This window comes from Frankia nepalensis (assembly GCF_016786325.1).
Taxonomy (GTDB): Bacteria; Actinomycetota; Actinomycetes; order Frankiales; family Frankiaceae; genus Pseudofrankia; species Pseudofrankia nepalensis.
Map to the genome: position 1 here is coordinate 57,672 of NZ_JADWYU010000096.1, position 57,671 is coordinate 115,342.

Here is a 57,671-nt window from a genome sequence, read left to right on the forward strand (position 1 = left end):
CTCGCCGCGTTCGTCCTCAGCCAGCCCGACGCCTCCCCCACCCACCACGCCCTGGCCGCCCTGGCCGACCTTGCGGCGGTCATCGCCGGCCAGACCAACCTCGCGCTACGCCCCTACAGCAACCCCGGCAGGCGGACCGCCTCCCCCCACGACCAGGCCAGCAAACAGGCCGTCGCGACCGCCGCGGCGTGGGAGATCATCCCGAGGATGCTGGCCCACACCGTGTCTTTGGGAACCGAAGGCCGGGTGGCCCTCGCCCTCGCCGAGGACATCCGGCAACGCCTGACCGGCGCCCTCGCCGGCGACACCCCGCAGGGCCTGGCCCCGTTCCGCCGCGCCGCGCTGGTCCTGCCCGACCTCGCCCTCAGCGGCGCCGTCACCGCCAGGCGGCTGCTCGGCGGTGACCTGCTGACCTACCGCGCCAGCCACGACATTCACATCCGCCTCGACCGCCGGCGCGCCGCCCGTCTGACCCAGGCCTACACCGACGCGCTCGCCGCTTCCCACGCCCTCGTCGCCCGCCTCGCCGAACTCCCCGGCACTCAGCCCCGGCCCCACCTGGCCGCCCACCTCGGCTCACAGACTCCCAGGCCACCCACGACCAGCCAGGCCCACCAGCCTGCGGACATCCGCCCGCCGCGGCTGACCACCCCTGCCGGAGAGCCGCGATGGGTCGAGATCAACGACCGTGAGCACGGCACACTGCACTGCCTGTCCGACGACCTCGTCCGCGCGCTGCGCCACCCCACCGACGACCTACGCCAGATCCTCGCCCCGCTCGCCCACCAGCTCGGCCTGTCCGGCCGGGAACCCCACATCACCCTCGCTGTTCTCGCCATCCACCATCTCGCCGACAAGATCGCACCGGCGGCCGAGTTCGCCCCTGACCCGAGTGCCGGTACGGCGCCACCCCCAACCATCGGATTTGATCTTTAACCGGGCCCCGCGGCGTTCGCGCCGAGCGGGTCGACTGGGCAGACGTGCTCGGCGACCAGAGCGGTGGCCCCGCGCGCGATGCCAGATCCGGATCATCGAACCTGGCATGGGTCCGCGACGGGGTATGCAACAGTCGCACCTCGTAGATGCCCGCTCGGTCAGGTCGGATCGGTCCTTCAACAAGACCGTCATCCCAGCTCAAGGGCATTTACGCGTTTGCGACACCATCAAGCAGCCGCAACTACCGATGCATCCAGGCCGAGCTGTCGGCGTATTGGGCTTTTCTCTGCCGCGTGGACCACAGCGGAAAGGCATCGTGGCCGGGTTGGATCGATGTGAGGAGTTCTCTCAGTTCCGGCGCCTCGATCCTGGGCGCTTTGATCGCCTCGGCGATCCGCCGGCAGGTGAGAAGGTCGATGCCCCGCTGGCCGGCGTCTTCGACGTATGCCAGCGCTCTCGCCGTGAGGTCGGCGGGACTTGGTTGCTCATCTCCTGGAGGTAGGGTCTTGAGCTTTCGCCTTTCGTAGTCGATCTCGGATGTGCCCCGTGCACCGCGAACCGCGTCCTCGGCCTCTGCCAGGGAGCGGGTGTCGGTGAGGAGCGGGGCGAGAAGGCTTCCCTCGTACACCTGACGGAGATCGGCGACGTAGACGTCCGCGCTCGCGTCGTTCAGTTCGACTGTCGCCCCTTCGCCGCGCAGCTCGACGGTTCCGCGGTGGCCGCGCGCGGCGGCGGCCAGGAGCGCCGTGGCCTCGGTGGGGTGCCATGCGAGGATCGTGCGCACGGCGTCGGCGTCCTGGTGGCCTACGGATGATGTTCGTCGTCCGCCGAGACCGCGAAGCCGGTTCAGCACGGCGGAGGCGGCGAGTTCGCCGTCCAGGCCCGGCCCGGCCACGACCAGCTCCGTGGGCACGTCGAGACTCGCGCAGGCGGCGATGGCCAGGGTGTCGGCGAGCGGGCTCAGGAGTTCGGGCTCGTCACCTCGTGCGACCGCGTCTCCGCCGACGTCGATGAGCGAAACCTTGTCAACGTCCTCACGTTTGATGATCTCGCTGAGCTGGTCGTGGATTCCGACTGCGCCCTGGGACGGGTCGAGGAGGAGGAGAGGCGTGTCGATCGACCCCGCGAGCCGCGGGAGGGTCGATCTGCTGGGCGGGCTGACAGCTGTGGAGGACACGATGCGGGCGTTGAGGTCGCCGAACGGCCGCAGGCCGTTGAAGTCCCCGGCTCGTCGCGGTCCGGGCAACGGGTCGACGCGCAGGCGCTCCCAGGCGTAGGTGAGGATCGCTACATCGACGTCGGACTGATCCGCCCGACCGATCATCACTGCGCCCAGGGCGTCGCCGCCGCCGCCGGTGGCCACGACCAGACGTCTCATGGCGCAACCCTAGATTCCGAGCGGCCCTCGTGGCGTACGCTGGCGGCCAGTGGCCAATGCCACTGGCCGAAAGGGTGTTGCCGTGCCTGACCTTCAGCGGGTGCTTCCGAAGTATCTGCAGATCGCGAACCATCTCCGAGATCAGATCCTGCGCGGCGATCTTCGGCCTGGCGCGGAGGTCCCGTCCGAGCGAACCCTTGCTGTCGACTGGAAGGTCAGCCGACCAACGGCAACGAAGGCCCTGGAGGCGCTGCGCGTGCAGGGCCTGATCGAGTCCCGGCAGGGCTCCGGCAGCTACGTCGTGGATCAGATGGGCGTTCATCGGCGGGCTCGCGAGCGGTATGGCCGAGGGCGCGAGACTGGTGCGATCTACCCGCCGAACGAGTGGGCCCGCATCGTCGCGGCCGAGATCGTGGCGGCGCCAGAGCATGTGGAAGCAGCGCTGGGCGGCGACGTGCCGCGGGTGATCCGGCGCCACCGGATCACCCATGGCGACGACGGACCCGTGGAGGTCTCCACGTCCTGGATCTCTGCCGCCCTGGCCGACGTGGCCCCTCGTCTGCTCCAGACCGAGCGGATCCGCGAAGGCACACTGGCCTACCTCGCGAGCGTCACCGGCCTGCGAGCCCGCCTGGCCCGGGATCGGGTCACCGCCCGGCTGGCCACCGACACCGAGGCAGCCGACCTGGAACTGGGCCCCGGGCCGCACGCGGTTCTGGTGGTACGCCATGTCGTCTGCACCGAGGCGAACCAGCCTCTGGAGTTCGTCGAGGCTGTCTACCCGCCTGAGAGCTGGACGTTTGAGCAGGAATACCCCGTGACGAGCTAGGGACCCCGTCGCGAGCGCCGGGTTCTTGCTAAACCAGGTGGCATATGCCACTCTGAGGCAAGTGGCATATGCCACTGTCGGCATCAGTCCTTGATCCGGAGTCCGAAGGTGGCGTCGTCGGCCGAGAGCATGCCGGGGATCCGCTCACAGGCATGATCCGGAGCCGGGGCGCCGAGCGGCTTCCGCCGCCGCGACCAGCTACGTCACGGGGCTGGACGCCAGCAACCAAAGCCCGAATACCAACGCGCAGACCTTCCAGGAAGCGCCCGAGACCGCGTTACCCGCGGACATCAGGAAAGGGCACCGTCTTGAGCACCAGCACGAGCACCCGGGCTGAGGATCTTCGTAACGCCCTCGTCGACAAGATTGTCGCGGGGCATGTGCGGCAAGGGCTGACGATGCGCGCCGAGGTGGAGCGGGCGCTGAGGAAGGTGCCGCGTGAGTTGTTCACGCCGGGCGTGCCGCTCGAGGAGGCATACCGGGACGGCGCCGTCATCACCAAACGCAGCGCCGACGGCGTGAATCTGAGTTCGGTATCCGCGCCCTATCTGATTGCGGAGATGCTGGGCCAGGCGAAAGGCCGGCACGTCCTTGAGATCGGCAGCGGGGGGTACAACGCCGCCTTGCTGCGGGAGATCGCCGGGCCAGGCGGGTCGGTGCTGACGGTCGATATCGACCAGGAGGTCACCGACCGGGCCCGCGCCTGCCTGGACACGGCGGGCTATTCCGATGTTGAGGTCGTGTGCGCGGACGCCGAGTTCGAGATCGAGCCTGGCCGCGGGTTCGATCTCATCGAGGTCACGGTCGGTGCGTGGGATATCCCGCCGGCCTGGATCAGCCAGCTCGCCGAAGGCGGCACCCTGGTCGTCCCGCTCCGCACCTTGGGCATGACCCGGTCGTGGGCACTGCGGCGCGCCGGGAATCACCTTGTGAGCACCAGCAACCTGCTGTGCGGATTCGTCCCCATGCAGGGCGAGGGCGCCAGCAAGGGCCGCAGTGTCCCCCTCGGCGACGGCGTCACGCTGTGGCTCAACGAGCATCAGCAGGACATCGACGGCGACCCGGTCGCCGCCGTGTTCTCCCAGGAACGGCATGAGGCACGGTCGGGGGTGACGGTCCCCAGCGGCCGGCTCTCCGCTGATCTTGACCTGTGGCTGGCGACCCACCTGCCCAATTTCGGCCTGATGATTACCGAACTGGCGGCGATCGACAACGGCCTCGTCGTCCCGTCGTGGCGCTTCGGAACCCCGGCGTTCGTCGACGGTGCGACCCTGGCCTACCGGGGGAAGCTCCGCCAGGTCGACGACACCACGACCGAATTCGAGTACGTCGTCTACGCGCACGGACCCGATGCCGCCAGGCTCGCCGAGCAGATGGCCGACCAGATCCGCGCCTGGGACAGGGCCGGCCGGCCTACTTCGACGTTGTGTGTCTTCTCCATCGGCACTCCCGACGCCGATCTTCCTGACGGAATGGTGTTGGACAAGAAGCACACCCGTCTCGTGTTCACCTGGCCAACCGCCAAGTAGCGGCCCTCCCCGGGTGCCACTCCCTCTTTTGCGCAGAAGGGGGAATGGTTCCCGGGAATGGCTCCCGGGACCGACGGCAGAAAGGACGGCCCTCCATGGACCCCACGGAGTTCCAGCTCAACGTCCACCTCGTCGACGCCGGACCCGCCGGCGCGGTCGCGTCGGAGGACTGCACCTCCGACGAGTGCGGCTCGGGTGAGACCAGCAGCGACGCCTGCACGACCAACAGCTGACGCCAACAGGTGGCCCGGCCCCCGCGGGCCGGGCCACCCGCCCAACGGCCACAGGCAGAGGTAGCGGTGCACACATACCAAGCGGTGGACGCGGCGCTGATCAGGACCACGACCTTTCCCACCGGTCTGGAGTTACCACCGTGGCCGGACCTGAACAGCGACGACGTCGCGACCTGGCAGCTGTGGCTGCGGCAGGCATGGGCGTTGGACGGGTTCGCCGTCGCGGTGCGGGGCGCCTCGCGGGAGTTGGCCGCCCAGGTGGAGCGGCAGCTCGCCTCGCCTGCAGCAGCCGACCGGTCCTCGGTGCGGTCGGTGCGGCGGCTGGTGGAGACGCTGATGCGGTATTTGCTGCGCTGGACGAGCAGAGCAACCCCGTTTGGGCTGTTCGCCGGCATCGCTCCCGTCGAGTTCGACGCCCGGGCGCGCGCCGCCTGGGAAGGCGACCACCGGGTGGTGCACCGGCCGGACGGTCTGCTCGTGGCGGAGCAGGCCGGGCGGATCGAAGCGCGGCTGGACATGTTGCGGACGGTCCCGGTGGTGACCAACAGCCTCGGGTTTGCCCGCGGCAGGGTGTGGGTCGTGCCGGGCGTGAGCGCCGACGGCCAGCTCTGGGACGCCGAGGTGAACCTGACCCGCCCCGTGCGGCTGGCTGTGGACCTGGCCCGCCGGCCGATCGGGTTCGCCGACCTCGCCGCGAAGCTGGCCGTCGACGCACCGACGGTCGAGCGAGCGGTCATCGAACGGATGCTGGCCGGCCTGGTGGCCCACCGGGTCCTGGTGACACCGGTACGTCCCCCGATGACCGTGACCGACCCGGCGACGCACCTCGCCCGCTACACCCCCGGCCCGGAGCCGGAGCCGGCCGTACGGCCGGCGGCCGACGTTCGAGTGGGCTGTGCGGTGGCGCTGCCTGCGGCGGTGCTGCGCGAGGCCGAACGCGCCGCTTCGGTCCTCACCCTGGTCGCGCCGGAGATGCCCGGCTGGCGGCCCTATCACCAGGAGTTCCTCGACCGGTACGGACCGGGGGCGGCGGTGCCTGTCCGGGAACTGGTCGGCGGATCCGGGCTGGGCCTGCCCCCGGGATACCGGGCGTCGCACCGGCGCGCGCCGCGGCTGCTCACCGCCCGCGACGTCACGCTGGCGAAGATCGCACAGCACGCCGCCCTCGACGGCCGTGCCGAGGTGCTCCTGGGCGACGAGCTGATCGCCGCGCTGACGGTCGCGGATCGGCCGCCGGTTCCGCACACCGAACTCCGTTTCAGCCTCGCGGCCGAGTCGCTGGGCGATCTTGATCGTGGCGCGTTCACGCTGACCGTGATCAGCGGTGCCCGGCATGCCGGTGTGACCGTCGGCCGGTTCCTCCACCTGCTCGACCCCGCCGAACAGGAGCGCTTCCGCCACGCCTACGCGACGCTGCCGACCGCCACCCCTGGGGCGATCCGGGCGCAGATCTCCGGGCCGCCGCTGGCCGAGAAGATGACCGCCGTCGCCAGGGTCCCCGAGATCCTCCCCGTGCTGCCCCTCGGCGAGTACCAGGACAACCACGGCCTCGATATCGACGACCTGGCCGTTACCGGGGACGCGCGGCGGCTCTGGCTGGTCTCGCTGTCGCGTGCCCGCCCGGTCGAGCCGATGCTGTTCAACGCGGTCGACCTGGCTGGCGGCCAGCAGCCGCTCGCCCGGTTCCTGACCGAGATCTGGACCGCCTTCGCGGCGCCCTGCTGCTCGTTCACCTGGGGACCCGTCGCCCGGGAACTGCCGTTCCTTCCCCGCGTCCGGCATGGCCGGTCGATCCTGCGTCCCGCCCGCTGGACCATCAGCGCCACGGATCTCCCCGGCCGCGCCGAGGCCCTTCGGGACTGGCGCAAGGCGTGGGAACGGCTGCGCGAGACCTACCGGATCCCCGCCGGGGTACTGCTTGGCGACGACGACGTCCGGATCCGCCTCGATCTCGAGGAGCCGGCCCATCTCGCGCTGCTGCGGGGTCAGCTCGACCGGCAGCCGGCCGTGGTTCTCACCGAAGCCGGCGGCCAGCCAGGCTGGTTCGAGGGCCGACCTCACGAGCTCGTCGTCACCCTTGGCAGGACGACCGACCCGCCGCCCCCGAGACATCCCCGCCCGGTCCAGCCCGCCACCACTGTCGAACACCGCCCGGGCCTGGCTCCCTGGCTGTACGTGAAGGTCTACGGCCGAGCCGACGAGATCCTCGCCCGGTTTGGCGACCTACTCGGCGACGACGCGCTCGGCCGGGACCGCTGGTGGTTCGTCCGCTACCACGAGCCCGAACCGCACCTACGGCTGCGCATCCCGCTCCAAGGCGCGGACCACTTCCCGCAACCGCGCCGGTGCGCCCACCGTCAGCAAGAACCGCTGCCGGGCCGGGCGGCCGACGCCTCGTCGTTCGGCGCAGGTCCAGCCCTGGCCGCGCCCGGCGCCGTCATCACGTTCGAGTACACCGTCCGCCAGCTCGCCCGCTGGGCAGACGCTCTGCGCGCCGAGGCGCTGCTCCGCGACTACACGATCCACACCTACCGGCCCGAGACCCGGTTCGGCGCTGGCCCGACCCTCAGCGCAGCCGAAGCGGTGTTCGCCGCCGACTCCCACACCGTCGTCCAGCGCCTCACCGGCAACCGGACCGTCGCCACCGCCGCCGGTCTGATCGGCATCGCCGACGGCTTCACCGGCAACGGACCCGGCTGGCTGATCGACCACGTCGAACACCGCGGCGGCCCGCCATCAGCGCACCCAGGGCGCCGGGTCAGCGCCGACCGCGAACAGGTAGCGACGCTGGTCGGGCAGTTCGAGAACAACAAGCTCCGGCAGGCTCTGGTCGACTACCGAGCGCGCGTCGAGCATGACGGCCTCGACCCCGACCGGGTCCTCGCCGACCTGCTGCACATCCACCACGCCCGAATGATCGGCATCGACCGGGCATCCGAGCGGCACTGCCTCCTTCTCGCCCGTGCCACCGCCCGCACCCTGCTCCTCCAAGGCACGACATGACCACGGCCCAGTCCCTCAGCAGTGGCGCCGTGGGCATCGCCCTCCTGCACCTCGAAACCGGCAACCAGGATGCGGCCCGCGCGGCGCTGCACGAGGCGGTCGCCGACGGCGTCAGCATCGCCGAGGGCGCCAGCCTCTACTACGGCGCCCCTGCCCTCGCGTTCGTCCTCGCCGCCACCGACCAGCCCGGCCTCGCCCGCGCGAAAGCCGCCACCGCGGCGGGAACCGCGACCGTGACACGCCGCCGCCTGCAGGCAGCCCACCGCCGCATCGACCAGCGCCGCCGACCGCCCTACGCCGAATACGACCTGATCCGCGGGCTGACCGGACTCGGCGTCGTCGCCCGCCGCCTCGACGATCCCGGCCTGCTCCGCGAGGTCCTCACCTACCTGGTGCGCCTCACCGAGCCGATCGACGGCCTGCCCGGCTGGTGGTGCCCCCACGGCCCCAACCGCACGAAGACCGGCCCGCCCGGTGGACACGGCAACCACGGGATCGCCCACGGCATCACCGGTCCCGCCGCGCTCCTCGCGCTCGCCCTGCTCGACGGCGTCCGGGTCGACGGACAGGAACAGGCGCTCACGACCATCTGCCAGTGGCTCGACGCGTGGAAGCGGCCAGCCGGCGCAGGATCATGGTGGCCGGAGGTTGTCACACGTGACGACCTGGATCGTGGCGAGCCCCGCCAACGCGGCCCGGCGCGGCCTTCGTGGTGCTACGGCACGCCTGGCATCGCCCGCGCCCAGCAGCTCGCCGCCCGCGCCCTCGGCGACACCCCCCGCCAGCACCTCGCCGAGACAGCGTTCGCCGCCTGCATACAAGACCCGGCCCAACGGGCCCGGCTCACCGAACCCGGCCTCTGCCACGGGACCGCCGGGCTTCTCACCACCGCACGCCGGATCGCCGCCGACGCGAGCAACCCCATCGCCCTCGCGCCGCTGCTGCACCTCCACCAGGACACCGCCGCGGCTGACGCATCCCCTGGGTTCCTCGACGGGGCGTCCGGCGCCGAGCTCGCCACGGCCGGCACCACGACCTCCTGGGACGCCTGCCTCCTGCTCTGCTGACCGGAAGGCCCGACATGCACGAGACACCCTGGAAACAGCTGAACATCACCTATCCCGGCCCGCAGCCCCGCGAGCGCGAAGACCAAGCCATCAACCACCTGGCACGCGTGCTGCCCGGCGCCGAGGCGGACGGACTCATCACCTCCTGGTTCTTCATCCGCAAGGGCGCCTGGCGCGTCCGCTACCTGACCGCGCAGGACACCGGCGGCCATCACGACACGAACACCGACCGACTCCACGCGCTGCTCACCGACGGAATCCGCTGGACAGCCGGCACCTACGAGCCAGAGATCCACGCCTTCGGCGGCCCCAGCAGCATGAACGCCGCCCATGAACTGTTCCACCACGACAGCACCCACCTACTGTCGTTCCTCGCCACCAACCCACCCGACCGGCGCGAACACTCCCTCGTGCTGTGCACGGCACTCATGCGGACCGCGGGCCTGGACCTCAACGAGCAAGGAGACGTCTGGGCGCGGATCGCCGAACAACGCTCACCCTTCGCCACCCCGCCCCCCGACCCGCAACTCTGGGCGTCCTTCACCAACGACGTCCACCGTCTCCTCGTCGGCGAAGCCCGCGCAGACCTCCTCGGCAGCTGGCTCAACGCGTTCGAAGAAACAGGCAGAACGCTCCGAAACCTCCGCGAATACGGCCAGCTCACACGCGGGATACGCGCGGTCATCGCACTGCACGTGATCTTCCACTGGAACCGGCTCGGCCTACCCACCCACGCCCAAGCCGCCCTCGCAGCCGCCGCCCGACACGCCATATTCGGTCCTGCGTAGTCACAGAAAACCAGCCAAGACGATCAGTTGACCTGCCCCGCGTCACAGCCCCGGGGGAATGTCAAGAGCGAGGCCCTGACACGGCCTGACGAGGCCAGCCGGCGGTCCGTCGAGGGCTCGCCCGCCGGGCCCGACTCGGGCACGAATCACATGGTCGCGACTCCTGATGGTCGGGACAACGACTGGGCCTGGGACGAGCCAGTCACTTTGTCCCTGGTGGCACGGACCCGAGTTCCGGGTCTTCACCGAGGCTGTGACAAACGTGCCTCAATCCCGAAGCCGGGACGTTGGCGGCTGATCCGGACACGGGCGCGGTCGGGGTGCGCGACGCGGCGACGGCGACCACGCCGCGCGACACCTACCCGAGGTCAGATGTACATGCCGCCGTTGACGCCGATGATCTGGCCGGTGATGTAGGCCGCGTCGTCGGAGACGAGGAATGAGACGGCGTTGGCGATGTCGGCGGGCGTGCCGGCCCGCCCAAGCGGCACCATCGTGCTGACTGCGGCGAGGAACTGCTCGGCGCCGCCGGCCTGGCCGGCCTCGTGGTGGGCCATCGGGGTGTCGACGATCGTCGGCGGGATCGTGTTGACGGTGACGTGGTGCGCGGCGAGTTCGCGGGCCAGTGCCTTGGTGAGGCCGATGACCCCGCCCTTGCTCGCGACGTAGTGCGCCATCGCCGGGGCGCCCGACTGGGCGCTCGACGACGAGATGGTGACGATCCGGCCGTAGCTCGCCTCGATCATGTCCGCGACCGCGGCCTGGATCGTGTGGAAGACGCCGGTGAGGTTCACCGCGATCATCCTGTCCCAGGTCTGCTGGTCGAGTTGCACGAACGGAACCATGTTCGAGATGCCGGCGTTCGCGACGACGATGTGGATCGGTCCGAACGTCGCGCGCACCGCGGCGTAGGCGGTCTCGATCGAGGCGCGGTCGGAGACGTCGACGGTGAGCGGCAGGACGGTGCCGCCGGCCGCGGTGAGCTCGGCGGCGAGCTTCTCGACCTTCTCCCCCTGCCAGTCGAGCATCGCGACCTTGTGGCCGTCCTGCGCCAGTCGCGTGACGATCCCAGAACCGATGCCCTCGGCGGCACCCGTGACCACTGCGATGCGACCCATATGTTGACCCCTACTGGACACGAAGTTTTGACAGCTGTAAAAATACGTCCATGGGTACGTCAGGGCAAGAGGTTCGGTCGCGGGGTTCCCGCGCGCACGAGACGCGTGACCGGATCGTCGACGCCACGATCCAGCTCCTCGCCAAAGAGGGGTATGGCAACATCACGACCCGGCGCATCGGAGAGATCGCCGGAGTGAAATACCAGCTCGTCCACTACTACTTCCAGTCGTTGGAAGATCTCTTCATCCAGGCGTTCCGGCGCGGGGCCGAGGAGAACCTTGCGCGCCTCGCGGAGATCGCGAAGGGCGAGGCCTCGCTGCATAGGTTCTGGAAGGTCAACTCGTCTGCCGGCGCCGGCAAACTCATGGTCGAGTTCGTGGCTCTGGCCCAGCGCCACCCCGCGCTGCGGCTCGAGATCGCGGCCTACGCGCGACGTTTCCGTGACGCGCAGCTCGAGTTCGCGCGAGCGGCCCTCGAGCGTGAGTCGATCGCCACCGACCAGGTACCGCCGATGGTCGTGCTCCTGCTCACGACCGGCTTGGCGCAGCTCGAGGCGCACGACCATCTCATCGGTATCGCCGATGGGCACGACGAAACCCGTACCTGGATCGAGAACTGGCTCGCCGCCAACACCATCCCAGTGAAGGAATGAGAGACGACGCATGACCGGCACCGACCTCTACTGGGACCCGTTCCGCCACGACATCTGGGTGGACCCGTACCCTCTCTACAAACGTCTGCGTGCCGAAGCTCCGGTCTACTACAACGAAGAGCACGACTTCTACGCCTTCGCGCGGTGGGAGGACGTGGACCGCGGCCTCCCTGACGTCGAGCACTTCAGCAACGCCCGCGGCAACATCTACGAGTTCATCAAGTCCGGCATCGAGATACCCCCGGGTACCATAGTCTTCGAAGACCCGCCGAGCCACGGCATCCACCGCCGCTTGGTCTCCCGCCTGTTCTCCCCGGGCGGCCTCAAGGCACTGGAGTCGAAGATCCGCGACTTCGTCGTCCGCCAACTCGACTTGGTGCAGGACAGCGACGGCTTCGATGTCATCGACATCCTCTCAGACAAGGTGCCGATGCGCGTCATCGGCATGCTCGTCGGCATCCCCGAGGCGATGCAGCAGTCGGTACGCGACCAGACCGTCGCCGGCCTCAAGACCGAAGAAGGCAGCAAATTGGAGCCTTCAAAGATCAGTACCGACTTGTTCGAGGGCTACATCGACTGGCGCATCGCCAATCCCTCCGACGACATCATGACCAAGCTCCTCAACGTGGAGTTCAAAGACCACGACGGAACCACCCGCAAACTCACCCGGGAGGAGATCCTCGTCTACTGCACCGTCATCGCCGGGGCGGGAAACGAGACCACCGGTCAGCTCATGGGGTGGATCGGCAAGATCTTTGGCGAGGAGAAGAACCACGCGCAGTACCAGGAGGTCGTCGCCGACCCATCGCTGGCGGGCAAGGCGGTAGAGGAGATCCTGCGCCTGGAGCCGGTCGGCCAGGCAGTCGGACGGTACGTAACCAAGGACGTGGAGTTCCACGGCCAGACCATCCCCGAAGGGAGCACCGCGCTCTTCATCGTCGGATCCGCCGGGCGTGACGAGTCCAAGTTCGAGAACCCCGACGACCTCGACATCCACCGCGACATCACGGCGCAGCGCAGCTTCGGCTACGGCCTGCACTACTGCCTCGGCGCGAACCTTGCCCGTATGGAGGGACGCATCGTCCTCGAGGAACTGGTGAAGCGCATCCCGAAGGGGTGGGACGTCGAGTTGAGCGACGCCAAGCTCGCGAGCACCTCGACGGTGCGCGGCTGGGAGAAGCTTCCGATCGTCCTGCGGAAGTAGTACCGCACCGTCACGACTGAAGGACGGCCAGTGATCGTCGCCGCTGGCGCTGTCGGACTCTGCAGCGCCAGCCTGCGACGACTTGGCAGGCCTTGATCAGCACCCTCGACGCCGCGGCGGCGGTGACACCGCGCGCCGCGGTGCAGGCGCTGCCCGATCTCGCCGCAGGGAAAAGCCGCGTGGGTAAGCAGGCAGAGGAAACAGCGCTGACGGCGTCCGTGTTCGACCAGATCCTCCGTGAGACTGGCATCCCAGACGGGGGCGAACCTCCTGCTCAGCTAAACCCCACGGAAACGAGCAGGCCGGCCACGGCCCACCGCACTGTCAGGCCCTCCCAGACCGTCACGTCCAACCGTTCGAGGTCCTGGTTGATCCGTGCCGCGACGTCGTCGATGTACGAACGGTGGAAGAAGTCGGTGGACAGCCGTCGCACGTACTCGTGCAGGACGCGACGCAGGTCGTTCGCCCATCGCGCCGCGCCCCACCGTTCCAGGTGTCTGCGACGTAGGCCGCTGTCAGGAAGGTGACTGAGATGACGGCTGCAGCCGTCTTAGGCCCTTGCCGGCCGGTGTCGAGGAATCGGTGCGGGTCCTGCTAGATGCGATTGATCATCACCCGGAACACGGCGGGTGCGCGGTTCTGCGCGACGGCGTCCATGAGAAGAAGCAGGTAGCCGGCAACTAGTAGTCGCTCGCCGCCCCCTGCGGGGTGAACAATGCGCGCAGCAGAATCCAGGTACGCGGGGAACCCGAGGCGCGCAGCGAGCCCGAATCTGCTCGCCCGGTCGGGATGCGTCGCGCGATTCAGGGTCTGGTTTCTGGTCCGACGGAATGCTCGAGAAGTATCGCGGACACCCGCTCGCGCAGCTCCGAGAGCTTACGGTTGCCGTTGGTGCCGTTTTCCCTCGGGGGCAGCGCGAACCCGGTGTACATGACACGGCGCTCCTCGACGATCGGCGGGGTCGATTCGTGGAGGGTGCAGCTCAGATGGACCGTCACGTCACCGGGCTCGGTCGGGACCGCGACGACAGGTAGGTAGGGCGCGGTTTTCGCGATCTCTACCGGTATCAGGACTCGGTGGGAGCCGGCGACGACACGGAGCTGGCCGTTCGCCTCGCCACTGGCGGTGACGGCAATCCCAACGACAGGGCTCGAGCAGTTGTAGGCGTGACGACCCAGGTGGCAGTCGCGGTGAAAGCTGACGTCCGAGGCGCCGACCGTCACTCCGACTGGTTTGACGAGCGCTTCCAGTCCGTTGTCGTCCGCCGAGGGCCCGACGAGCTCCTCGTCGCCCGCCAAGGCTTGACGCAGACTGTCCCACCGCGCGCCACGCAGAATGGCAACGCTCGTCGCGGAACGCCGGCTGAATTGCTGTAGCCGGACGCACTGGCGGGTTCCGTCCCTTAGAGTCGCCCACCAGGACCTACCATCGCCCTCGTAGCAGTATTCGAGCGCTCGGTCGATGTCGTTGGAGACCTTGGCCATGTCCGACGGATCGATCCAACCCCGCAAGTGGAGGAACCCGGCCTCACGTAAGAAGTGCGCGATGTCCGCGGGGTCGTCGCCCGGAGTGAAGAGCCGTCGGAGGTCAAGCGGCTCGCCCCGGCGATCGAGGAAATCGATCCCATCGTCGACGACCGGCCATCCTTCGAGCAGCGCGAGCCATAGCGAGTCCCAGATGGAGATGTCGCGCTCGCTGCCGCCGCGGTACCGCAGCTCGCGCGCGACGAGCATCGCGTTGAAGGACTGCTGGTTCTGCACCCAGTCAGAGAATTCCGCTTCGCTGAAGGTCACGACGACCGCGCCTTCGGCCCTGCCGGGGGAGACCGCCAGGGTCGCACCGTCAGGGGTGAACGACCAGCATTGGTCGCCTATCTCGACGGCGAGCGGCGGGGCGTCGAGCGAGGCGATTCCGTTCGCCACGAACTCACCATGGCGCGCGACCAGGTCCGGGAAATCGACCGCGAGAAACTCCTCCATACTCACCTGCCGAACGTCGGCATCGCGGCGGGTACGGCGATCCAAGGCGACGGGCATGGCGTTCCCTCTCCTCTGGTTCACGGGTAGCGCAGGCCGATCTGGACTCGCGTGGCGTGAAGGGCCCGCATGACGGACACGGACTCGTCCAGCGGCATGACCTCGCTTTCGAGGTGACCGTCCTTGAGCCGGTCGTGGACGTGCCACGCCTGGTGGTGCAGACCGCCGCCGGGCTGGTCACGGTTGTCATGCCCATCTGTTGCTGCTGGGTCACTGACGGCGGGCAGGCTCAGTTGTCGACTGCCAGAAGGCTCCCCCACGGTGAGTTCGTCGGGCAGTGCATGAACCTGGGTAGCTCGATGCTGTCTTTCGTGCCGGCGATGCGGTCGGTGCGCGCGAGACTTGCTCGCAGGTGCCATCGCGACAGCCGCCGCGCCTGTGCGGTATCCGTCAGGACGGCGATGTGCTCGTGGCCGGTCTCGCTGGTCTCGCCGAGCTGGCCGAACGCCGCCGCGGCCTGGTCATGACGACGGGCGCCAGGTGTCGCCCTTGTGGAAGAGACCCCGTGGCCGGCCGAGGGGCAGGTCAAGGTGGGTCCGAATGCCGGGCGGCGCGGTCACGACGTCGTGGATCAGGTTGACGACCGACATGCCAGTCCAGATCCGGCCCGGGTAGCCGGGGTCGCCGGTCACGCTGGGTTCCAGATGCTCGACGGTGATCCGCGTGGATGGCTCGCCAACGAAGTCGACGATGTAACGGTTCGTGCCGTCGCAGATGTCGGGCGTGAGGTCGTCGGCCATCTTCCAGTTCGACAGGAAGACGAGCGCGGGACGGCCGTCGACGATCGCCTCCCACCGCCGGCGCATCCCCGCTACCGTCCCGGCCCTGATCTCCCCTGCCGCGATGGTCAGGTCCCGGTCGCTCACGGCCATGGTCAGCTCGTGCGTGTACCGCTCGACCTGGAGGTCCAGCGCGGTCGCCAGCAGGGCCATGGATTCCTGGTAGGGCGCGTCGATCTCCCCCATGACCGCTTGGGCGTGCCCGAGGGCCTCGTCGGGCTCACGACCGAAGCCGAACAGACCGAAGATCATGGCAGCGCCGGGATGATCGCTGAAGTCACACACCTCGGTCACGACCAGCTGGTCGATCCGGCTCATCAGCCGAGAGCTGACGAGCGGGAAGATGTCGCCGACGAAGCCCGGGTGGATCCCGCCGCCATGCAGCGTAGTTCCCCCGGCCTCGCAAGCAGCCTGCAGTCGGATGGTCCGTTCGTCGTCCGGCGCCGGAAAGGTCAACCCCACCGCGGTCACGACGTTCTTCCCTGACCGCAGCAACGACTCCAGATCGTCGACGTCGACCGCTAGCGGCAGATAGTTCACACAGTCGGCCTCCAGCGCGAGAATCGCCGCCTTGTCCGTCGTGGCGGCGACGCCCAGTGGGCTGATCCCGGCGAGGACCCCGGCGTCGACACCATCCTTGTCCGCGGACGTAGTGTAGACACCTGCCAGCTCAAACATCGGGTTCGCGGCAAAGTGACGAATCGAGATCTGGCCGATCTTCCCGGTCGCCCACTGGATGACACGAACGGGACGGGACGAGGTGGCCATCGATCAAACTCCGATCATCGCGGACACGGCAGTTGAGCACGGGTGGACGCCGGGACATCGAGAGAAACCGCTGATTCGGTTGCCAGCCCATAGGGAATTTCCTCGACCACCGCGGCCAGGGTTCTGATCACTAGTTGGGGTCGCAAGCGGTACCGGCGCCTCGTTCCTCGCACTGGCGCCGTCGGAATGTGCGGCATCAATCCTTCGGCGGTGCCGACCATCTCATCGAGGTCGTGCCAGCACGTCGCTGCCCGAGATTAGCAGCGCGAGCTAGCACGAGCAAGTCCTGTCCGGGAATATGGAGTGGCTGCGGACCTGCAGGAGCGCTGGAAGACGGGTGACTCGTTCGCCTCAGACCATGCGGAGCGACTGTCCAACCTCGGCTCCGACGAGCTGGTGGAACAACCTTGCGGCGAGACGAGCTCGATACCACGGCGCCGCGAGATGCGCGCCTCGCTCCGGCTGGACGCCGAGGTGCGCAACACGATCATCGCAGAGGGCGACCGGCTAGTCACATCACGAAGGAGCCCACCACGTGGGTCTGGCAGACGTATCACGGGCGTGCCGGGATATGACATCGCCAGGTTCGATGCTCCGCACGCCGTCGACCATGGTGAGGACTCTGGCCACGGCCTTGTCGATGACCCGCTCGTCGAGGCGTCCACCGGCAACCTCGCCGGCCAGATAGGAGAAGTTCGTGTTTCCGGGGAGCTCTACGCCGAGGCCAGCGCTGATCGATTGGACTGCGGCCCGCCCATTCGAGATGGCGCTGTGGTAACTCGTGGTCAGCACGGTCACGGCGTCGTAGTCGCTCACCGCGATTCCCTCGAATCTGAGTCGGCCGCGTAACAGGTCGGTGCGCAGCATCCGGCGGTGCAGCGGTCGCGGTTCTTCCTGTCCGAGTCGGTGCGGGATCCCGAGAAGGTCAACGCCCGGCGGTTGGTCGCGACCACCGGCCCGGCCCGCCTTCCGGACAGGTTCACCTGGTACCTGGCGACCAGCCTGCCGCGCCTCGGTTCGACACATTCTGCTGGGACGCCGGGTTCTGCCGCCGCCGTCCCGCGGCAGGACTCCAGTACGCAGCCCGGCCAGCGAGAGAGGGACACCCACGTCTCCCGTCACCCGTGCGGACGTCGTGGCCGACGACGCTGCGCGCGGTCCGCGACTGGCTGCCCCCTGGGTGGGCTCCACCGCCGGTGGAAAGCCTGGTCCACCACGCGCAACCCGCTGACTCCAGGCCCTGATCACCGCGGTCGACCCAGGCCACGGCCTACACCTCCACCTTCCGCCCTGATCCAATAAGCCACCGCTGGCGCACTGAGTCCCTGTGAGTTCGCCGGCAGGGGTCGCTAGCACGAGCAAGTTGGCGATACGCTGCTGAGCGTGTCGAAGCCTGAGACGGTGGCCCCTGCGGCAGGACGGCGGGTTACGGCCGTCGACGTCGCGCGGGCGGCGGGGGTGTCGCGCGCCACGGTGGGTTTCGTCCTCAACAACACCCGTGGGCAGACGATCTCGGAGAGCACCCGTGCGCGTGTGCTGGAGACGGCGTTGCGCCTGGGGTACCGGCCGAACAGCGCGGCCAAGGCGCTTGTCAGTGGCCGCAGCAGGATCATCCTGCTCGTCCTGCCGGACTGGCCGTTGGAGTTCCTCCTCCGGAACTGGCTCGACGAGGCGTCCCGCGTGCTGGACGAGTCCGGCTATTCGCTGGTCACCTACGCCCGCCGCCCTAATGGGGCGACCCGCCCGCTGTGGGAGTCATTGAACCCGGACATCGTCTTCGGGCTCGTCCCGTTCAGCGACGACGACTTGGTCTCGATGCGTGGCTGCGGGATCCGGCGGATCTATCCCGACCCTGCCCGCTGGGACAACACCGAACTCAGGATGGCCGTCCGTACCGGCCCCGAACTGCAGGTGGCGCACCTGCGCGACCGCGGGTTCACGAAGCTGGTCTACGCCGCGCTTGAGGAACCGAGTCCATACTCTCTCGTCGAGGCACGGCACCGTGCCGCCTGTGACCACGCGGATTCGCTCGGACTGCCGCCCCCGGATCTTCGACTCATCGACTACCGTGATGGATCCGCCGAGCGCGTCGTACATGACTGGTACACCGCCGGGGTCACCGGCGTCGTGGCGTTCAACGACGACGTCGCCGCGACCGTGGTCAGTGCCGCACTGCGGGCGGGGATGCGGGTGCCCGCGGATCTCGGGGTGATCGGCCACGACGACAGCCTCATCTCGGCGACGTTCGCCCCTGCCTTGTCGACCATCAGGTTCGACACCGCCGCCCTCGGCCGCGGGTTTGCCCACTTCGCCCTCCACGAAGTCGAGGGCTATCCGCTGCAGCAATGGCAGGCGCCCGAGAACGCCGTCGAACTCGTACACCGCGAAACCACCTGACCGCTTACCCGCTCAACCTGAGGGACGAGCGGGTGTACTAAGAATCCACGCCAGCCGGTACCTCTTTAATCCATGTGGATGAGGAGGTTACCGAGGACCGGCGGCCTCGACCGAGCCGGCGACGATGGATAGTCGCGCCGCCCGCGGACCGCCGGGACACGATCGCTGTCGTCGAACATGTTCGGGTGCCCGGCCCACGCCTGTTCGACCGCGAGCCCGGTGACGGGTACTCCTTGCTCCGTGAGCCGTCCATCTCGGTCATCCGCCCACCGGCCACCACGGGGCGGGTTCTTCGGCGACAGTGGCTCGATCCGCGCCCACGCGGTGTCGGTGATCTCATGCCGACCAACCATGGATCATGAAGATTATCCGGTGTCCTTGATCCACGAGATACGACCCAGCCCCACGAGCGGCCCGGATGTAGCGGCCGACGACCTCGGGCGCGGCCGGGTAGCCGAAGGAGAACATGTTCTCGCGCCCGGCCCAGAACGGCTCGATGGCGATTCCGGCGACCGGCACTCCACTGCTTCGCCAGGAAGTCCATCGAGTCGCCGAGCGCGGCACTGGCGGTCACCAGGCCGAACGGTGGTGCCCTTCGCCTAGGGAAGGCGGCCCGCCCGGGCGATCTCACCGAGCCGACGGGCGGACGGCTTCACCGTGCGGGCGAAGGTGGTCCGGTCGACGGCGATCAGCCCGAACGTCATGGCGAAGCCGGACGTCCACTCGAAGTTGTCGAGCAGCGACCAGTGGAGGTAGCCGCGGACGTCGACGCCGTCGGCGACGCATCCGGCCAGTCCTTCGAGGGCGGCGGCGGTGTAGGCGATACGGGCGTCGTCGTCGGCGGTGGCGATGCCGTTCTCGGTGACCAGGACGGGGACACGGGTGTGCTCGGCCGCGAGCCGGACCGTGTGCCCGAGGGCCTGGGGGTAGATCTCCCAACCGGTCTGCGTTGTCGCGACCCCCTCCGGCACCGGCAGGACACCGTCGGGCCCGATCCGTTCCCGGGTGTAGGTCTGCACGCCGACGAAATCGTCGTCGCGGGACACGTCGAGCCAGTCGAGCTCAGCTGCCTGACGCGTGGCGGTCCAGCGCTGTTCGCCCCCGTCGGCGGGCTGGAGGTCGATGAGGGCCAGGGTCCAGCCGACGGCGGGGTTGCCAGGTCCTGATTTGATCGCCTCGACGGCCTTGCGGTGCGCGGCGGCCATCACCGCGACATCGGCGGCGGGCCAGCTCCCGCCCGACTGGGCTGCCTGGCTGTCGGTGTCGCCGGAGAGGCCGAGGCCGTCCTCGCGGGCGGCTGCCGGGATCAGGCCGAGGTGGACCATCAGCGAGATCACGTTCGGCTCGTTGAAGGTGCACACCCAGGGCACCAGATCGCCGATGTGCTCGGTGAGGCGGGCGGCGTACCGGGCGAACCGGTCCACTGCGGCGGTGCCGTTCCAGCCGCCGGCGGCGGCGAACCAGCGGGGTGTCGTGAAGTGGTTGTAGGTGACGACGGGTGTCACGCCGTGCTCCAGGCAGGTGCCGACCATGCGTCGGTAGTGGTCGAGCGCGGCCCGGGAGAAATAGCCTTCCTCGGGTTCGATCCGGGCCCATTCGACGCCGAACCGGTAGGCGTTCAGCCCAAGTCCGGCAAGGGTGGCGATATCTTCGGGATAGCGATGGTAATGGTCACACGCATCGCCCGACGGCTCGGCGAACCGTGATCCGGGAGCCCATTCGGCGGCCCACATGTCGGCGTTGACGTTTCCGCCCTCGACCTGGTGGGCGGCGGTCGCGGCACCCCAGAGAAAGCCGTCAGGGAACTGGTCGACCATCGTGGGACCTCCGGGTTTCCAGGTAGGGGATGGTGCGGTGTTGCGCCAGGCCGAAGCGCCGGGCCTGCGGAGTACGGGGACTCCGAAGACAGGGCTTCCGGAAGACAGCGCGGCCCGTTCGGTTCGCGCCGCGCTCGCGGTTGTCAGGTGGTGTCCGCGGGTGTCGCGAGGACGGCGAGCAGGTCGCGTTCGATGGCCGGTGCCTGTTCGGGGAAGTGCTCCAGAAGGGCGCGCAGGTTGGGCAGGGATGGTTCGGTGTCACTGTCAGCGTCGCTGAGCTGCGGCAGGTGCTGGAGGAACGCGGCTCGCAGCGCGGCCCAGGTCGCCGGGTCGTGGAAGAGGACCTTCAGCGGCGTGTCGAGGGTGTAGATGGGCCGCGCCGGCGTCGGGATGTCGTATTCCCAGTGGTGGTGGCCTGGGCCGACGTGGACGGTGAGGTCGTCCGGATGGCGCGGGAGGACCACGTCGGCGGTCGTGCCGCTGGGGATGGTGACGTCGACGGTCATGCGACGGCCGGGATCGTGCCGCCAGGCGACGCCTGCCCGTCCGTGCGGGGTGTCGTGAGTGACGGTCGCGTGCGTGAGCCCGCCGCCGGGTTGAGGGATGATCCGGATGCGGCGGTAGCCGGGTTCGGCGGGCGTAAGGCCGCCGACGACGCGGTGCAGCCAGTCAGCGATCGCGCCGAGGGCGTAGTGGTTGAGCGAGGTCATGCCGGTGTCGTGTAGCGACCCGTCCGGTGTGATGGCGTCCCACCGTTCCCAGATCGTCGTCGCGCCCTGGGTCACCGGGTAGAGGAACGAGGGGCATTCGGTCTGGAGCAGCAACCTGTAGGCGGTGTCGAGGTGGCCGGTGCGGCTCAGGGCGTGGGCGACCAATGGTGTGCCGGCGAAGCCGGTGCTGATCCGGTACTTGGCCTTGGTGACCAGGTCGGCGAGCCGGCGCCCAGCCCGCTGCTGCTGGTCGGGGCGGAGAATGTCGAAACAGATGGCCAGGGCGTAGGCGGTGACGGTGTCGTTCGCGACCAGGCCGGCGGGGGTGACCCACTCGTCGCGGAACGCCGCGCGGACGCGCTGGTGCAGCGTCGAGTACCTCGCGGCGTCCTCGGTGCGGCCCAGGGCGTCGGCGGCCTGGGCGAGCTCGCTGGTGGTCCTGCACAGGTAGGCGCAGGCTACAAGGTAGGCGTCGGTCTTTCCGCCGGCCGGGTTGGTGGGTGGCGCGTCCGGGTCGAGCCAGTCGCCGAACTGGAAACCCGAGTTCCACAGGCCCCGCTCGTCGAGCATGTCCTCGACGCTGTCGATGAACGCGGTCATCGAGGCGTACTGGCGGGCGAGGATCTCAAGGTCGCCGTACTCCTGGTACAGCGCCCACGGCAGGCTGACGGCGGCGTCTCCCCACAGCGCAGTCGGGGTCGTGATCGGCATCGACAGCGCGTCCGGGACAACAAGGGGTACGTAGCCCTTCTCCCGTTGCTCGGCCGCGAGGTCGGCGAGCCATGAGCCGAGCAGGTCATGGACGTCGTAGAGGAACGCGGCGGTGGGGGCGAACGCGTTGAGGTCGCCGGTCCAGCCCAGGCGTTCGTCACGTTGCGGGCAGTCGGTCGGCACGCCGACGAAGTTTCCGCGCATGGACCAGACGACGTTGCGGTGCAGCTGGTTGACGAGCTCGTTCGAGGTCTCGAACCAGCCGGTCCGGCGCAGGTCGCTGTGCACGACCACCGCCCGCAGCGCGTCCGCGTCGAGCTGCCCGGGCCAGCCGTCGACCTCGACGTAGCGGAACCCGTGGAACGTGAACCGCGGCTCCCACGTCTCCGGGTCGGCGTCGCCGCGCAGGGTGTACCGGTTGGTCGCGAGCGCGGTGCGGTTGGTGCGGAAGTCGATCTCGCCGTCGATAAGCGTCTCGGCGTGCCGCAGAGTGATCGTGGCGCCGGGCTCGCCCTGGACGGTGAGGCGGACCCAGCCGGACAGGTTCTGGCCGAAGTCGACGACGGTACGCCCCGCCGGGGTGGTGAGGATCTTGACCGGCGCCAGCTGTTCGATCCGCCGGATCGGCGGCGCCTGCGGGGCGATCAGGATGTCCAGGTCGTGCTCGACGACCTCGACCGGCGACCAGCCGGCGTCGTCGAAGCCGGGTTCGCTCCAGCCGTCCGGGTGGCATCGCGCGTCGTAGGTCTCGCCGTCGTAGATGCCGTCGGCCAGGACCGCGCCGGTGCCCGCCCGCCAGTCGGCGTCGCTGCCGACGGTCTCGGCCCGGTCGCCGTAGTCGAGGTCGAGCCGCAGGAACCCGGCTGGGCGATCGGCCCACAGACCCCGTCGGCCTTCCTCCCAGGTCAGCCGGCCCACCGCCCAGCCCTCGCCCAGGATCGCGCCGAGCGCGTTCGCGCCCTCGACCAGCAGACCGGTGACGTCGTGACTGCTTACGACCAGCCGGTGCCGGTAGGACGTCCACCCCGGGCACAGGACCTCGTCACCGACCCGGCTCCCGTTCAGATGTGCCTCGACCAGCCCCAACGCGGTGACGTGCAGGGTGGCTGACCGCAGGCCAGGGCCAACGGTGAACTCTCGGCGCAGATACGGCGCCGGGGCCGGCCCCTGCCCAGTGGGGTGAGCAGGCGCGGCAATGAACCTGGCGGTCCATGAGGGGGACACGGGACCTCAATCCTTCGGCAGGACGCCGGAAGCGGTGGCTGCCTCCGCGGCCCTGGTAGTCGTGCCGTGGCCGGCAGGCGATGGTCAGGCGGTGGCCGCGGTCAGGGTGATCGTGCTGGCGCAGCGGATGTCGTCGCTGCCGAAGCCAGCCAGCACGGTCACCTCACCGGCTTCGATGCCCCGTGTGCCGTCGAGGTTCGTGTAGAAGAGCCGCTCGACCGGGGCTTCGAGAGTGGCCGTCGTACGCTGGCCCGCCGCGAGCGCGAGGCGGGCGAAGCCGATCAGCTGGCGGACAGGGCGGACGATGGTGGCGGCCCCGTCGCGGGCGTAGAGCTGCACGACAGTCTCGCCGTCGACGGTGCTGGTGTTCGTCACGACGAGCCGGGCTCGGATGATCCCGTCGGTCTCCTCGATCGCCGGTCCGGCGGAGTCGTCGAGGGTGACGTCGAAGGTGCTGTAGGACAGGCCGTGGCCGAAGGCGTAGAGCGGGCTGCTGTCGGCGAGGTCGTTGTAGCCGTGCCGGGTGCCGGTGGGGTGGCCGTAGCCGCTGCCGTGGTGGTGCCCGTGGTAGACCGGCAGCTGGCCGAGGTGGCGGGGGAACGTGCTGGGCAGCTTGCCACTCGGGTTTACCAGGCCGAAGACCGCGTCGGCGATCGCCTCGCTGGCCTCCTCTCCGAGCAGCGGCGCGAGCAGCACCGCGTTCGACGCTTGTGCGACGGCGTCGAGCAGCAGCGGCCGTCCGGAGACGACGACGGTCACCAGCGGCTTCCCGGTCGCCGCGAGCAGCGCGATGAGCTCGGCTTGGTCGCCCGGCAGGGCGGGCTCGGCGGTCGACTGGCCCTCACCAGCGGTGTTGTTACCGACCCAGCCGGTCCGCTCGCCGACCACGGCGATGACGATGTCGGCACCTGCCACCGCCTGCTCAACAGCGAACTGGTCCAGCTGGTACGCGGCGTCCGGCTCGAACCGCCCGAGCGGGACGTGCTCGATGGACGGGTCGATCCGCCGCAGCGCGTCGAGCACGGTGGGCATGTCGGGGTGGATCCGCTGTACCTCCACCTCGAACCTGTCGTCGATGCCCGGCATCCGGGTCTGGAAGATGTCGGTGAAGACAAAGGTCGCCGGGTCGACGCCGGGGATCTGCCCGGTCATCACCGCGATCATCCCCAGTGGCACCTCGGCGTTCGAGACCGAGGTGTACGCGCCGAAGTGGATGCGCAGCTCGTCAGCCGCGGGGCCGACCACAACGACCCGACCACCGCGGGGCATGAGAGGCAGCGTCCCGTCGTTGTCGAGCAGGACCAGGCCCCGCTCGGCGACGGCGCGACGTACCGCCGCCGCCTCACCGCGATCCTGGGCCGTGGGCGCGGACGTAGCGCCAGGCGCCGTCATCCCCGGGATGAGTCCGGCTCGTGCCTTGGCGGCGAGCACCCGGGTGACGGCCGTGTCGATGACCCGCTCGTCGAGCCGGCCACCGCGGACCTCCTCGACCAGGTGGGAGTAGTTCGTGTCGCCGGGAAGCTCGACGTCGAGACCGGCGCTGACCGCCTGGACGGCGGCCTGGGCCGGCGAGTCCGCGGTGTGGAAGAACCGGGTCTGCAGGGTGACAGAGTCGTAGTCGCTGACGACGACGCCGGTGAAGCCGAGCTGGTCGCGCAGCAGTTCGGTGAGCAGCCAACGGTCCGCGACGCAGGGAACACCGTCGATCTCGTTGTAGGAGTTCATCACGGTCGCGAGGCCGGCCTCGGCGATCGCGCGGCGGAACGGCTCGGCGTACTCGTCGACGAGCGCGCGGCGCCCTAGCTGGGTGACGGCCTGGTTGAGGCCGCCTTCGGAGGCGCCGTAGCCGACGAAGTGCTTTCCGGTGGCGAGCAGTCCTGACTCGCCGTCCGCGCCCTGGATGCCGCGCACGAAGGCGACGGAGAACTGCGCGGCGAGTTCGGGGTCCTCGCCATAGGTCTCGTGTACCCGGCCCCACCGCGGGTCGCGAGCCAGGTCCATGACCGGGGAGAACAGCAGGTGGACTCCGGTCGCGCGCATGTGGGCGGCGGTCACGGTGGCCGCCTGGGTCACCAGCGACGGCTCCCAGGTCGCCGCCTGTGCCCAGGAGGTCGGGAACTGCGACCCGGACGCGTGCAGGAAGCCGTTGATGCCCTCGAAATGCACCAGCGCGCCGATGCCGAACGGCGCGACCTCCCGGATCGCGGCCTGAACACGTTCGAGGTCGGATCGCAGGCTTTCCGTGTCGTGGCCGAGGAACCAGGCCAGCGAGAGCTGGCCGACGCCGTGTGGCCGCAGCCCCGATAGCAGGCTGAGGTCGAGTTCAGGGCTCGCCGCGTCCAGGCTGGCGCCGGGCTGTTGCGTGATGAGGTCGGTGACGGCGAACCCGGTGAGCTGGGCGACCTTCTGTTCCAGCGTGAGCCGGGAGACGAGATCCGAGACCTTCTCGGGCGTCCACGTGCTGGCGGTCATGGTTGCGTCGCCTCTTCCTTTTGGACGTCGCCCGGCGCGGACGAGTTCTCGCCGGCCGGCCGCAAGAATGCGAGGTCGGGGGTCGGGTAGCGCAGGCCGATCTGGGCGCGCACGGCGTCGAGCGTCCGCAGTACGGACACGGACTCCGCCAGCGGCATGACGTCGCTGTCCAGGTGTCCGGCGCTCAGCTGTTCGTGGACGTGGCGGATCTGGTGGTGCAGGCCGCCGCCGGCCCGGTCGTGCGGTTTGACCGAGCCCGTGTCCGCCTCGCCAATGCCTGCGGGGTCAAGGGTGGCTGGCAGGTGCAGGTGCTCGGTGCCAGCTGGGCTGCGGACGACCAGCCCGTCCGGGCAGTGCATCATCGCGGGCAGCTCGATGCTGCCGTCGGTGCCGGAGATCCGGCCAGTGCAGCCGAGACTCGCGCGCAGGGAGGCCTTCGCGAGCGCCACCGCGCCGGCCCGGTAGCCCATCAGGATCGCGACGTGCTCGTCGACGCCGGTCTCGCCAAGCTCGCCGACAGCGCTGACCTGGTCGGGCTCGCCGAGCAGCATGCTGGCCAGCGAGATCGGGTAGACGCCGAGATCGAGCAGCGCGCCACCGCCCTGGGCGGGGTCGAACAGCCGGTCACCCGGCGTCGCCGGCAGTTGGAAGCCGAAATCGCCGTCGACGGCCAGCACGGTCCCGATCGCGCCCGCCGCGACCAGCTCCCGGATCCTGACGTAGGCGGGCAGGAAACGGCTCCACATCGCCTCCATCAAGAATCGGCGCTGCGCACGAGCCGCTGCCACCATCTCGGCTGCCTGCGCCGCGTCCATGGCGAACGGCTTCTCGCACAGCACGCCACGTCCCGCTTGTAGGAAGAGCAACGTGTGCGGATGGTGATGGGACGCCGGGGTGGCGACGTATACAAGGTCGACATCATCGTCGGCGGCGAGTTCCTCGTAGGAGCCGTACCTGTGTCGGGGCGGGATCGCGAACCGCTCGCCGAACTTGTCGGCTGTCTGGTGCTGGCGTGAGCCGACGGCGACGAGCTCGGCGTCGGGCAGCCGGCCCAGCGCCGCGGCGAACCCGCTCGCGATGGCACCGGTGCCCGCGATTCCCCACCGGAACGACATGAGACATCCCTCGTTGCCCAGACCGATGGCCGGGCGTGGCGTGATGATCCGACGCGGCCCGGCCGGTCAGAAGGGCCGGGCCGCGTGGCGTGGGCGGACGGGTCAGCCGGTGGCGAGCAGGAACGCCCTCTTCGCCGGATCCCACAAGTAGATGCGCGGTGGGATGTTGCCGTTCGGCGTCTGGCGGCTGTATGTCGCGGCGTCGGTGAACGTCGGGACGTGGAAGGTGCCCAGGGAGAAGGCGGCGTCCTGGAAGGACTTGTAGGTGAGGTCCTTGCCCGCCTTCTTGGCGATGGCCTGGAAAAGGGCCAGGTAGCGGCAGGCGACCGATTCGGACGTGCCCCACGCGGGCTGATCGGGGGGCGTGAACGCCGGGTCGATGATTTTGCCCTTGAGTTCGGGCATCGCGGCCTCGATCGTGGGGAGACACGTGTTGATGGCCGGGTCGGTGTAGTTGGCGTCCTGTCCGATCGTCAGCGAGTCGCGCAGCACGCTCAAGTCGCTGTCGCGGTTGCTGAAGATGTAGGAGCCAACGGTGTTGACGCTCGCGAACAGCAGGCGGGGGCGGTAGCTGGTCTTCTGGAGCTCGGCGGGGAACGCCGCCTGGGAGCCGCCGACGACGAGCACGGTGTCCACGCCCGCGGACTGGAACTTCTGGATGAAGACGTTCAGCTGCGATGACACCGCGGCCGGGTCCTTGAGGTCGGCGTCGAGGACACCGGTCTCGGTGACGGGGATGTTCTTGGCGCGCAGGGCTGGCAGGACGACCTCGTCCAGGGTCGGCTGGTCGTCGCGGTAGGCGACGATGGCGAGCTTCTTGCCGGTCAGGACGCCCTTGTCGATAAACAGCTGCAGACCTTGGCCAAGCTCGTCGCCACCCCGGAGGTCGGAGATCCAGGGCGCCTGAGCCTTGGCGTAGCGCTCGGCGTTGAGGTCACCGCCGAGGACCAGCGTCTTGTGGGTCTGGACGTAGCAGTTCACGTCGTCGGCGTTGAGGCTGCCGAGGACGGCGAAGACCTTCTCGTCCTCGGTCAGCCGCACGCAGGTCTCCTGCGCGCCTGTGGGCGAAATGACGTCGACAGCGCCGAACACCGGAATGATCTTTCGGCCGTCGATGCCGCCATCTTTGTTGACCTTGTCGACGAGGGCGGTGAACACGGCCTGGTAGTCGCCGTGGTCGACGTCGAGGAACTGCTTGACCTTGGACAGGTCCGGATAGACGAAGCCAATCTTGATGCTGTCGGCGGTCACCCCGGGCGCGATCGCCGGCGCCGGCGGGGCCGGATACGCCTCGGCGGTGGTGGCGCCAACCGGCGGTTTGTCGGCCTCGTCGTTCGGCTTGACGCTGCAGGCGGTGACGGCGAGGGCGACGGCTCCCGCGAGGACTAACGCGCTGTATCTGCGAGCGCGGCGACGTGAGGTCATCTGACAGAACTCCAAGAGAGGGATACGGCTAAATGCACGGTTCACATGACAGGCGGCGGCGCACTGGCGCCTGGGCAGTGCGTCGGGTTACGCAGGTGCTGTCGCGCTGGTGGCAATGGGGTCGTTTCCCCCCGGGACGGGCGCGGTGCCGCTGCGGCTGATGGCGCGTTCGTCGGTGCCGAGGTAGCTGGCGATGACCTTCGGGTCGTCGCGGACGACGCCCGGGGTGCCCTCGGCGAGGACGCGACCGGTCTCGAGGCAGTAGACGCGGTCGCCGATGCCCATGATCAGTGGCATGTCGTGCTCGATGACGAGCATGGCGGCGTCGAGCTCGCGGCGGATCTCCTGGATGAGCGGGCCGAACGCCTCCGTTTCTCGCTGGGCGACTCCCGCGGTTGGCTCGTCGAGGCAGAGCAGGCGGGCGTCGAGGGCGAGCAGGCCGGCGAGCTCGACGATGCGCCGGGTGCCAGTAGACAGGTCGGCGATGAACGCGTCGGCGTAGCGGCCGAGGCCGAGGAAGCCGATGAGGTCGTCGGCAGCCGACCGCTGGGCGCGTTCCCGGGTGAACGTGTGTGGCAGGTGCAGGGCGGTGGACAGGAGCCCGGTGCGGCCGCGAGCCTCCAGGGCGATCTGTACGGTCTGGCGGACGGTGAGCTCGGGGAAGAGGGTCGCGGCCTGGAAGGTGCGGCCAAGTCCGGCCCGGGCACGGGCGGTGGGGCAGGCGGCGGTGACGTCGCTGCCCAGAAGCTCGACGGTGCCGGTGGCGGGAGCGAAGCCGCCGATGGCGTTCATGAGGGTGGACTTGCCGGCGCCGTTGGTGCCGATCAGTCCGACGATCTCGCCGGGCCCGACGCGCAGGGACACCCCGTCGACGGCGGTGAGACCGCCGAAGCGGACCCGGACGTCGCTGGTCGCCAGCACCGGCCGTCCCGCGGGTAGCGGCTGGCGGGGGACGGTCCGGGTGAGCGCCGCGGCCGTGGCGGCCTTTGGTGCGCTGGCCGGGGCAGGGCCGAGCCGCCTGGCGGCGAGCCGTAGGAGTGCGTCGCGGGCGGCGTAGCCGATCTGGACGAGGCCGCCGGGGAAGTAGAGCAGCAGGATGAGCAGGCCGAGGCTGGAGGTGAGCAGGGGGACGAGGCCGTTGCCGGGGAAGATCGCCGGCAGGCCGATGACCCAGAGGGCGCCGAGCACCGGGCCGTACACCGAGCCGAGGCCGCCGATGACGACGATCGCGACGAGGGCGAGCGAGTCGGCGGACAGGAAGTACCGGTCGCTGTAGGGGACGTTCTGGACGGCGCCGGCGAGCAGGCTGCCGCCTAGGCCGGCGATCCCGCCGGCGAGCGCGAACGCGCGCAGCTTCACCCGGGTCGCCCCGACGGTGTAGGCCGCGGCGGTCGCCGGGTTGTCCCGCACTCCGATGGTGGTCCGACCGATCCCGGAACGGCGCAGCCGGGCGACGACGGCCAGCACGACGGCCAGCACGACCAGGACGAGGTAGTAGTAGGCGCGCTGGCTGGTGATGTCGATGCCGAAGACGGTGTCGCGGGTGAACGAGGCCGTGTGGGCGCCGGCGTCCTGGAACAGGTCGCGGCGGTAAAGGTACTGCTCCGCGGCGATCCCGAACGCGAAGGTGCTGACCGCCAGCAGCAGCCCGCGTACCCGCAGCGCGCCCGCGCCGACCACGGCGGCGAGCAGCGCGGCGACGAGGCTCGCGAGCAGGACGGCCACGGGGAACGGCAGGGCGTTCAGCTCGATGGTGCTGCCCCCGACCGGGATCTGCATACCGCGGTTCAGGGCCGCGGCGGTGAGCGCGCCGAGGCCGGCGAAGGCCATCTGGCCGAGGGAGAGCTGCCCGGCCCAGCCGGTGAGGATGGTGACCGAGGCCGCGCAGATCGCGTAGCAGAGGATGATCGTGTAGAGCAGCTGCCGTGAGGCCTGAGGAACGAGCAGCGGCAGGACGACCGCGAGCGCGCCGAGCGCCAGCAGCGGGGCACGCTCGAGCTGGCGGACCCACCACAGGTCGCGCAGCCGCTCGGGGATCGGCGCCGCCTTGGGAGCGAACGAGAACGACGAGGCCTCGGTGTCGCGGCTACGGCTGACCAGGAACACCGCGGCCAGGACCAGCAGGAAGACCACGAGGTCGGTCAGGCCGGGCTGGTCGAGCCAGTTGAACTGGATGAACGACTGCAACAGGCCCAGGACGACACCGGCGAGCAGCGCGATCCGCAGCGACACCATCCGGGCGAGCACCGCCGCGGCCAGCGCCCGCAGCAGGGTGGTGGGGCCGAGGGTGGCGATCTGGCTCAGGGACTTGTTCTGCGCCGAGATCATGATGAGGCAGAGCGTGCCGATCAGCCCGGCCAGCGCCCACATCGCGGTGGAGACGAGCTTTGGGCTGATGCCCTGCAGCCTCGCGAGCTCCGGGTTACTCGCCGAGGCCCGCACCGTGCGTCCGAGCACCGTACGGCTCAGGAACAGGCCGAGCAGGATCGCGACGAGGGGAACCGTGATCAGGACACTCAGCTGCGCCCCGGTGATCCGCAGGCCGTCGACCGGGGACCACGTCCCGCCCCAGGGCACCGGGTAGTTTTCCGTCGGGTAGTCGTCGAGGTCCGGAAGGGCGGTGACGATGGTGAGCGCGAGCTGCGCGACGCCGATGGTGGCGACGAGCAGGATCACCCGGGGCGCGGCGAACAGCCGGCGGACCACGGCGAGGTCGACGAGTGCGCCGAACGCCGTGCCGACCACGAGCGCGATGACCAGGGCGATCCAGTACGGCACGTTCCACCGCACCACGAGCAGCGCGAACAGAACGGAGCCGACGAGGCCCATGTTCGCGACCGCGAAGTTGATGACCCGGCTGGAGCGGTGCACCAGCACGATGCCGATCGCGAGCAGGCCGATGACCAGCCCGGAGACGGCGCCGTCGAACAGCAGCTGGGTGGTTGGCATCTGCATGACTTCTCAGCCACCTTCCCGGCCGAGGAACACCGCGCGGGCGAGGTCGTCGCGTTCGGCGAGCTCACGGGCCGGCCCGGTGAAGCGGACCTGGCCCTTCTCCAGGAACACCGCCCGGTCGGCAATGGCCAGCGCGATGTTCAACGACTGCTCGACGACGACGATCGTCAGCCCGTCGGCCTTGAGCCGCTCCAGGATCGCCAGCAGGTCCTGCACCACCGCCGGCGCGAGCCCAAGAGACAGCTCGTCGATCAGCAGTACCTCGGGGTCGTGCAGCAGCACCATCGCGAGCGCGAGCATCTGCTGCTGCCCGCCGGACAGCGACCCGGCCAGCTGGGACTGGCGGCCGGCGAGGTCGGGGAAGAGGTCGAGGACGTAGGCGAACCGGCGGTCGCGGTCGGCCCGGTCGCGACGCATCCGGAACGCCGCCATCTCCAGGTTCTCCCGGATCGACATGTCCGGGAACACGCCCTTGCCGCCCGGCAGCAGGTGCACGCCGTACTTCCCGCGCTGTTCCGGGGAGACGTAGGTGATCGTGCGGCCGTTCAGGCGCACGACGCCGCGCGACGGGGTGCCGAGCCCGCAGATGACCTTCAGGATCGTCGACTTGCCGGCGCCGTTCGTCCCGAGCAGCGCCAGCGTCTCGCCGCGGCGGACCTCGAACGCGACGTCGAACAGCACCTGGACGTTGCCGTAGGAGAAGTCGACGCCGTTGACCTGCAGCACCGGGACGTTCTCCGGATCGGCCCGCTGCCGGTCGCGTTCGGCGAGCTCCTCGCGCAGGTCCGCGACGACCAGGGACAGGTCGTTCTTCACGAACGACGCGCCGCGGATCATCATCAGCCCGCCGACCAGGGTCGCCGGAATGCCGACCACCAGCACGGCGACCCGCGGGTCGTAGGCGTTACTGATCAGCCCGGACAGCAGCGCGCCGCCGGTGGCGCCGACGAAGAACATGTAGACCGCGGCCAGCGCCATGCCCAGCCCTCGCAGCCGGTAGGGCGTCACCGACTGCACCACCGGGCCGACCATCGCGAACGCGACCGACGCGAACACCGCGCCGGGAATACCCAGCAGCATGAACCCGACCCAGCCTGGCATGAACCACTGGACCGGCAGCAGTACCGCGCCCGGCAGCACGCACAGCCCGAGCAGCCGCACCGCCCGCTCGGGATCGCGGTGGTAGAGCCGGTCATAACGGGGCGCGACTATCGGCAGGGCGACCACGAAGGCGGCGCCGCCGAGGGAACCCGCCAGGCCCCGCTGGAACGTCGACATCCCGTAGTGGTCCTCGGCCCACAGATTCGCCAGCACGCTCGTGGTGAACAGGCTGAAACCCAGCGCCGAGAACGCGATGATCGCCGTCCTCAGAGTCCGGATACGCATCAGCCGGGCGAAGGCCGCCTCGACCGAAATCGGCGCCGGCGCGGCGTCCTCGATCACCTCGCCGAGTACGGAGCGCATCTCGTGCTGGCCGCGCGGCGGCTCCGGCAGTCGGAACGCCACGACCGCGACCAGCAGCGCCGGCAGCCCAAGGATGAAGAACGGCCAGCGCCAGCCGTTCTCCCCGCCGGCCCAGGTCGCGATCCCCGCGACGATCAGCGGGCTCAGCGCGCCGGCGGCGCGTGCCGCTCCGTACACCGACGCCGATAGCCGGCCCCGCACCCCGATCGGATAGGCGTCCGCGATCAGCGAGCTGTGCGCCGTGTTGTTGCTCGACTTCGCCACCCCGACCCCGAACCGGGCCAGGAAGAACAGGAACGCGTTCGCCGCCAGCCCGGAGGCCAGCACCATCAGCGAGAACACGACACCGGCCCAGCCGATCACCCGGCTACGCCGGAAGCGGTCCGCCAAAAAGCCCATCGGCAACGCACCGAGCACCAGGAACGCACCGGCCGCCGCCGAGATGAACACGATCGCGCCGTCGGACAGCCCGAACGCGTCTCGGATGTCCGGGGCCAGCACCGACAGCGCCGCCGACTCCAGCTCGTCCAGCGCGTTCAGCAGCACCAGGACCAGAAACGTCAGTGAACCACCCGCGGCCAGCCCCTGACGCAGCGACAGGGACTCGCCGCCGACACCCGGCAGCAACTCGTCGGCGAACAGCACCTCACGCCGCGCCTGGGCTTGCCGCTCCTGGCGCTCCGCCTCCGCGTCGATCAGACCTGTGGCCAGCTCCGCCGCCGACGGCGCGGAACCCTGGACAGGCCTGTCAGAGCCCTGGACGGGGCTGACGGGCGCGCTCACCGGCTCGTCCGAGGGTCGGGCGATAACCGGGACTCGAACAGGTCGGACACCGTTGGCCTACTTTCCGGGGGATGCCAGTGCCGCGGGCGACGCCTCGCCGACGGCGGTGCTGGACAGGTAGGAGCGGCGGCCCTCCAGGACCACTGGGTCGCCCACGACTTCGAAGGCGCCGCGCAGCCGGATGTCGTCGGATGAGCCGCCCACGAGGACTTGGACCGGGCCGGGTTCCAGCACGAACCGTCCGTCGAGGCCGATGTAGCCGAGCTGGCTCATCGCCACGGTGAACGCGACGGCCGCCGCCGCCCCGGGGGCGAGACCGAGCCGGAGGAAGCCGACCAGTTCCTGGGCCGGCCGGGTGACACCGGTGGCCTGGTCGGAGAAGTAGAGCTGCACGACCTCGTCGCCGGCCCGGTCGCCGGAGTTCCGCACGGTCAGGCGGACGGTCACCGCCGCGTCGACGTCGGCGGCATCAACGTCCGAGGGGCTGATCGCGAAGTCGCCGTAGTCGAACGTGGTGTAGCTCAGGCCGTGGCCGAACGGAAACAGCGGGGTCGACGGCATGTCCAGGTAGTCCTGGTGCATGTCGTGCTCGGTCCGCCGGTAGCCGGAGCCGGTCGGCTGACCAGAGTAGATGGGCACCTGCCCGGAGTGGCGGGGAAGCGAGATCGGGAGCTTTCCACCGGGGTTCACGTCACCGAACAGGACCTCGGTCATGGCCATGGCCGCGTGTTGGCCGCCGTAGTACCCGTACAGCAGGGCGGGCAGCGCGTCCACGACCGCGGCCAGCGCCATTGGCCGGCCGGTGTGGACGATGCCGACGCAGGGGGTGCCGGTGGCCGTCACGGCCCGGACGAGGGCGACCTGGTTCGCCGGGAGGTCGAGGTTCGCGGTGTCGCTGTCCTCGCCTTCGGTGATGCTCGAGGTGAACCAGCCGCCCCGCCCGCCGAGGGCGAGGATCACCACGTCGGCGTTCCTGGCGGCCGCCACCGCCACCGAGATGTCGGCCGGCTCCTCGTCCAGCACTCCGCATCCCGCGGTCACCGTCACTTCCGCATCAGGGACGGCGGCGCGGACGGCTTCGGCGAGGGACTGCGCGCCGTACATCTCGCGCAAATAGTCGTCGGCCGGCTTCCCGAGCGGGCCCGACAACTCCTCGATCATCAGCCGGATGGTCTCGTCTGTGAACATCGCGGCCATCTGCTCGGTGCCGGGAATCGTTCGCTGCTCGCCCCGCCGGGCGACGAACATCTGCAACGCGCCCGGATAGGTGTAAGCGGGGAACGCGAACCCGATGCTGTCGGCGTGCGGGCCGATGATCGCGATCCGCCGCAGGTCGCGGGACAGCGGCAGCTGGCCCTCGTTCTTCAACAGGGTGACGGACTGCCGGGCGAGATCGTGGGCGAGATCGGCACCGGCCCGGGCCGTCGTGTTGATGACGACCGGGTCCTCGGGAACGTAGGGCTGATCGAACAGGCCGAGGGCGAACTTGTCCCGCAGCACCCGCCAGCAGGCCTGATCCAGCTGCTCCAGCGGAACCGCTCCACGCTCGACGGCCTGGGCGAGGACCGGGCCGTAGCCGTCGGGAATCGGCAGCTCGACGTCGAGGCCGGCGGCCAGCGCCAGCCGACCGGCCTCCTCGGCGTCGCGGGCGACCCGCAGCCGCCGGTGCAGGTGGCCGACGGTGTCGTAGTCGGAGACGACGGTGCCGGTGAAGCCAAGGCGGTCGCGCAGCAGGCCAGTGAGGATCTCGCGGCTCGCACCGGCCGGAACGCCGTCGACCGTGCTGTAGGAATTCATCACCGCGGCCAGCCCGGCCAGCTTGATGGCGGCCTCGAACGGGCGGGCGTACACCTCGTACAGCTCGCGCGGCCCGACGGTCGTTCTGGCCATGTTCTGGCCGGCCTCGGTGAGGCCGTAGCCCAGGAAGTGCTTGCCGGTCGCGATGGCGCCCTCGCGCAGGTCGGTGCCCTGCATGCCGCGGGTGAACGCGACGCTCATCGCTGAGACCAGGTACGGGTCCTCACCGTAGGTCTCGTGTACCCGCCCCCACCGCGCGTCCCGCGCCACATCCATCACCGGGGAGAGCACGAACGGGTGGCCGATCGCCCGGACCTGCCGGCGCAGGATGGCGGCCATTTCCTCGACCCCGTCCGGGTTCCAGGTAGCGGCCAGCCCGATCGCCGTCGGGAACGTCGTGAACCCGGGCGACACCACCCCGTTCAGCGCCTCCACATGGAAGATCGCCGGGATGCCGAGCCGGGTCCGGGTGACCAGGAACCGCTGGATCTCGTTGACGGTCTTCGCCACCTGGTCGGGTGCCTTGTGACCCAGCATGCCCAGCCCCGTGACGTGCCCGACCCCCAAACCCAGGATGCGCTGGGCGGCGTCCGGAAGCAGGCCGTCCACGCCGAGAAGTCCGGCCGGCGGCACCCCAGTGACCTGCCGCGACTTCTCCTCGACGGTCATCATCCGTAAGAGTTCGGTCGCGCGAGCCTCCGGACTCGAGGTGGCGTCCTGGCTCATGCACGCCTCCTTGGTGCTCCGCCCCATGCCGCCGGGAAGCATGTCGGTCATCGCGGTTCCCCCGCCTGACCCTCCAGCGCTTCGATCCGGGTGGTGTTGGGTGGACAGTCATCGGCCGTAACCGTGACCGTGATCGCGCCGGGCGCGGTGGGGCGGATGACGGCGAGCGCCCGCCCGTCGAAGGTCGTCCGGACGGTGTCGAAGAAGTTCTCCTCCGACCGCGGGTCCGCGCTGCCGAAGCCGGCCAGCACCCCTGGCCCCGTCAGTTCGACGGCCACTCGGCGGTCGGCGGTGTTGTGGAGGTTGCCGGCGGTGTCGACGAGGGTGATAGCCACGAACGCCAGGTCGCGGTCATCGGCCGTGATCCGGGCCCGGTCGACCGTGACGTCGAGCCGGACGTCACCGGCGGCGGACCGCAGGGCGGTCCGGCCGGTTTCGTGTCCGTCGGTGTAGGCGACGGCGACGAGTTCGCCGGGCTCGTAGACGGTGGTGAACGAGGCGGTGAACCGGTTCTTTTCCCCCGCCGGCGCCCTGCCGACCGAACAGCCGTCGATCAGAAGTTCGATCTCGTCCGCGGCCGAGTAGACGTCAACCCGGACCGGCTTGCCCTCGTGGCCACCCCAGCTCCAGCTGGAGACGGAGTCACTCCACGACCACCACGTCGCCAGCCGGACCGTCTCACCGTGCCGCTCAGGGCGGTGGACTGCGATGTAGGGCTCAGCGCGCAGGCCGAACACGATCTCTCGGTAGTACGACGCCGGCCGGCGGTGGCCCGTGATGTCGATATCGCCGCACCACGCCGCCAGCCACGGGTAGTGGCCCTGGTGGTCTGGCATTCCGCTGGTCGCCGGTGCCGGATCGCTCTGGTACTCGACTCGACCGATCCCAGGCTCACCGAGGTAGTCCCAGCCGGTCCAGGCGAAGTCACCGATGACATGGCTGCTGTCCTGGACGAGCCGCCAGTTGCGGTCGATGTCCGAGGGGTATGTCTCGGTGCCGACGATCACCCGGTTGGGAAACAGCGTCCGATCCAGCTCGTACCGGGAGTCGAGATAGTTGTAGCCGGCGACATCCAGATACGCCATGGACTCCGCGGTCCGCGTGGTGACAATCTCGGAGGTCATCAACGTCGGCATGAACTCGCGAAAACGGGTCATCAGCTCGTTGACGTCGCCGGTCACCTCGCTGGTCTCGTCGCCCGCCGAGCCGCCGTCCGCGCTGTTCTTCTCCATGGACTCGGCACCGCCGGCGGCAATGGCCGAGAGCACCTCTGGCCCGGCGGCGAGCAGGCCGTTAACGGCATTCGTGACGAACCGGGTGTCGTCGAGTTCACGGACCTTCTCGGCGAGCCGGCGGCCGAGCACCGCCCCGGGCGCGGTGCCAACCTCCGGGATCTCGTTGCCGATGGAGTAGAAGACGACACTGGGGTGGTTGACGTCCTTGGCGACCATCGCTCGGACGTCCGACTCCCAGCTGGCGGTGAAGTCGCCGGCGTAGTCGTGGGCCGTCTTCGACCGGGTCCAGACGTCGGACAGCTCGTCCATCACGAGCATGCCGAGCTGGTCGCAGGCGTCGAGCAACGCCTTGCTGATCGGGTTGTGAGCGCTGCGGATCGCGTTGAAGCCGGCCTGCTTGAGGATCTCCACTCGGCGCGACTCGGCCCGGTCGATGGTGGCCGCGCCGAGCACGCCGTTGTCGTGGTGGATGCACGCGCCGCGTAGGTTCACCGGTTCGCCGTTGATCCGCAGGCCCCGGCGGGCATCGACGCTGAGCGAACGGATGCCGAAGCGGGTCGACTCCTCGTCCAGCCGCTCGTCTCCGGCGGTCACCGCCGTGCGGCAGGTGTAGAGGTAGGGGTGCTCCACGCCCCACCGCCGGGGCTCGGCCACGGTCAGCCGCTGGCGCAGGGTGGCCGTGTCGCCGGGGAACACCGTGACCGGGGCGACATCCCTGGCGACAATCTCGTTGTCGGCGTCCACGATCTCAGTGACCACCTCGACCGTCCGCGTCACGGCCGACTCGTTCTGAATCTCGGTCGCCACGGCGACGACAGCCAGTTCGTCGTCGATGGCCGGGGTCGTGACGCGCACCCCGTCGAGCGCCACGTGCAGCAACTCGCTGACGATGACACTCGTGCCGCGGTAGATACCACCACCCGGGTACCACCGGCTGTCGTCCTGGCCGCGCGCCTCCACCCGCACCTCGTTGTCCGCCCCGTACCGCAGCAGATGGTCGGCGCGCACGTAGAAGTTGGAGTAGCCGCTGGCGCACTGCCCCGCGAGGTCGCCGTTGATGTAGACCCGGGCATGGCGGTAGACACCCTCGAACTCCAGGGCGACCCGCCGCTCCTGGTACTCCTCCGGCACGAAGAACGTCTTCCGGTACTCGTAGCCATCGGCCGGGAAGTAGCCGCGGTGACCCGCCTCCCGGTCGGAGCCGTCCCGCTCGCGGCGCACCATCGCGTCATGCGGCAGCCGGACCGCTTCCCAACCCTCGTTCGCCCAGCCGAGCAGCGCCTGGAACGCGTCGGGCTTCCGGCGGTACGACCAGCCGTCGTTAAAGGATTTACGGATCACTCACGGTCTCCTGATCGCGTCCCCAGCTCCGGCCGCCCTCGGTGGACGGCGGCGAGGTAGGGCAGGCATGGCAGATGCGGGGCCGAGAAATATGTCGGCGTACGCGTCCCACGTCACTAGCATGTGCTAGTAGCGTGGGACGTAAGCTAGCACGAGCTACCTATGCGCACAAGTCCAGAAAGTTTCCGGACCGAGGTGGTGGGAGGGCGAGGCGGTGGCCGTGCAGGAGCTGGCCACCAGTCGACGCGTGACCGCCCTCGACCTCGCCCCCGAAGCGGGGGGCTCGCGCGCGACCGTCGGGTTCGCCCCTGAACGACACGCCAGGTCAGACGATCTCCGAGGGCACCCGCGGACGTATGCTGCGAGCCGCCGAACGCCCCGGCTACCTGCCGAACAGCGTCACCGTGGCGTAGGCCGTGTTCCGGCCGGTGTCGAGCTGCGCGGATCCGTCGGCGGCGTACGGGCTTCCGATGGCCCTGACACCGGGTAGCGAGGCCACTCTCGCCAGCATGCCCGCGACGTCGGCGCGCACCTCGGCCGCTTCGACGGCCTCGTCGGCGGTGCGCCAGACGATGCGGCCGGTCTCGGTCGAGCCGGTCGACGGGCCCAGCAGCGCATAGGCGTGTGCCGACTCGCTGTCGGGTAGGTCGGCGACAGTCTTGAAGTTGGACCCATCCCGATGACAAGGCCGATCAGGACGGCGATGCCGCCGGCCCAGCCCCCCCGGACGACGAGGCGGTGCCGAACGCGCCACCGGGCAAGAGCGGGCACGAGACTGCCTTTCCCGAGAGCCGGAAACTGGCAGCCACGCTCTCCCGGAAGCAGGCGCGAAACGTCCACCCACCGCTGTCATCCCCGTGTACCGCGACCGCGGTACACCCGGCCGCAGCCAGTACCGCGACACCAAGATCAGTTGGCTATAGCATGAGACTGTCGCGGGAACTGTTGTCATGCGGTCGGAATGCGCGTCCGATCTCTGACGCGGTGAGGTCGAAGTGGTCCCGCGGGTCGGGCAGGACGATCGGCCGGTCGGCGCGGTCGTGGCCTTCGCAGAGTCGCGGACCAGGTCCTCGACGCCTATCGGGTCGTCATCGCCTCTGTGAGGTGGTGAACGGCGACAGGCGGGCCGAAGTAGGGGCCTTGACCACAGTGGCAGCCGGCGGCTTTGGCGATGTCAGCTTGGTGCGGGTTGACCAGTCCTTGCGCGATGACGGTGGCCCTGAGGGCGTCGGCCAGGCGGACCAGGCCGACGATCAAGGTTGTTGGTGCGGTCCGAGTCTGGTCGGTGTTCGTGGCGGCGGCGGTTATCAGTGCCTGATCGATCTTGATGATGTCGACTGGTAGCCGGTGCAGCCCGGCGAAGCCGCCGGAGTCGGCGCCGACGTTGTCGAGGGCGATACGCACGCCACGCCGGTTGAGTTGGTTCAGTGCGCGCGCGGCGTCATCGAGATCGCGGCCGGTTGTCGTGCCACTGATCCCGATCGCTAATGCCGAGGGCGGTACACCGTGACGACGTAGCTCCGTAACGATGCGTTCCACCAGCCCACGATCGCGTAGTCCTGGCGGGGGGATTTTGATGTACACAGCGACATCGGCGCCGAATCGACTTCGCAACGCAGGCAGATCCGCGCAGATCGCCGTGAGGACGCAGCTGTCGAAGATCGATCCGGCGTCGCCAGTCTGGTCCGGGCTCGGTCGGCCTTTGGCAGCCCCGGTCGCTGTCGCCGCTCCATGGCTGGATGACCAGGACGGCAGGGCTTCGAATGCCACGACGCGATGGTCGGTGAGCGCGACGATCGGCTGATAGTCCACGCGGAGGTCGGCCGGTTCGTCCTGGGATGTGAGTGTCGGGGTGGCGTCGTCGAACGGAGAGGCGGGCAGGTCGACCAGGCCGGTGGCCAGGTGGAAGGTGACAATCTGCCCGTCGGCTCGCCGTTTGGCGGCGTACATTGCTGCGTCCGCGCGGCGTAGCAGTTCGTCGGCGTCACCCGGGCGGGTGTCGGCGCAGATCGTGGCCATCCCGATGCTGACGCCGACGTGCTCGGTCCGGCCGTGGAAGACGAACGGGCACCGTAGGGCCTGCGCGACCCGGTCGGCGACGTGGTGCGGTGCCTCCGCGTCACCGGAGAGCAGGATCGCGAACTCGTCGCCGCCCAAACGCGCGACGAGGTCGGTGTCGCGGACGCAGCCAGTCAACCGGCGGGCCATAGCGACGAGCAACTCGTCGCCGGCGGCGTGGCCAAGGGTGTCATTGATGGCCTTGAACTTGTCAAGGTCGCAGAACAGGACGGCGGCCTGTCGGGGTCGAGGTGAGCGCTGTCCGTCGCGCCTGCGGGCCGTCCCGTCGTGAGCCGCGACGACTCCGCTTGGCTGGGCGGCGAGCTCGCCCTCGAGCCGTCGGTTGAACAGCAGCCGGTTGGCCAGCCCGGTCAGCGGGTCGTGGTGTGCCTGGTAATGCAGCTCCTGACGCGCCCGTCGAACCCGGGACAGCAGGGCGGTGTTCTCGACAACAATGATCATCTGGCGGACCACCACGAAGACGATCAGAAGGATGCTGACCGCCATCTCGACCGAGCCGAGACGCCTGCCGGCCGCGAGCGTTGCCACGAGGATCACGGCCACCGCCATAGGCGCATAGGGCAGGAACACGTGGGCCCAAGTGAAGGCTCCGCGATGGCGTCGGCCGCGGCCGTCGCGCCGGTCCGGCCTGGGTACGCCGACCGCGAGCGCGATAAGTATGGTTCCGGCCAGGGCGAAGGCGGAGTACCTAAGACTCAGGGCTTGACCCCCCGTGCTGATGGTGCGGATCCAGGCGCCCTGGGTGATGATCTGACCTGCTAGGCCGACGCCTAGCAGCATCAGCGCTCGCGGATTGGCCGGCCGCCGGAACGTCGCCTGGAGGCCCACGATCACCGCGAGGGTCATGGCAGTGACCGGAAAGAGCACGACGACGGTGTACCGTACGGTGTCAGGAAGACCGGAAAAGACCATGTCGTCCAGGATGGTAGTCCAGGCGACCAGGAAGATTGATCCCGTGATCAGCAGTCCGTCCAGAATCGCGACTAGTGATTGCAGCGTGATCTTCCCGACGGGTTCGGCCGTGTCGCCGTCGTCTTCCGGGGTTAGGGCGGATGTGGGAAACAGGACAAGGGCCGCCCCGGCGGGTAGTGGCGCGAAGAGGAAGAACAACGCGCTGTAGGAGTATGCGTCCCATGAAACGTTCGGAGTGAACAAGTAGAGTAGCGCTAGGGATACAGCACACCCGACGGCGCAGTTCAGTGCCCAGATGGCTATGCACAGCCGCCAGCGGCGCTCCGCCGCCCGCGCCCGCCGCATGGTCCAGACGGCGGTGCCCAGGCTGAACAAGAACGCGGTCAGGCTCGAGGCGGCTGACAGGGTAGCGCTCGAACCGGCGGGCATCACCCCCCATAACGCCGTGACTGCCGCGAAGAACGCCACCGCGGCCAGCACCCAGCACTTCCAGACCGACATCGACACCGTGCCGTCGAAGATGTCGGACCCTCCGGGCGCCGAATCGACTGATAGCGGCGAGTACATACAGACAATATAAGGTCGCTACCTACGTCGTGGCCAGCGGGAGCACCCTCGCCAAATTTCACTAATTCCGGAATATCGGCTATTTCTACTTCTGACGTTGTTCATGTCGATTGCTGATTTGGGGCGGTCGCCGGCTCGTGGACCGTGCGTCGGTCCAGCCGCCGCCCGCTGAGGCGCCGCGTCTCCCAGGTGGACAGCATCGCCCGCATGAAGCAGCCAAACCCCGTGCCGCGAAGCCGTCTTGGTGGCGTCTGGCGGAGTGCTTCCGGACCTGCCGCGGTCAGGGTGCCCCTGCAAACTTACGCGAGCAAGTGACCTGGGACGCAAGCTGGCATCGAGGGGCTTGTATGTGCAAGTCTTACCGCGATGACGGCGGCAGGACCGGAAGGCGGAGGCAGAGCGGGCATGTCGGAGGCGACCGTCAGGCGCCGCGTGACATCCACCGACGTCGCCCGGGAGGCCGGGGTCTCGCGGGCCACCGTGACGTACGTCCTCAACGACACACCGGGGCAGACGATCCCGCAGAGCACCCGGACACGGGTGCTCGAAGCCGCGGCCCGCCTCGGCTACCGGCCGAACAGCGCCGCGCGGACCCTGGCCAGCGGCCGCAGCCGGATCGTCCTGCTCGTGCTGCCCGACTGGCCCCAGGAGTTCAGCTTCCGGCACTTCCTCGACGAGGCATCCCTCGCCCTGGACGAGTCCGGCTACTCCCTCGTCACCTACACCCGCCACCCCGGCACCCGCGGCCGGCCGCTGTGGGAGGCCCTCAACCCGGACCTCGTGATCGGCCTTGTCCCGTTCGACCCCGACGACGTCGCCTCGATCCGCGGCTGCGGCGTCACCAGGCTGTTCCCCGACCCCGACGAGAGCGACTCAGCCGACCTCTCGATGGCGGTGAGCGCCGGCCCGGAACTCCAGGTCGACCACCTGATCGACCGCGGTCACCGCCGGCTGGTCTATGCCACGTTCAAGGAGCCGCCCCCCTACTCGCTCGTCCTCGCGCGTCACCGGGCCGCATGCGACCGCGCCTACACACGTGGTCTGCCCCCGCCCGACCTTGAACGGATCGACCATCAGGACGGATCCACCGAGGAGGCGATCCGTCGGTGGCGTGACATGGGCATCACCGGCGTCATCGCCTTCAACGACATCGTCGCCGCGGTGGTCGTCGTCGCCGCGGCCACCGCGGGACTGCGGGTACCCGACGACATCGCCGTCATCGGGCACGACGACAACCAGACGGCCGCTATGTTCGTTCCCCAACTGTCGACCATTCGCTTCGACCCCTCGACCCTCGGCCGCGACTTCGCGAACCTCGCGCTACACAAGCTGGAAGGCCGCCCCTGGCAGAACCCGGACGCCTCCACCCGTGTCACACTTGTGCGCCGGAGAACCACCTAAGGAGGAAGCGATCGGAAAATTTTGTCGGCGGACGGAAGCGCCGACGCCCGAATCGAAATCTGGAGCCCACGAGCGTCGGAACAGGCACTGATGGGACGCGATGACCGCAACTCGCCTTGAGTAGAGCGGATGGCATTTCCGCGACCACATTTTGCGATGGCCACCCAGTTTCCGATCTTATTTGAATGGCACTTCAGCCGGTGCTGCCATCGGCGCAGACACGCTCTCGAACAGGCTCGAACTCCGTCCCGGCGGAGGACACCCGAACAAAAGCATAGCAGGAGAGCGGTTCGCCCGCGTAGTTGCGCAGGTCGACAGGTGCGATGAGGCCACCCGCGTCATAGTCGGAGACGCCGCGCAGAGCCCTGATGAACCCCTCTCGGGTGGGGCAGGGTCCGGCGAGTTCAAGCCCTCGCAGGAAAAGGTCGGTGTTGATGTATGTGAACATGGCGAACTGCTGGTCTGTTTCTGTTGATTCTGGAGCGTAGGAGGCCATCGCGTCCCGGTAGCGGTCGATCGCTGGGCCACCGGCTTCGAACGGACGGAAAAAGACCGGTATAGACACACCGGCGAGCGATGGGCCAAGAGTTCCCAGCAGACTGCGGTCATAGCCGGACAGAGCGACACTGACCGTGAGGGGCATGCGCGCCGCGCGGGTCGCCTGCACAACCTTGCCGAACTCGTCCGGCGCTTCGATGCCCAGCAGGGCGTCGGCGCCAAATTCGGCGATCTTTTGGGCGACCTGGGCCGGGTCACCGACGGCGGCCGAGAAGGTGAACCTCGCGACCGTGTTGATCCCCGCCGCATTGAGCCCCTGCGTGTACGACGTTACCGCGCTTTCAGTCACAGGCGAGGTGTCCGGGGTGACGATGGCGACCTTGGTGCCGCCGGCGTCTTGGATGTACCGGCCGACGACCACGGGCGAAGCAGAATAAACGACCGCGAACATATTCGCGCGCCCCACCCAGGCGGGTTCGATGGCTAGACCGGTGACAGGCACTCCCTGCTTCGTGAGGCGTTCCATCGAGTCATGGAGAGAGGCGCTCGCAGTCACGAGCCCGAATACCTGCCCATGCTGGACGAGGTCTTCCACCGCAAGGGCGCCGACCGTCGCCGAGCCCTCATCGTCGCGCCACTGAGCGGAGATTCGCCGACCGTGCACGCCGCCTTCCGCGTTAGCAAGGCCGATCCTGGCATCGAATCCAGCCCTGGCTGAGACGAAAACGGAGCTGGGCGGCCCCGAGTCGGGATAGACGAACCCAAGAGTCGCCTCGCTCGGCGTGATTCCTGGGGCGTCACAGGTTGCGCCCTGCCCGTTCCCGTCCCTTGATGGCGCGCAGCCAATCACGGCCACGACGAGTACTACTGCCGTGGCCTCTAATAATATCCGCGGTGTACGCAGGCGCATTTTTCCCCCTATATTTCTGCATCGAAATTTGCTGCGGCCTTGACGGCCGCGGTCGGGACCTCGAGCATTCACGGCGCCGCGACTCGTCGCGCCGTCGGGTCGCCACCGCTACGAGCCAAGTCGGTCGTCAACGGGTGCTGTGCCACGGCGGTCCAGATCGCGTGTTCTGATCGGCCAATGAATGTCATGAAGGTGCGGCAAATTCCGCTGCCTTGCCACGGGCGGGGGCGTCCTGGCCGCGAGCCTCCGTCAAGGCATTGGCATCCTCGTCGTATTTCAATGACCGATTCTCGTGGAAATCAAAAAAGCAGTACCGCACATTGGTATCCGGAATAAGGTTGGCGCACGCCCCGTGTACGGGTATATCGCCTCCGGCGACCGATTATCGGTATCGATGTTCCGGCGATCCGTGGACCGTCTCGCGCTTGTATGTCTTGTCAGACTGAAGCCGAGCCGGCCCGCTGTGGTGTCGATCGCTCCTGAGCCTGCCACACCGCGGTACCGTGAGGAAGCCTGACCGCTGCTTGGTCTTCGCCGACCCCGCAGGGGAGCGGCAGGAACGCGTCGCGCTTTCCGTGTAGAACCAAGCCGTTGTCGAAGGGTGCGCGGGTCAACAGAACTCCTGGTCGGCTCAGGAAATGTGTTCAGGTAGGCCACCGCCTGAACACGTCCATGGAGGGCGCACATCGGCGGCTATGGGCGCAGGGCCACAGCGGCGGGCGGATCTGTCCCGCGCCTGGAATGCGCTCAGAGTGCTAGCGCGCTAAGCGAAGTGGACGGTAGCACCGCCAACTGACGCGTGCAAGCGCGGATCGGCGGAAACGGTTGCGTTCGGAGCAGACGGCACATACGTGCCAGCGCCGCATCGGCGTTTCCCAAGATCACTTGCCCTGGATCGACCGCTGTCGCCTCAGGCCACCACCACGTATGCTTCCGAGTGTTCCAGTTATTAGACCTTCTTTCCAACTATTGGAATGGTGGTGACGTAGGTGCCGCTCCGGAGTGCGCAGTGGTACGCGGGAGAGGACCGGAACGCCTACATCCACCGGGCTTGGATGCGCCGCGGCCGGCCGGCGGACGCGTTCACCGGCCGGCCGCAGATCGCGATCGCGAACACCGCGTCGGACCTGACCCCATGCAACGCCCACCTGACCGCGGTCGCGGCCGCCGTGCGGAACGGTGTCTACGAGGCAGGTGGCATCCCCCTGGAGCTACCGGTCCTCTCCCTAGGCGAGACACAGGTGCGACCCACCGCGATGCTCTGGCGCAACCTCGCCGCGATGGCGACCGAGGAGATGCTGCGCGCCAACCCGATCGACGGTGTCGTGCTCCTCGGCGGCTGCGACAAGACGATTCCGGCACTGCTCATGGCGGCGGCCTCGGTCGACCTGCCGTCCGTCGTCCTCCCTGGTGGGCCGATGCTCACCGGAACCTTTCAGGGGAGCGCGCTCGGCTGCGGCACGGACGTGTGGCGACTTTCGGAGGAGGTACGGGCTGGCACGCTGTCGGCAGAGCAGTTCGCCCGGTCGGAGTCGGCCATGATCCGTAGCGACGGGCACTGCAACACGATGGGCACGGCATCGACCATGGCGCTGGTCGCCGAGGCACTCGGCACCATCGTGCCCGGCGTCGCCGGGATACCCGCGCCGGACAGCCGCCTGCTGGAGGCAGCACACAGGACCGGCCGGCTGGCCGTCGATCTCGTCGCCGCCGACCGGCGGCCAAGCACCTTTCTCACGAAAGACTCCTTCCACAACGCGATCGTGACGCTCGCCGCGATAGGCGGATCCACCAATGCCGTCGTGCACCTGCTCGCGATCGCGGGAAGGCTCGGAGTGGACCTCACGATCGACGACTTCGACCGGATCGGCGCGCGCGTTCCCGTGCTTGTCGACCTGCAGCCGGCGGGCCGGTTTCTGATGGAGGACCTACACCGCGCCGGCGGGTTGCTCGCGGTGTTGCGAGAGGTCCGCGACCTGCTCGAACCGACCGCGCGCACGGTCACCGGCAGGCGGCTGGTGGACTACCTCGACGACGTCACGGTCTGGGATCCGGAGGTCATCCGGCCACGGTCGGCCCCGCTCGTCCCTGAGGGCGGCATCGCCGTGCTCCGCGGCAACCTCGCGCCCGCCGGAGCACTGATCAAACCAGCGGCGGCGTCCCCCGAACTGCTGCGCCACCGCGGCCGGGCGGTCGTCTTCGACAGCATCGAGGACTTCCACGCCCGGATCGACGACCCCGCCCTCGACGTCGACGCGGACTCGGTGTTGGTACTGCGCGGCTGTGGCCCACAGGGCTACCCGGGCATGCCCGAGGTCTCGAACATGCCGCTGCCGCGGAAGCTGCTGGCGCGAGGCGTCCGCGACATGGTGCGGGTGTGCGACGGCCGGATGAGCGGAACCGCCTACGGGACCGTCGTGCTGCACGTGGCCCCGGAGGCCGCGGCCGGCGGCCCGCTCTCTGTCGTCCGCACCGGGGACATGATTGTTCTGGATGCCGCGGCGCGGCGCATTGATGTCGAGCTCTCCGACGAGGAGCTGGCGACGCGCACCCCGGCCGAGGCCACCATCGCCGCGTACGCCAACCCGAAACGCGGCTGGGAGCGGCTCTACGTCGACCACGTGCGGCAGGCCGACACCGGCGCCGACCTCGACTTCCTGGTCGGCTCCAGTGGGTCGGCGGTGAGCCGTGAGTCGCACTGACCGTCGCGGACGGCGCCTCATCGCGGCCCGACGCCACGCACATGATCAGAGCTATGGCTCCAGCCCGCTCGATGGCGACCCGCTCTCCGTCGACAGCCGCCTCGTCGCCGCGCTGGACCAGGCGGCCCCGGGGCGGGTCGCGGCCCGGGCGTCGGACCGGCTGGCCTTCGCGCACGACGCCTCGCACTACCTGCTGGTACCGCGGGCGGTGGTGGCCCCGGCCGACGCCGATCAGGTCGCCGCGCTGCTACGGACCAGTGCGGCGACCGGGGTACCACTGACCTTCCGTTCAGGTGGAACCAGCCTGTCTGGGCAAGCCACCGCCGGCGGCGTCCTCGTGGACACTCGGCGTGACTTCCGCGCCATCGAAGTGCTCGACGACGGCGCGCGCGTGCGGGTGCAGCCCGGGGCGACCGTGCGTGCGGTCAACAGTCGGCTCGCCCAATACGGCCGCCGGCTCGGACCCGACCCGGCCAGTGAGTCGGCGTGCACCATCGGCGGCGTCGTGGCCAATAACTCCAGCGGAATGTCCTGCGGCGTCGAGCGAAACACCTACCAGACGCTGGAGTCAGCGATCCTCGTGCTTCCCAGCGGCACGGTGGTGGATACCAGCGCGCCCGACGCTGACCAGCGGCTGCGGACCTTGGAACCGCGCATCCATGCAGGTCTCGCCCGACTCCGCGACCGGGTCCGCGGCAATCCGGCGTCGATGGCGACCATCCGCCGGCTGTACACCCTGAAGAACACGATGGGTTACAGCGTGAACTCGTTCGCCGATCACCTCCGGCCGCTGGACATCCTCACCCACCTGGTGATCGGCAGCGAAGGGACCCTGGCGTTCGTCGCCGAGGCCACCTTCCGCACCGTTCCAGCGCACCCGCACGCCGCCACCGCACTGCTTGTGCTCCCGGACCTCGCCGTCGCCACCGCGGCGCTGCCGGAGCTCGTGGCCACCGGATTCACCGTCATCGAATTGCTCGACGCCACCAGCCTGCGCGTGGCCCAGCGCGATCCCAGTGCCCCCGAGCAGCTGCGAAACCTCGCGGTCCGCGGCCACGCCGCCCTGCTCGTCGAGCACCAGCAGCCAACCGCCGAACAGCTTCGGGAGCGGGTCGAAGACTCAGACACAGTCCTGAGCGCACTGCCGCTGGTGACCGAACAAACGCGGAACGTGCTCAGCTCCGACCCTCGAACCCGCGCCGCGCTATGGCGGATCCGCAAAGGGCTGTATGCGGCAGTGGCCGGAGCCCGCCCATCCGGGACCACCGCGCTGCTGGAGGACATCGCCGTCCTGGTCGACAACCTGATGGCGACCTGCCAAGAGCTGAATGTCCTCTTCGGCAGGCACGACTACGGCGACAGCGTGATCTTCGGCCACGCCCGCGACGGCAACATCCACTTCCTGCTCAACGAGGACTTCGACCGCCCCGAACTGGTACGGCGCTACCTCTCCTTCACCGAGGACATGGTCGACCTCGTCCTTGGCCAAGGCGGGACGCTCAAGGCCGAGCACGGCACCGGACGCATCATGGCCCCGTTTGTCCGCCGGCAGTACGGCGACGAACTGTACGACGTCATGCGGGAGGTGAAACGCCTCATCGACCCGAACGGCCTGCTCAACCCCGGCACCCTGCTCGACGAGGACCCTGCCGCGCACATCCGCCACCTCAAGTCCACACCCACCGTCGAGGCCGAGGTCGATCGCTGCGTCGAGTGCGGCTACTGCGAACCCGTGTGCCCCAGCAAGGACCTCACTACCTCCCCCCGCCAACGCATCGTCCTGCGCCGCGAGATCGCCCGCGCCCGCACGATCGGAGACTTCGAACTCCTGCGACGGCTGGAGCGGGAGTACAGGTACGACGCAGTCGAGACCTGCGCCGTCGACGGCATGTGCCAAACCGCCTGCCCCGTCCTCATCGACACCGGCGATCTCACCAGGCGGCTGCGGGCCGAGAGCCGCGGACCGGTCGAGCAGGCCGCCTGGAAGGTGGCGGCCCGCCACTGGGACGGCGGCACCCGAACCGCCGCTGCCGCGCTCACCGCCGCGCGGAGCGTCCCCGCTCCGCTGCCCAGGCAGGTCAGCGCCGTCGCCCGGGCGTTGCTCGGCGCCGACGACGTGCCAGCCTGGTCGGCCGACCTGCCCCGTGGCGGGACTCGCCGGCGTCCAGGCGCCACCGCCGCCGCCCAGGCGGTCTACTTCCCGTCCTGCGTCTCGACCATGTTCGGCCCGGCCACCGGCGTCCGCGACGCGTTCCTGGCGCTGTGCGGGCGAGCCGGCATCCCCGTCCGGATCCCGGACGAGATCGCCTCCCTCTGCTGCGGCACCCCCTGGAAGTCGAAGGGCCTCAACGCCGGGCACGCCGCCATGCACGCCCGGGTCGTGCCGATCCTTCGACGGGAGTCCGACAACGGCGCGCTATGCGTCGTCGTCGACGCCGCGTCGTGCACCGAGGGCCTCCAGCAGCAACTGGCCAACGAGGGTGTGCGGGTCGTCGACGCCGTCGACTTCGTCGACGGCGTCGTGCTCCCCGCCCTCCCCGCCGCCCGGCGTATCCCGTCCGTGGTCGTACATCCCACCTGCTCCTCCACGCGACTGGGACTGAACCCGGCGCTGGAACGCGTCGCCGCCGCAATCGCCGAAGACGTCTTGTGGCCCGAGGAGTGGAGCTGCTGCGCCTTCGCCGGCGACCGCGGCCTGCTGCACCCCGAGCTCACAGCATCCGCCACCGCCGCGGAGGCACGCGCCGTCCGCGGCTACGACGCCACCGCGCACGTCTCGCTCAACCGGACCTGCGAACTCGGCATGACCCGGGCGACCGGACGCACATACCAACACATTCTCGAGGTCCTCGAACGGGTGACCCGCCCCCGGCAGGACCCACCGGCTCGCTCCCACCCGACAGGACAGCGATGACAAAAATGACCAGACCAACCCTTCCGACCGGTACCGCCGACATACCCGGGGCGGCATCCGGGAGACGACACCAGGCCGGGCACCGATGAGCGCCAGCCGCACGGCCCTCGTCACCGGTGGCATGAGCGGCCTCGGAAAAGCCGCCGCCACGCGGCTGGCCGAAGACCGCGTCAGGGTCGTCACCCTCGACATCGCCGACGGCGCCGACCTGCGCGTCGACGTCACCGACCCAGCGGCCGTCCGCGCCGCCGCCGCGACAATCGGCCCGGTCGACATCCTCGTCAACTCCGCCGGCATCGTTGGCCCGAACGCGCCGCTGTGGGAGATAGCACACGACAGCTGGGAACGCACCTTCGCCGTCAATGTGCGAGGCACCTTCAACACCTGCCAGGCGTTCATCCCCGGAATGATCGAGCGCGGCTGGGGACGCATCGTCAACATCGCCAGCATGGCTGGCAAGGACGGAAATCCAAACATGTCGCCGTACTCGGCGTCGAAGGCCGCTGTCATCGGCCTGACCAAGTCGCTCGGCAAGGAGCTGGCCACCAGCGGGGTACTGGCCAACGTCATCTCTCCGGCCGTCATCGAGACGCCGATGAACGCCAGCACCGCTCCCGACGCACTTGCTCACATCACCAGCCTGATCCCCATGAAACGCCTCGGACGCCCAGAGGAAGTCGCCGAACTTGTCGCCTGGCTCGCCTCCGACAAGGTCAGTTTTTCCACCGGAGCCGTCTACGACATCAGCGGCGGCCGCGCCACCTACTGATTCCCGGCACCGATGCCCCCGTCATCTTCGACTCATTCACCGGCGCGGGACACCGGCCTGGGAGGCACCGAGCGCCGCCAGCCCGTCACGGTCGCCGGCCCCGTGCACGCCACCGCCGACGAGCCACGCAAGACCCCAGCTGGGACCGGCTGCAAGTGGACCGAGCGGGTATCGCCGCCTTCACCAGGCGCGCCGAGGCGATCAGAAGCCACCATGGTCGATTTCCAACTGTTGGAATGGTGGACGAATTAATGGAACGGGAGATAGTGTGCTTCCGTGCTCGACAACGTGCCGGTGCCAGCGGCCAGTAGCTCCGGAAAGGCCGAGGAAAGCCGACTGGTGGGGTCCGACCGCGTTCTCGCCGTCCTGAAGGAACTGGCCCGGCACCCCGACGGGGTCGGGCTGGACGAGCTGACGCGCGCCATCGGCAGCCCCAAGCCCACAGTGCACCGCGGGCTACGGGCGTTGTGCCGGGCCGGCCTGGCCGATCAGGACGAACGAGGCCGCTACCGGCTGGGCGACGAGTTCCTGCGGATGGCCTTCGCGCACCACGAGGCCCGGCCCGAGCACGTGCGAGTCCGTCCTGTGCTCGAGCTCCTGGCCAGCCGGTTCGGCGAGACCACGCACTACGCGGTGCTCGACGGCCGCGAGGTCGTCTACCGCGCCAAGGTTGACCCACCCGCCGGCGCGGTCCGGCTCACCTCGACGATCGGCGGACGCAACCCGGCTCACGCCACCGGAGTCGGAAAACTGCTCCTCGCCCACCACCTGCGGACTCGCGAGGACGTCGCGGCGTGGGTGGACGACCTCCCGCTCGCCCGGCGCACCCCACGGACCCGGTGCACGGTCGACGACCTCCACCGCGACCTGAGGGAGATCCGGGAACGGGGCTACGCGACCGACGACCAGGAGAACGAAAACGGGATCAACTGCATAGCTCTCCCGGTCTATCCCACGTCGCCCGCCACGCCCAGCGGCGCGGTGAGCATCAGCGCGCTGGCCTATCGCACCCCCGTCAGTTCCCTCGTGGACGCCCTCGGCGAGATCCGCCGCACGCTCGGACCTCTCGGCGAGCCACACCCGTCCCGATAGCCGGCCCCTGGTCTCCCGCCGGCCGGGGATCCACGCCAATTCCACCCGTCCCGGCCACCGGCCGCCCCCGCGGCCAGCGTGCCGCCGATCCCTGGAGCGTCACCGTGTATCTCATGCGCATCGGCGCGCCCGGCACAGAGAAGCCCGTCGCCCGCATCGACGACGAGACCTACGTCGACCTCTCCGACGTGGTCGGCGACTTCGACGAGACCTTCTTCGGCACGGGCGGCCTCGACCGCATCCGGCCGGTCGTGGCCGAACGCGCGGCCTCCGGCCAGGTCTCCCGGTTCGCCGGGGAGCGGACCGGCGCCCCGATCGCCCGGCCGCATCAGATCCTCTGCATCGGCCTGAACTACCGTGACCACGCCGCCGAGACCGGGCAGGCGGTTCCCGACGAGCCGATCCTGTTCACCAAGTCACCGAACACGCTGGTCGGCCCGGACGACGACGTACGCATCCCCCGCGGCTCCACCAAGCCCGACTGGGAGGTGGAACTCGGCCTTGTCATCGGCCGGAGAACCAGCTATCTCGACTCTGTCGACGACGCCAGGGATGCTATCGCCGGCTATCTGGTGGTGAACGACGTCAGCGAGCGCGCGTTCCAGATGGAACGGGGCGGTCAGTGGGTCAAGGGCAAGTCCGCCGAGACCTTCAACCCCGCGGGGCCGTGGTTGGTCACCTCCGACGAGATCGACGACGTACTCGCGCTGGACATGTGGCTCGACGTGAACGGCGTCCGCCGCCAGGCCGGATCCACCAAGACCATGATCTTCGACCCGTGCTTCATCGTTCACCACCTCAGCCAGTTCCTTGTTCTGGAGCCCGGTGACCTCATCAACACCGGCACCCCGCCCGGTGTGGGGATGGGGTTCGACCCGCCCGTCTGGCTGCAGCCCGGCGACGTCATGGAGCTGGGCATCGAAGGGCTCGGCGCACAGCAACAGCACGTCCTCGGCCCGCGCTGACCGCCCGGTCGTGCAGGCACAGCTCCAGCACGGGCAGCCCAGCGGGTGCCCGGCCCGTGACATGCGGGACAATGAGGAAGGAACAGCCGTGCGGACAGCGGTGACGGCGACCGACGAGGCGTTCGGGCTCGCCGAGAGCCCGGTGTGGGACGCGGCCCGACGCCGGCTCCTCTGGGTCGACATCCTCGCCGGCGCCGTACTCGAAGGATCCCTCGACGCGAGCCGGGTCACGATCATCCGGCGTCACCAGGTGGACAGCCTGGTGGGCGCGGTCACCGCTACTGGCGACGGGACGCTGCTCGTCGCCGCCCGGGAGCACCTGGTACTCCTCGCGCCCGACGGCACCCGGGCAGACGGGCCCCGTCTGGTACCCGCCGGGCAGGGCAGGCGCCTCAACGACGGCAGCACCGACCCCGCGGGTCGCTTCGTGGTCGGCACCCTGTCCCTCGAAACACCATCGAGCCGGGAAGCTCTCGTCCGGCTCGAGCCCGACGGGCGGATCACCCTCCTCGACGACGACCTCACCCTGTCGAACGGACTCGCCTGGTCCGCCGATGGCACGAAGATGTACAGCGTCGACACCCTTCGCCGCACCGTCTTCGTGCGTTCCTACGACCCGGCCGGCGACGCGGTGGGACCGAGGCGGGTACACCTGAGGATCTCCGACGGACTGCCGGACGGCCTCGCCGCGGACGCCGACGAACACCTGTGGATCGCCGTGTGGGGTGCCGGCGAGGTCCGCCGGTATGCCCCCGACGGAACCCTCACCGACCGGGTGGCGGTCCCCGCCCCGCACACCTCCAGCGTCGCCTTCGCCGGCGACGATCTACGCAGTCTCGTCGTCACAACCGCGTACGCGGAGCTCACCACCGAGCAGCGGCAGACCTATCCCGCGTCGGGCCGCCTGTTCACGACTTCGGTTGACGTACCGGGTATCCCCGTCCCGCGCTGGTCCGGGCTGCCCGCCGAACGATGAATGTCCGAAGGATGCCTAGTTGAGCGCCCAGACGATGCGCGCCTTCGTGCTCACCGCGCCGCGCGAGTACGCGGTCCAGGAGATCCCCGTGCCCGTCGCGGCCCCGGGCGAGGCGATCATCGACGTCGAGCGCGTCGGTGTGTGTGGCACTGACGTCGAGTTCTTCAACGGAGAGATGGCCTACCTCCAGGAGGGACACGCGCGGTTCCCGATCCGGCTGGGCCACGAATGGTGTGGCACCGTGAGCCGCGTCGGCGACGGTGTCGACCCGACCTGGATCGGACGCCGGGTCATGGGCGACACGATGCTCGGCGACGGCGTCTGCCGCCGCTGCCGGCGAGGACATCACCATGTGTGTGCGCAGCGACAGGAGGTCGGGGTCCGCGGCGGCCGCGCCGGAGCCCTGGCCGACAAGCTCGCGGTCCCGGCGACGTCGTTGCACCTACTTCCCGACACGGTGGATCCAGTCCTCGGCGCGCTCGTCGAACCCGGCGGAAACAGCCTGCGAGCGGCACGAGCCGCCCGGGTAGGGCTCGGGCACCGGCTGCTGGTGCTCGGGCCAGGCACCATCGGCCTGCTGGTCGCGATGTTCGCGCGCGCCGCCGGCGCCGAGGTCCACCTGCTGGGCCTCAGCCAAGAAAGCCTCGACTTCGCGCACAGCCTCGGATTCGACCACGTATGGACCGAAGCTGACCTGCCCGGCCTGCCGTTCGACGCCGTCGTCGACGCCTCCAACGCCGCGGCGTTGCCCGCCCGCGCGCTCGACCTAGTCGAGCCGGCCGGTCGCGTCGTCTACATCGGTCTGGCCGGTGCCCCCAGCCGCATCGACACCCGCGCCCTGGCGCTCAAGGACGTCACCGCGGTCGGAATCCTGTCCGCGTCGCCCGGCCTGGACGAGACAATTGCCGCCTACGCCACGGGCGAGGTCGACCCCCGTCCGCTCGTAGCCGCCACCATCGGGCTCGACCAGGTCGGACTGGCGCTGGCGGGCGAGCGCCCGGCAGGTGCAGGGCCCGGGCCAAAGATCCATGTCGACCCGCGACTCACCTGACCTACGGCGTCAATGACCAGCCCAGCCGACGGCGCACGAAATCCAGATTCGCCAGCGAGAGGCATACCGAACGGAGATCGTCGGACGTGAAAACGGATCCTCTCTAGCGACGTTTCGTCGAAGCAGCGGATCGTCGTCCAGTCCGTCAAGCCGACCGACTTCCAGGGCGCGGGCGTCCGATGCCGTCCGGCGATCACCTGACAAGCTGAATGACCGCCAACACGATCTGGACGGGAGGCGCAAGCTGCCCCAGGGTCACGGCGACGCGGGTGGTTCCAATCGCTTTATCCGGTCGTGACGGGCTGCGTTGGGCGGACTGGGTCGAGGAGGTCGCGGAGGAAGTTGGTCGTGCGTCGGGCAGACGCCGTTCTGGCCTCGCGGGTGTCGCCGACGCCGAAGACCGCGGCCCAGATGTCGGTGGCGCCGGCGTCGAGGAGGGCCTGAAGCTGGGTCCTTACCGACTCCTCGGTACCGACGACGGCGGCGTCGGCCGGGCCGTCGGCGCCGCCGAGGGCGAGGATGCGCTGGTAGTTCGGCATTCCTGCGTAGCTTGCCGCGGCGTTCTTGGCGGCCGCGGCGCGAGCTTCGGTGCGGTCGTCGTGGACGGCGACCGGAATGCCAGCGACGATGCGGGGGGCAGACCGTCCGGCGGTGGTCGCGGCGGTGTGGATGCGGGGTGCCACGTGTGTCTCGATCGCGCGGGCGGGAGCCATCCACAACACCGTGCCGTCGGCTACTTCGCCGGCGATGCGCAGCAGCCGTGGTCCCAGGGCGGCCAACAGGACAGGCACGGGTTGCGGTGGTTTCGGAGTGTAGCCGGCGGAGCGTGTGGACCAGTCCTGTCCGTGGAAATCGACGTCCTGTCCCCGGAGCAGCCGCGTGAGGATGGTGAGGTACTCCTCGGTGTTGCGTCCGGGGTGGTCGTAGGACACCCCGTAGACGTCGCGGACCAGGGATTCGTGGGAGGGTCCGATGCCGAGGGTGAAGCCGGGACGGTCCATGGCGGCGACGACGGAGGCGGCCCGGTTCGCCTGTAGGAGGGGGTGGCAGGGGTAGGTCTGGAGCACGGCGGTACCGAGTTCGATTCTCGTGGTTTCGCGGCCGGCCAGGGCCATGGCCACGAGGGGGTCTCCGGTGACCGTGCTGGCGTACCAGAGGGAGGTGAAACCGTCGGATTCGGCGCGCCGCGCCTACTCGATGATCTTGCTGGGCGTGGCTGCGCCGCCGGTCAGGCCGATGCGCACGGGGGTTCCTTCGAGGTCTTTGGCGATAGGTCCGGGAGGTGTGGGTTGAAAGGCGGGACGAATCGGCCCGCGCCGCGGCTTAGGCGATGGTTTCGACGCCGGTGAGGGTCGTGCGGTGCAGGAGCCGGGGTGAGGTCGGTTCGTAGGGCAGAGCGCGGTGGAGCATGCCGGTGTTGTCCCAGATGACCAGGTCGCCGGGGCGCCAGTGGTGGCGGAGCACGAAGCGTGGCTGTGTGGACCAAGCGGCGAGGCGGTCGAGCAGCGCGCGGCTTTCCTCGGGTGGCAGGCCGACGACGTGGTCGGTGGTGGCTCCGACGAGCAGCGATTTGCGTCCGCTGCGGCGCGTCCAGATCAGCGGGTGTTCGCGGGAGGGCACCCGGTTCCAGGCGGCCCGTTCCTTCTCGGAGGGGTGAGGGTTCGTGAGCAGTTGGGTGGCGGCGAAGCTGTGGACCACCCGAAGGGTGGCCAGGTAGGTCTTCTCGTCCTCGGGGAGGGCGTCGTAGGCGGCGTAGGTGTTGGCGAACTCGGTGTCGCCGCCTTCGTCGGAGACGTGGCGCGCGGCGAGGAGGCTCGCTTTTTGCGGTACGTCGTCGTTGACGCCGTCGATGTGCCAGAAGAAGGTGCTCTTGCGGTAGTTGGCCAGCTCGCTGCGGGCAGGGTCGAGGCTGATGGGTGAGATCGCGGGGTGGTCCTTCAACCCGCCCATGGGCGCCACGATGACCTCACCGAGCAGGCGGCTGAAGGCGACGAGGTCGTCGTCGTCGAGGTGCGCCTCGCGGTAGACCACCACACCGTAGGTGTCGAGAGCGGCTTGGCAGTCCGCGGCGACACCTGGCTCGAGAAACTGGTGGCCGGTCAGGCCGGTGATCTCGACGCCGACTTCGGGGGTGACCGGGGTGGCGGTGATACTCACGGCTCCTGCCTTTTCACAGAGGCTTCGTTGGGGGCGTGGACGGGAGCGACATAGGGTTTCGATCTCAGCTCGATCAGTTCGGGGTCGAGGGCGAGGTCGAACGAGCGCATCATCCAGGCGATCGTCTCGTAGGCACCGACGGTGAAGATGACGTCGAGCAGCTGCTGGGCGTCGAGGTCGCTGGC

Annotated in this window: 40 protein-coding genes and 1 pseudogene (2 of these 41 cut by a window edge); 18 read left to right on the forward strand and 23 right to left on the reverse strand. The window is 69.2% G+C overall.

Features of this window, described 5'->3' with window-relative positions:
- Positions 1 to 936 carry the 3' portion of a hypothetical protein gene (locus tag I6A81_RS08665; protein WP_202998865.1) on the forward strand. 690 nt of this gene lie to the left of the window's left edge, so only the last 936 of its 1,626 coding nucleotides appear in the window; its start codon lies off the left edge, out of view; the stop codon is at positions 934 to 936.
- Between the two features lie 241 nt (positions 937 to 1,177).
- Here I6A81_RS08665 and I6A81_RS08670 read toward each other — a convergent pair whose 3' ends face one another.
- Positions 1,178 to 2,299 carry a DUF1152 domain-containing protein gene (locus I6A81_RS08670; protein ID WP_202998863.1) on the reverse strand — a complete coding sequence of 374 codons (1,122 nt, stop codon included), beginning with the start codon at positions 2,297 to 2,299 and terminating at the stop codon, positions 1,178 to 1,180.
- A 97-nt stretch (positions 2,300 to 2,396) separates the two neighbouring features.
- On the opposite strand from I6A81_RS08670, the gene I6A81_RS08675 reads away from it, so the two are divergent.
- The 6 genes from I6A81_RS08675 (at position 2,397) to I6A81_RS08700 (ending at position 9,763) form a co-directional block, all read left to right on the forward strand.
- Positions 2,397 to 3,143, forward strand: a complete 747-nt coding sequence (locus I6A81_RS08675) for a GntR family transcriptional regulator (RefSeq protein WP_311446909.1) — start codon at positions 2,397 to 2,399, stop codon at positions 3,141 to 3,143.
- A gap of 308 nt (positions 3,144 to 3,451) precedes the next feature.
- Positions 3,452 to 4,672, forward strand: coding sequence for a methyltransferase, FxLD system (fxlM, locus tag I6A81_RS08680; RefSeq protein WP_238428032.1), 1,221 nt, complete (start codon positions 3,452 to 3,454; stop codon positions 4,670 to 4,672).
- Positions 4,673 to 4,767: 95 nt separating this feature from the next.
- A complete protein-coding gene (locus I6A81_RS08685; RefSeq protein ID WP_202998858.1) occupies positions 4,768 to 4,905 on the forward strand; it encodes an FxLD family lantipeptide in 138 nt (45 codons plus the stop codon).
- 66 nt (positions 4,906 to 4,971) lie between these two features.
- On the forward strand, positions 4,972 to 7,908 hold the full coding sequence (locus I6A81_RS08690) for a lantibiotic dehydratase (RefSeq protein ID WP_202998856.1): 2,937 nt from the start codon (positions 4,972 to 4,974) through the stop codon (positions 7,906 to 7,908).
- The gene (locus I6A81_RS08695) at positions 7,905 to 8,975 is read left to right on the forward strand and encodes a lanthionine synthetase C family protein (protein ID WP_202998854.1); all 1,071 of its coding nucleotides are present in this window, start codon (positions 7,905 to 7,907) and stop codon (positions 8,973 to 8,975) included. Before I6A81_RS08690 ends, I6A81_RS08695 begins: the two co-directional genes overlap by 4 nt.
- 14 nt (positions 8,976 to 8,989) lie before the next feature.
- Positions 8,990 to 9,763, forward strand: coding sequence for a thiopeptide-type bacteriocin biosynthesis protein (locus I6A81_RS08700; RefSeq protein WP_202998852.1), 774 nt, complete (start codon positions 8,990 to 8,992; stop codon positions 9,761 to 9,763).
- Positions 9,764 to 10,131: 368 nt separating this feature from the next.
- Here I6A81_RS08700 and I6A81_RS08705 read toward each other — a convergent pair whose 3' ends face one another.
- Entirely contained in the window at positions 10,132 to 10,881 is a 750-nt protein-coding gene (locus I6A81_RS08705; protein ID WP_202998850.1) for an SDR family oxidoreductase, read from the reverse strand.
- A gap of 50 nt (positions 10,882 to 10,931) precedes the next feature.
- On the opposite strand from I6A81_RS08705, the gene I6A81_RS08710 reads away from it, so the two are divergent.
- On the forward strand, positions 10,932 to 11,534 hold the full coding sequence (locus tag I6A81_RS08710; RefSeq protein WP_202998848.1) for a TetR/AcrR family transcriptional regulator: 603 nt from the start codon (positions 10,932 to 10,934) through the stop codon (positions 11,532 to 11,534).
- A 10-nt stretch (positions 11,535 to 11,544) separates the two neighbouring features.
- Positions 11,545 to 12,738: a cytochrome P450 gene (locus I6A81_RS08715; protein WP_202998846.1), complete on the forward strand. Its 1,194-nt coding sequence runs from the start codon at positions 11,545 to 11,547 to the stop codon at positions 12,736 to 12,738.
- Positions 12,739 to 13,012: 274 nt separating this feature from the next.
- On the opposite strand, the gene I6A81_RS08720 is transcribed toward I6A81_RS08715, so the two are convergent.
- The 5 genes from I6A81_RS08720 to I6A81_RS08740 all read right to left on the reverse strand — a co-directional run bounded on the left by I6A81_RS08720 (position 13,013) and on the right by I6A81_RS08740 (position 17,188).
- Positions 13,013 to 13,171, reverse strand: a complete 159-nt coding sequence (locus I6A81_RS08720) for a hypothetical protein (protein ID WP_202998845.1) — start codon at positions 13,169 to 13,171, stop codon at positions 13,013 to 13,015.
- A 370-nt stretch (positions 13,172 to 13,541) separates the two neighbouring features.
- Positions 13,542 to 14,774 carry a phytanoyl-CoA dioxygenase family protein gene (locus I6A81_RS08725; protein WP_202998844.1) on the reverse strand — a complete coding sequence of 411 codons (1,233 nt, stop codon included), beginning with the start codon at positions 14,772 to 14,774 and terminating at the stop codon, positions 13,542 to 13,544.
- Positions 14,775 to 14,794: 20 nt separating this feature from the next.
- Positions 14,795 to 15,034: a hypothetical protein gene (locus I6A81_RS08730; RefSeq protein ID WP_202998843.1), complete on the reverse strand. Its 240-nt coding sequence runs from the start codon at positions 15,032 to 15,034 to the stop codon at positions 14,795 to 14,797.
- A gap of 201 nt (positions 15,035 to 15,235) precedes the next feature.
- Entirely contained in the window at positions 15,236 to 16,321 is a 1,086-nt protein-coding gene (locus I6A81_RS08735) for an NAD(P)H-dependent amine dehydrogenase family protein (RefSeq protein ID WP_202998842.1), read from the reverse strand.
- Between the two features lie 516 nt (positions 16,322 to 16,837).
- Complete coding sequence (locus I6A81_RS08740; RefSeq protein WP_238428031.1) at positions 16,838 to 17,188, reverse strand: glycoside hydrolase family 3 N-terminal domain-containing protein; 351 nt, start codon at positions 17,186 to 17,188, stop codon at positions 16,838 to 16,840.
- A 516-nt stretch (positions 17,189 to 17,704) separates the two neighbouring features.
- Between I6A81_RS08740 and I6A81_RS08745 the strand changes: the two genes are divergently transcribed.
- Positions 17,705 to 18,718 carry a LacI family DNA-binding transcriptional regulator gene (locus I6A81_RS08745; RefSeq protein WP_407661274.1) on the forward strand — a complete coding sequence of 338 codons (1,014 nt, stop codon included), beginning with the start codon at positions 17,705 to 17,707 and terminating at the stop codon, positions 18,716 to 18,718.
- Positions 18,719 to 19,054: 336 nt separating this feature from the next.
- Here I6A81_RS08745 and I6A81_RS43115 read toward each other — a convergent pair whose 3' ends face one another.
- From I6A81_RS43115 to I6A81_RS08805, 12 genes are all read right to left on the reverse strand, one after another.
- Complete coding sequence (locus I6A81_RS43115) at positions 19,055 to 19,237, reverse strand: hypothetical protein (protein ID WP_238428030.1); 183 nt, start codon at positions 19,235 to 19,237, stop codon at positions 19,055 to 19,057.
- Between the two features lie 80 nt (positions 19,238 to 19,317).
- On the reverse strand, positions 19,318 to 20,535 hold the full coding sequence (locus I6A81_RS08755) for a glycoside hydrolase family 1 protein (protein WP_202998840.1): 1,218 nt from the start codon (positions 20,533 to 20,535) through the stop codon (positions 19,318 to 19,320).
- A 143-nt stretch (positions 20,536 to 20,678) separates the two neighbouring features.
- The gene (locus tag I6A81_RS08760) at positions 20,679 to 23,180 is read right to left on the reverse strand and encodes an alpha-L-rhamnosidase (protein WP_202998839.1); all 2,502 of its coding nucleotides are present in this window, start codon (positions 23,178 to 23,180) and stop codon (positions 20,679 to 20,681) included.
- A gap of 84 nt (positions 23,181 to 23,264) precedes the next feature.
- On the reverse strand, positions 23,265 to 25,652 hold the full coding sequence (locus I6A81_RS08765) for a glycoside hydrolase family 3 N-terminal domain-containing protein (protein ID WP_202998838.1): 2,388 nt from the start codon (positions 25,650 to 25,652) through the stop codon (positions 23,265 to 23,267).
- Entirely contained in the window at positions 25,649 to 26,767 is a 1,119-nt protein-coding gene (locus I6A81_RS08770; protein WP_202998837.1) for a Gfo/Idh/MocA family protein, read from the reverse strand. Before I6A81_RS08770 ends, I6A81_RS08765 begins: the two co-directional genes overlap by 4 nt.
- Before the next feature lie 102 nt (positions 26,768 to 26,869).
- On the reverse strand, positions 26,870 to 28,192 hold the full coding sequence (locus I6A81_RS08775) for an ABC transporter substrate-binding protein (RefSeq protein WP_202998835.1): 1,323 nt from the start codon (positions 28,190 to 28,192) through the stop codon (positions 26,870 to 26,872).
- 87 nt (positions 28,193 to 28,279) lie between these two features.
- On the reverse strand, positions 28,280 to 31,147 hold the full coding sequence (locus I6A81_RS08780) for an ABC transporter permease subunit (RefSeq protein ID WP_202998833.1): 2,868 nt from the start codon (positions 31,145 to 31,147) through the stop codon (positions 28,280 to 28,282).
- A gap of 6 nt (positions 31,148 to 31,153) precedes the next feature.
- Positions 31,154 to 33,394 carry an ATP-binding protein gene (locus I6A81_RS08785; protein ID WP_407661275.1) on the reverse strand — a complete coding sequence of 747 codons (2,241 nt, stop codon included), beginning with the start codon at positions 33,392 to 33,394 and terminating at the stop codon, positions 31,154 to 31,156.
- Positions 33,395 to 33,451: 57 nt separating this feature from the next.
- Entirely contained in the window at positions 33,452 to 35,917 is a 2,466-nt protein-coding gene (locus I6A81_RS08790; RefSeq protein ID WP_202998922.1) for a glycoside hydrolase family 3 protein, read from the reverse strand.
- A 47-nt stretch (positions 35,918 to 35,964) separates the two neighbouring features.
- Positions 35,965 to 38,493 carry a glycoside hydrolase family 2 TIM barrel-domain containing protein gene (locus tag I6A81_RS08795; RefSeq protein WP_202998831.1) on the reverse strand — a complete coding sequence of 843 codons (2,529 nt, stop codon included), beginning with the start codon at positions 38,491 to 38,493 and terminating at the stop codon, positions 35,965 to 35,967.
- A 382-nt stretch (positions 38,494 to 38,875) separates the two neighbouring features.
- Positions 38,876 to 39,247 (reverse strand): hypothetical protein, encoded by a 372-nt coding sequence (locus tag I6A81_RS08800; protein ID WP_202998829.1) that lies wholly within the window; start codon positions 39,245 to 39,247, stop codon positions 38,876 to 38,878.
- A gap of 323 nt (positions 39,248 to 39,570) precedes the next feature.
- The gene (locus I6A81_RS08805) at positions 39,571 to 42,051 is read right to left on the reverse strand and encodes a putative bifunctional diguanylate cyclase/phosphodiesterase (RefSeq protein ID WP_202998827.1); all 2,481 of its coding nucleotides are present in this window, start codon (positions 42,049 to 42,051) and stop codon (positions 39,571 to 39,573) included.
- A gap of 405 nt (positions 42,052 to 42,456) precedes the next feature.
- Here I6A81_RS08805 and I6A81_RS08810 point away from each other — a divergent pair, with 405 nt between their 5' ends.
- On the forward strand, positions 42,457 to 43,452 hold the full coding sequence (locus I6A81_RS08810; protein ID WP_202998825.1) for a LacI family DNA-binding transcriptional regulator: 996 nt from the start codon (positions 42,457 to 42,459) through the stop codon (positions 43,450 to 43,452).
- A gap of 193 nt (positions 43,453 to 43,645) precedes the next feature.
- On the opposite strand, the gene I6A81_RS08815 is transcribed toward I6A81_RS08810, so the two are convergent.
- A complete protein-coding gene (locus I6A81_RS08815; protein ID WP_202998823.1) occupies positions 43,646 to 44,860 on the reverse strand; it encodes an ABC transporter substrate-binding protein in 1,215 nt (404 codons plus the stop codon).
- A gap of 989 nt (positions 44,861 to 45,849) precedes the next feature.
- On the opposite strand from I6A81_RS08815, the gene I6A81_RS08820 reads away from it, so the two are divergent.
- From I6A81_RS08820 to I6A81_RS08850, 7 genes are all read left to right on the forward strand, one after another.
- Positions 45,850 to 47,562 (forward strand): IlvD/Edd family dehydratase, encoded by a 1,713-nt coding sequence (locus I6A81_RS08820; protein ID WP_307874542.1) that lies wholly within the window; start codon positions 45,850 to 45,852, stop codon positions 47,560 to 47,562.
- Positions 47,563 to 47,674: 112 nt separating this feature from the next.
- Positions 47,675 to 50,476: an FAD-binding and (Fe-S)-binding domain-containing protein gene (locus tag I6A81_RS08825; RefSeq protein ID WP_407661276.1), complete on the forward strand. Its 2,802-nt coding sequence runs from the start codon at positions 47,675 to 47,677 to the stop codon at positions 50,474 to 50,476.
- 85 nt (positions 50,477 to 50,561) lie between these two features.
- On the forward strand, positions 50,562 to 51,245 hold the full coding sequence (locus I6A81_RS08830) for an SDR family NAD(P)-dependent oxidoreductase (RefSeq protein WP_202998819.1): 684 nt from the start codon (positions 50,562 to 50,564) through the stop codon (positions 51,243 to 51,245).
- A 339-nt stretch (positions 51,246 to 51,584) separates the two neighbouring features.
- Positions 51,585 to 52,337, forward strand: a complete 753-nt coding sequence (locus I6A81_RS08835; RefSeq protein ID WP_203030443.1) for an IclR family transcriptional regulator — start codon at positions 51,585 to 51,587, stop codon at positions 52,335 to 52,337.
- Positions 52,338 to 52,441: 104 nt separating this feature from the next.
- Positions 52,442 to 53,302, forward strand: a complete 861-nt coding sequence (locus I6A81_RS08840) for a fumarylacetoacetate hydrolase family protein (RefSeq protein ID WP_202998816.1) — start codon at positions 52,442 to 52,444, stop codon at positions 53,300 to 53,302.
- 88 nt (positions 53,303 to 53,390) lie between these two features.
- Positions 53,391 to 54,278, forward strand: a complete 888-nt coding sequence (locus tag I6A81_RS08845; RefSeq protein WP_202998815.1) for an SMP-30/gluconolactonase/LRE family protein — start codon at positions 53,391 to 53,393, stop codon at positions 54,276 to 54,278.
- 34 nt (positions 54,279 to 54,312) lie between these two features.
- Positions 54,313 to 55,329, forward strand: coding sequence for a zinc-dependent alcohol dehydrogenase (locus I6A81_RS08850; protein WP_407661277.1), 1,017 nt, complete (start codon positions 54,313 to 54,315; stop codon positions 55,327 to 55,329).
- Positions 55,330 to 55,613: 284 nt separating this feature from the next.
- Here I6A81_RS08850 and I6A81_RS08855 read toward each other — a convergent pair.
- The 3 genes and pseudogenes from I6A81_RS08855 to I6A81_RS08865 all read right to left on the reverse strand — a co-directional run.
- A pseudogene (locus I6A81_RS08855) lies at positions 55,614 to 56,573 on the reverse strand (TIGR03564 family F420-dependent LLM class oxidoreductase).
- A 79-nt stretch (positions 56,574 to 56,652) separates the two neighbouring features.
- Positions 56,653 to 57,486, reverse strand: coding sequence for a TauD/TfdA dioxygenase family protein (locus I6A81_RS08860; RefSeq protein ID WP_202998813.1), 834 nt, complete (start codon positions 57,484 to 57,486; stop codon positions 56,653 to 56,655).
- Positions 57,483 to 57,671: the 3' portion of a carboxymuconolactone decarboxylase family protein gene (locus tag I6A81_RS08865; RefSeq protein WP_202998812.1), read on the reverse strand. 450 nt of this gene lie beyond the right edge of the window; 189 of the gene's 639 nt are visible here — the last part of the coding sequence; its start codon lies beyond the right edge, outside the window; its stop codon occupies positions 57,483 to 57,485. Before I6A81_RS08865 ends, I6A81_RS08860 begins: the two co-directional genes overlap by 4 nt.

What these genes read in the sequence shown, in the direction of transcription:
- I6A81_RS08705 (WP_202998850.1), bottom strand. Translation starts at nt 10,881, where the DNA reads ATGGGTCGCATCGCAGTGGTCACGGGTGCCGCCGAGGGCATCGGTTCT.
- I6A81_RS08780 (WP_202998833.1), bottom strand. Translation starts at nt 31,147, where the DNA reads ATGCAGATGCCAACCACCCAGCTGCTGTTCGACGGCGCCGTCTCCGGG.
- I6A81_RS08740 (WP_238428031.1), bottom strand. Translation starts at nt 17,188, where the DNA reads ATGCTGCGCACCGACCTGTTACGCGGCCGACTCAGATTCGAGGGAATC.
- I6A81_RS08810 (WP_202998825.1), top strand. Translation starts at nt 42,457, where the DNA reads ATGTCGGAGGCGACCGTCAGGCGCCGCGTGACATCCACCGACGTCGCC.
- I6A81_RS08710 (WP_202998848.1), top strand. Translation starts at nt 10,932, where the DNA reads ATGGGTACGTCAGGGCAAGAGGTTCGGTCGCGGGGTTCCCGCGCGCAC.
- I6A81_RS08850 (WP_407661277.1), top strand. Translation starts at nt 54,313, where the DNA reads ATGCGCGCCTTCGTGCTCACCGCGCCGCGCGAGTACGCGGTCCAGGAG.
- I6A81_RS08765 (WP_202998838.1), bottom strand. Translation starts at nt 25,652, where the DNA reads ATGACCGCCAGCACGTGGACGCCCGAGAAGGTCTCGGATCTCGTCTCC.
- I6A81_RS08715 (WP_202998846.1), top strand. Translation starts at nt 11,545, where the DNA reads ATGACCGGCACCGACCTCTACTGGGACCCGTTCCGCCACGACATCTGG.
- I6A81_RS08685 (WP_202998858.1), top strand. Translation starts at nt 4,768, where the DNA reads ATGGACCCCACGGAGTTCCAGCTCAACGTCCACCTCGTCGACGCCGGA.
- I6A81_RS08775 (WP_202998835.1), bottom strand. Translation starts at nt 28,192, where the DNA reads ATGACCTCACGTCGCCGCGCTCGCAGATACAGCGCGTTAGTCCTCGCG.
- I6A81_RS08830 (WP_202998819.1), top strand. Translation starts at nt 50,562, where the DNA reads ATGAGCGCCAGCCGCACGGCCCTCGTCACCGGTGGCATGAGCGGCCTC.
- I6A81_RS08700 (WP_202998852.1), top strand. Translation starts at nt 8,990, where the DNA reads ATGCACGAGACACCCTGGAAACAGCTGAACATCACCTATCCCGGCCCG.
- I6A81_RS08735 (WP_202998842.1), bottom strand. Translation starts at nt 16,321, where the DNA reads ATGGCCACCTCGTCCCGTCCCGTTCGTGTCATCCAGTGGGCGACCGGG.
- I6A81_RS08725 (WP_202998844.1), bottom strand. Translation starts at nt 14,774, where the DNA reads ATGCCCGTCGCCTTGGATCGCCGTACCCGCCGCGATGCCGACGTTCGG.
- I6A81_RS08815 (WP_202998823.1), bottom strand. Translation starts at nt 44,860, where the DNA reads ATGCGCCTGCGTACACCGCGGATATTATTAGAGGCCACGGCAGTAGTA.
- I6A81_RS08770 (WP_202998837.1), bottom strand. Translation starts at nt 26,767, where the DNA reads ATGTCGTTCCGGTGGGGAATCGCGGGCACCGGTGCCATCGCGAGCGGG.
- I6A81_RS08695 (WP_202998854.1), top strand. Translation starts at nt 7,905, where the DNA reads ATGACCACGGCCCAGTCCCTCAGCAGTGGCGCCGTGGGCATCGCCCTC.
- I6A81_RS08805 (WP_202998827.1), bottom strand. Translation starts at nt 42,051, where the DNA reads ATGTACTCGCCGCTATCAGTCGATTCGGCGCCCGGAGGGTCCGACATC.
- I6A81_RS08755 (WP_202998840.1), bottom strand. Translation starts at nt 20,535, where the DNA reads ATGGTCGACCAGTTCCCTGACGGCTTTCTCTGGGGTGCCGCGACCGCC.
- I6A81_RS08790 (WP_202998922.1), bottom strand. Translation starts at nt 35,917, where the DNA reads ATGAGCCAGGACGCCACCTCGAGTCCGGAGGCTCGCGCGACCGAACTC.